Origin of the sequence: Pseudoramibacter alactolyticus ATCC 23263 (assembly GCF_000185505.1) — a bacterium.
GTDB lineage: Bacteria > Bacillota > Clostridia > Eubacteriales > Eubacteriaceae > Pseudoramibacter > Pseudoramibacter alactolyticus.
Map to the genome: position 1 here is coordinate 307,782 of NZ_GL622359.1, position 57,671 is coordinate 365,452.

Sequence of the window (57,671 nt, forward strand, 5' to 3'; positions counted from 1 at the left end):
TGATGCATGCTGCCTTTTTTGTGTGAAGGAACGTCGTACACTATAATGTATGTGCGGGTGACTTTGATTGGAATCGGGCGGTTCGCACAATCAAAAAGCTGTGTCGAAAGACACAGCTTTTTGAATTCTGTTTTTAGAGAATGCCGCCGACAGCCATAATCAAAGGCGCAAAGACGAGAGAGATCACCGTCATCAATTTGATCAGGATGTTGATGGACGGCCCGGAAGTATCCTTGAACGGATCGCCGACGGTGTCGCCGACCACAGAAGCCTTGTGGGCCGGGCTGTTTTTGCCGCCGTGGGCGCCGTTTTCGATGAATTTTTTGGCATTGTCCCAGGCACCGCCGGAGTTGGACATGAAGATGGCCATGACCACACCGGTGATCAGTGCCCCGGAGAGCAGGCCGCCGAGTGCCTTGGGTCCGAGCAGCAGGCCGATGAGTAACGGCGAAATGATCGCGAGCAGGCCCGGAACGACCATTTGCTTAAGGGCGGCACCGGTCGCGATGGCCACGCATTTTTTATAATCCGGACGGACGGTCCCTTCCAAGATGCCAGGCATTTCGTGGAACTGTCTTCTGACTTCTTCAATCATGGTCGATGCCGATTTGGAAACCGAAGACATGGTGAAAGCCGAGAATAGGAAGGGCAGCATGCCCCCGATGAGCAGGCCGATGGTGACGCGGTTGTCCAGAATGTTGATGGATTTTAAGCCAACCGCCTGGGCGTAAGAAACGAAAAGTGCGAGTGCTGTGAGCGCAGCAGATCCGATGGCAAAGCCTTTCCCCATGGCGGCCGTGGTATTGCCCAGTGAATCAAGACGGTCGGTGATGCTGCGGACACCTTCTTCAAGAGCGGACATTTCAGCGATTCCGCCGGCGTTATCGGCGATGGGGCCGTAGGCATCGACCGCAACGGTCATAGCTGTGGTGGAAAGCATGCCGACCGCAGCCAGCGCAATCCCGTACAGACCGGCAGTCTGATAAGCGATGAAGGTTGCGATGCAGATGAGCAGGATCGGAAACGCGGTGGATTTCATCCCAATAGCCATCCCGGAAATAATGGTGGTCGCCGAACCGGTTTCCGATTCGCGGGCAATTTCTTTAACCGGATTATAAGTATCGGAGGTGTAATACTCCGTCAGCTTTCCGATGAGCACACCGACAACCAAACCGGCAATGATGGCAAACGCCTGATGATAACCGCCGAAGAATTGTTTGCTGAGCACTAAAGCGACCACCAGGACGATGATGCTGGAGACGTAGGTTCCGATATTCAGCGAAACCTGAGGGTTATTATTTTTGCTGGTGCGGGCGGCCAGAATGCCGATGCTGGAAGCGAGCAGACCGACAGCTGCAAAAATCAGCGGATACACCAGTCCGGCCTGATGGAAAAAAGCAACGCCCAGCGTCATGGCGGAAATGACTGCACCAACATAGGATTCGAAAAGATCGGCGCCCATCCCGGCAACGTCACCGACATTGTCACCGACATTATCCGCGATAACCGCGGGGTTTCTCGGGTCATCTTCCGGAATACCGGCTTCAACTTTACCGACAAGGTCGGCACCGACATCGGCTGCCTTGGTGTAAATCCCGCCGCCGACACGGGCAAACAGCGCGATGGAAGAGGCTCCCAGGCTAAAGCCGAAGAGGACATCGACATTGCCGGTGATCAGATACAGTGCCGAAATGCCGAAGATCCCAAAGCCGGCAACGCAGAGCCCCATGACAGCCCCGCCGGAAAAAGCGGTTTGTAAGGCCTGTACAATGCCGTGGGTTTTAGCGGCGTTGGCGGTGCGCACATTGGCCTTGGTAGCCACGCTCATGCCAAAATAACCAGCTAAAACCGAGAAGAGGGCACCGAATACGAAGCAAACAGCTGTCATCCAGCTGCCAATACCCAGACCGATGCCGAAGAATAAGACCAGTACAAAAACGACGAGAATGCGATATTCGGAAAAAAGGAATGCGTGCGCCCCCTCGCTGATTGCAGAAGCAATATCCTTCATCCGATCGGTCCCTGCCTCTCTTTTGGAAACCCAAGCGGCCAAATAGCCGGCAAAGAGAAGAGCAACAGCCCCCAACGCAAGTGAAATTAACAGAGATGTCCTCATAGTTTCGCCTCACTTTACTAAAGAATTTTGTATTTTGTCATTATAGCATAAAAGTTTCTTAAAAGGTTGTCAAATTTATATCAATCGAAGATTGTATCAATTAAATACGAGTAATGGCTAATTTCATCCATTGGCTTTGCGATGATATGTCGGAAAAGGAGCGGAACAAAATGAAAAATGCGTTATTTTTTCATCGAAATATATTTGCTATGGCTAACTTTTGTGATAATATAGGTTCGTCAAAATTAATATAAGTTGTTTTATTGACTGACGAACATGATGAATAAAAGAAAGGAATGGAGCATGGGACAAAAAAGAAAACCACGATTTAAACAATGCCGCCGATTTGGTGTGAATTTATATGGCAATCCGAAAGCGCTTGATCGCAAAGTAAGCGAACGGCGCCGGGGGAAACCCTCGGAATACAGCCAGCAGCTGAATGAAAAACAAAAGGTCAAAGCGTATTACAATATCCGGGAAAAGCAGATGCGCCGTTATTATGAGGATGCGTTTAAAAGGGAAGGTACCACCTCTTTGCATTTGTTTCGGTCATTGGAATCCCGTTTGGATAATCTGGTGTTGCGCATGCATTTTGCTTCAACCATTTTTCAGGCGAGACAGATGGTGGGGCATGGCCATATTTTGGTTAATGGTCGGCGGGTGGACATTCCCTCGTATCAGGTGCGCCCCGGGGACACCATCAGCCTGAAGCAGGCATCACGCAGTAATGAGATGTTTAAAGCCAATTTTCAGGATAATGCCGGCGCGGCGGTGCCCTATGTGTGTGTGGATGAAAATCAATTCAGCGGCACCTATGAGCGGTTGCCTGAAAGGGGAGAAATTCCCATCGATGTGGAGGATCAGCTGGTCATCGAATTCTATTCCCGTTAATCAATGTCATGAGCGTTTATCGATCACAGGTTTACTGGGAAGCCATGCTCGACCGAAAAGATCTTTGGCAGGGCAATTTTGCCAGCGGGAAGCCGGGGCGGCTGCCGATTTTTGTGCACATCCAAATCGAGAATCGCCAAACCGGGTATTTCGACAATCATTGGGCGTGCTATGATGAGCCCGAGAGATTGCTGGGCTTTATCCGCTATGTGTTTTTGCCGACGGCCTTTCATCAGCTGGCCGATCCTAATGGGCCCATCGCGACACCGGTGGGCAGCGAGGACGACATGTTGCTGGATCTGACAGCGGAACAGGCACGTCAGGCCCGGGTGTTTTTGGAAGAGGTGACCGCGCTTTGGCCGATGGATGCCTCGCGAATGCTCAGCCGGATCTGCCGCTTGTGTGCGGGCATTTCAAAAGTGTATCAGCACGCCGACGCGCGTATGCGTCTGGTTTGCTATCCCGGATCCGGTGCCATCAATCACCGAATCAAGGCGCAGTATTGGGACGAGGCAGTGTTTAAAGAGGACGTCGGCTTGTCTTATGCGCAGTGGGACGACAGCTGCCGGCGTTTTGCCGCGGCGGAAAAGGCCAGTCATTTTTTCCTGTCTTTCTTGAGCAATCGCCTGTTTGCTTTTGGTTAACGGCATCGGCACGGGTATAAATAAATAGAAAAAACGGCATTGCCAGTGATATGGCAGCGCCGTTTTTTGTTTTGATAGGTTGTTCTTAGACTTCGTAATTGCTCAGCAGGCCCTGGATTTCCCTGTCGTTTTTAAACAAGGTGTGCGCAGGTGTCTGCAGACGATAAATTTTGGCGGTCAGCGGGGCAAGGGTGATGCCATCCAGTTTTTCCCAGAGGTGGCCCAGCAAATCCCGGCCGATTCTGCCGTGAAGACTCGCGTGTTTATAGGTTTTATATTCGGAGTCGGAGCGATTGAACGCGCACAGGACGACCGTTTGCTTATAAATGCGCAGATACACCAAAAGGTCGTCATCGGAGGCCATGGGGTAAAAGCGTCCGCGGACAAGGGGCTTGTTCCTCGCGCGCAGCCGCGTGATATTTTGATACCAGGTGATGAGCTCCCGGTCTTCGCGGCCCCAGGGATAAGGGCCGCGGTTATAGGGATCTTCGAAGCCCTCCATGCCGGCTTCGTCGCCGTAATAAATGCAGGGCACCCCGGGAAACGTCATCTGCACCAGGCTGATAAGCTTGAGCCGCTTCACGGCAAGCAGCCGCTGATCCGGCGCTAAATGAAAGGCTTCTTTGCCGGCTTCCGACATCTGAAAGCCCGTCACGCCGGAAAGCACGGTTAAAATGCGGGCGCGATCGTGAGAGCCGATGAGGTTCATGTTGGCCATGAATTGCCCCCGGGGATAAGTCTCGTAGAGGGACATCATACGGCGCATGGTTTCCCCCGACGTGATTTTGTAGAGAAAAAAATCCACAAAGGCTTCCCGGAAGGGATAATTCATTACCGAATCGAGTTCGCGGCCCATGAAGTATTGGCGCTGCACGCCGTAGGAAATTTTATTGCTGGCGTTCTCCCAAACCTCACCGATGAGCACATGTTCTTCGCCTTCTTCCATCAAAGCCGTTTTGAGGCCCTCGATAAAAGCGTCCGGCAGTTCGTCTGCCACGTCGAGGCGCCAGCCGGCGGCGCCGGCTCGGGTCCATTTGCGCACGATAGCGTTATCATCGCCGAAGATATAAGCCTGATAGGCGGGGTCGAGCTCTTCCACATTGGGCATATTGCCGATGCCCCACCAGGATTCGTATTCGTCGGGATAATCGCTGAAGCGATACCAGGAATAATAGGGGGACTTCTTGGATTGATAGGCACCGGTGCCGGGATAATGGCCATATTTGTTAAAATAGATCGAATCGTCGCCGGTATGGGAGAAAACCCCGTCGAGAATGATGTGCATGCCGCGCTTTTTCGCTTCGCGGCACAGGGTTTTAAAGCTGGATTCGTCGCCGAATTCCCGGGCAATGCGGCTGTAGTCGGCCGTATTGTATTTATGATTGCTGTTGGCCTCGAAAATCGGATTGAGATAGAGAATGGTGACATGAAATTGTTTGAGGTAGTCCAGCTTTTCGGTGATGCCGGCGAGATTGCCGCCGAAATAATCCCAATAAGCGATGGCGCCGTCTTCCCGGCGAAAATAATGGGGGGAATCGTTCCAGCTGCCGTGAATCAGGGAGTTGGGGAAATATTCGGGGGCGATGTCCTTGCCTTTGGCAAAACGGTCCGGGAAAATTTGATACATGATGCCGTCGGTGTACCATTCGGGCACTTTGCGGCAGTCGTCGTAAAGGGTGATCTGGAAAGAAGGCGGACTGGTTTCGTAAATGCGGCCTTCGCCGCCCATATTGTCCCCGTGGGGACCGTAGTAATAGTGTTTATTGAAGGCGTCAAAGCTGAAGTCGTACCAAAAAAGGCCGACATCTTTGGGCATTTCGATGGAACAGGTGAAGGTGCCATCCGCGTGTCCGGGCAAAAGATCGAAATGGTGTTCTCTTTCTTTAAAGAAGGTATGCACCTGGATATTCATCACGTCCTGCGCTTCGACGCTGATCGTGACGCGAGAGCCGCTTGGCAATGCGCCAAAGGGCTCTCGGAATTTTAAATCAAATGAGTCGTGTTTAAAATACATTAAAGTTTCCCGCAGATTTTCTTATAGTGGTAGAGGTAGGTTTCCGCCGAATGCCGCCAGTTAAAATCGCTCTTCAAGGCGTTGTGGGTCAGCGTCTTCCAATCATCTTTTTCGTCGTAAAAGAGGCCGACGGCCTTCTGAATGGTAAAAAGCATATCATGGGCGTTGTAGGTGGCGAAAGAAAAGCCGTTGCCCGTTTTGTCTTCACTGTTGAAGTAATGAACGGTGTCTTTCAGGCCGCCGGTTTCCCGAACGATGGGAACCGCGCCATAGCGCATGGCGATCATCTGTGACAAGCCGCAGGGTTCGAATTTGCTCGGCATGAGGAACATGTCCGACCCGGCATAAAGCTTGCGCGAGAGGTCTTCATCAAAGGTGATGCAGGCGCGCATTTTGTCCGGATAGGCATAGGCCACTTCCCGCAGCATGTTTTCGTAGCGGGCTTCGCCGGTGCCCAGGACGATCATCTGCAGATCCATCTGCAAAATTTCGTGAATCACAGCAGCCATCAGATCGAGCCCTTTTTGCTCCGTCAGGCGGGTGATCATCGTGATGATGGGCTTGCTGTTATTCACCGGCAGGTTCATGTGTTCCTGCAGCGCCTTCTTATTTTCGAGTTTCTTCACGTAGGACGTGGTGTAGTGGCTCCAGATATGGGGATCGGTCTGCGGATTGTATTCCTTGTCGTCGATCCCGTTTAAGATACCGAGCTCCTTCCAATCGATATCCCGAATGACGCCGTCCAGATGCTCGCCGTAGTAGGGATCTTTGATTTCTTCGGCATAGCTGGGGGAGACCGTGGTCACCAAATCGGCCGAATAAAGCGCGCCTTTCATGAAGTTGATGTCTTTATAAAATTCCATCGCGTCGGGAAAATAGTCGAAGTTGAGGATGCCCGAGATATCGCTGAAGCCGTAGACGCCCTGGAACTTGATGTTGTGGATGGTAAAGACCGTTTTGGTATTCTGATAATGCCATTGATACTGCTCTTTAAACAGATAGGGAATAAGCGCGGTCTGCCAGTCGTGGCAGTGGAGCACATTCGGATAAAAATCAACATAGGGAATGAATTCCAGCACGGCCCGGCAGAAATAGACGAAGCGCTCTGCCTCATCATAATAACCATAAAGCCCCGGCCGTTTAAAGTAGTACTCATTATCAATGAAGTAAAAGGTGACGTTATCGACCTTGTAAGAAAAGATGCCGACGTATTGATCTTGGTCGCCGATGTGCACATAAAACGAATCGATGAAAGTCATCTGGCGCGCATAGGTATCTGGGATGCTGCCATATTTGGGAATGACGACACGCACATCGGTCTGATCTGGTGGAAAGGCTCGGGGAAGCGAACCGATCACATCCCCGAGTCCGCCGCTTTTCGCAAAGGGAAAGGCTTCCGATGCGGCGAATAAAATTTTGAGTTTATCGGTTTTAGCCATGATTAAAGACTCCTTCCTTTTCCGAGAATAATGGGATTATCTTTGGTGCCGGTTAATGAAACGTTGTCGCGGATCGAACAGTTTTTATCCAGGATGACATGTTTTAAAGTGACGTTGCGGCCGATGGTGGCATGCTGCATGATGATGCAGTTTTCGATCCGTGAATTTTCACCGACCAGCGAATCTCGGAATAAAATGGCGTGATCCAAAACCCCGTTGACCGTACATCCTGAGCCGACGATGGCGTGGTCCACATGGGCCGTGATGCCGTAATGCGCCGGATGATTGTCTTTTACCTTGGTGTAGATCTGGGCATCGCTGAGGAAGAGCTCTTTCATCACGTCGAAATCCAGCAGGTCGCTGTTGACTTCGCGGAAGCGGCGCATCGAACTGATCCGGGCAAAATAGCCGGTGTGGGGCGCGCCGAAAATGCGCAGGGTGTTGAGATTATCCGTGATGACGTCCATCAAATCCCATTCACCCATGTTGTTGGCGGTTTCGAGCAGATCCAAAAGCACCTGCTTTTTAATGATCATCATGTCGGCGTAGACATAATTAGTGGTTTCGTTGTCCTGATAATGGATGGTGTTGATGCGGTATTTGTCGAAGTCGAGATAGGCGTCGTTGGCTTTGAGTTCATAGCTTGGGCGGTTCTTTTTGAAAATCATCGTCGCGTCGGCATTGTTGGTCTTGTGGATGCGGTAGGCTGCGTTGAAGTCAAAGGATGTGACCAAATTGGGTGCGGAGATGATGATGTCGGTGATGTCGGAGCCGTGGGTTAAAAAGATGCGGTTATTGTAAAGGTCGCGGACCGAGATTTTAACCGTGTCGCCGTAGCGCACCGAGGAATAACCAGACAGGATCAACAGATCCTGGGTCTTGCGGGACAGCGACCATTCTTTGCCTGTTCCGAGGTGATCAATCAATGAAGAATATTTGTAGGAGCCGACAACGCCCACATGGTTGATACCGGAATTGATCATGTTTGAAAGGGTGAAGTCGATCAGGCGATAGCGTCCGCCGAAAGGCAGGGTGCTCATGGAACGGTGTTCGGTTAACTCGCCGAGGTCCGTGTTGTCGCCGTCAATGTTTAAGATAAATCCGATTGTGTTTTTCATCTCGCAGCCTCCTTAAGCGTTGATGACGTGAATATCCATGGGATCGTCCGATTCTGCGGCGACGATGCGGGTATCGCCGTTCACGATGCCGCTGGGTCTGACGATGCAGCGTTCCAGATGGGCGCCGTCTTCAATCTGAGCGCCGGTGTGGATGATGCAGTCGCGGATAATCGTGTGCTCGCCGATGGTGACATCATGGGACAAGACAGAATGCTCTACCTGGCCGAAAATGGCGCAGCCGTCGCAGATCAGAGAATTTTGCACATTGGCATAAGGCCCGATAAACTGCGGATGGCGGCTGTTATTGTTGGAGAAGATGCGGAAATCCGGATCCGTCAGATCGAAGTTGCAGGATTCGTCCAGCAAATCCATGTTGGCTTCAAAATAACTTTCGATGGTCCCGACGTCTTTCCAATAACCGGAGAAGGTATAAGCGAAGATGCGCTTGCCCTGTTCGTGCAGCGCGGGGATCACGTTGTTGCCAAAGTCGTTTTCTGAGTTGGGATCCTCGGCGTCTTCGATAAGCGCTTTGCGCAATACCGGCCAGGAGAAGACATAAATCCCCATTGAAGCTTTATTGCTTTTGGGTTCGGCCGGTTTTTCCTGGAAGTTTTGGATGCGCTGTTCGTCGTTGGTTACGACGATGCCGAAGCGGTTGGCTTCTTCCCAGGGTACATTCATCACGGCCATGGTCAGATCGGCCTGCTTTTTCTTGTGGTAGGCGATCATCTTGGAATAATCCATTTTATAAATGTGGTCGCCGGACAAAATCAAAACATATTCTGGATTGAACTGGTCGATGAAGTCGATATTCTGGGTGATGGCGTCTGCGGTGCCGTTGTACCAGTGGCCGCCCTTCTGCCCCATGTAAGGCGGAAGAATGCGCACACCGCCGTTGACTTTGTCAAGAGCCCAAGCCGAGCCGTCGCCGACGTAGTTATTTAAAATATAGGGGCGGTATTGTGTTAACACCCCGACAACGTCGATATCTGAATTCATGCAATTGCTCAACGGAAAGTCGATGATACGGTATTTTCCCCCGAATAAAACTGCAGGTTTGGCATTATTGGCCGTTAAGGCCTTCAAGCGGCTGCCCTGTCCGCCGGCTAACAGCATGGCGACACATTCAATACTCATAATATTCTCCTTTGTCTCTCCGGAAGGAGGTTGCAATAAGCCATTGGGTGATTAATCGATCAGCCGCCGAACGGGCGGCTGTTGTTTGAATTTTGAAAAACCGGCTTTAAAGACACAATAGTTTGTGTGAAAAAAGTGCGGTATGTGATTGTCAATGAGAGGATGCAATATCCCAAATTTCTTTCTGATAATCGGCGATGGAGCGGTCGGACGAAAAGATGCCGGAGTTGGCGATGTTGATCGTCGCCCGCGCAAGCCAGGCATCCCGGTTGCAATAGGCTTGGCTGGCTTGCTGCTGAATATCCGCATAGGAAGCAAAATCTTTGAGCACGTAATAGGTATCGTTGCCCAAAAGCAGCGAATCGTAAATCGTCTGGAAGCTGACGCCTCCCAGGAAGCCATCAATCAGTTGATTTAAAATTTCCTGAATTCGGGAATCGCTTTGATAAATATCCAGAGAGCGATAGCCGCCGTTGTGGTTGTAGCCTGCTACTTCATCGGCGGACATGCCGAAGGTGAAAATATTGCTCATGCCCACGTGCTCGGCGATTTCGATATTGGCGCCGTCCATCGTCCCCAATGTGAGCGCGCCGTTCATCATGAATTTCATATTGCCGGTGCCGGACGCTTCCTTGCCGGCGGTCGAAATCTGTTCGGAAATTTCCGCGGCGGGATAAATGATTTCAGCGGAAGACACGTTGAAGTTCGGCACAAAAACAACCTTGAGCTTGTCCCCAATTAACGGATCGTTGTTGATCTTGTCGGATAGGACGTTGATCAGTTTGATGATTTCTTTCGCATAGTAATAGGAAGGGGCGGCCTTGCCGGCGAAGATATAGGTTTTCGGTACGAAATCGGCATTGGGGTTGGAACGCAGCTGATTATAAACGTGCATGATGTGCAGCGCATTGAGCAGTTGGCGTTTGTATTCGTGAATCCGTTTGACCTGCACGTCGAAAATGGAGTTCGGATTCAAGGCGATGCCCTGGGTGGCCTTGATGTGGCGAGCCAGTCGTTCTTTATTGTGCTTTTTGACAATACCAAGTTTGTCGCGGAAAGCGACGTCATCAGCATATTTTTCGAGGGCTTTGATAGCCGTCATGTTTTGGGCCTGAGTCCAATCATTCCCGATGGTGTCGCAGATCAAGTTTTTCAGCTCGGGATTGGCCGCCATCAGAAAACGCCGCGGCGTCACGCCGTTGGTCACATTGTGGAAACGATCCGGATAAACGGCATAAAAATCTTTAAAGGTTTCTTCCTTGAGGATTTTCGTGTGCAGCTCAGCCACACCGTTAACAGAGTGGGAGCCGATAATGGCCAAATGCGCCATATGTACCTGGCCGTCTTTTAAAATGGAAATGCCGTAATTGCGCGCTTCCTGATCCGGATATTGATTGTTCATTTCAAGGATGAAGCGACGGTTGATTTCTTCGATAATCATGTAGACCCGGGGCAGGAGGTTTTTCATCATATCGATGGGCCACTTTTCGAGCGCTTCCGGTAATACGGTGTGATTGGTGAAGCTCATAGAAGCCACAGTCATCTGCCAGGCATCGTCCCATTCATAGTTTTCTTCGTCAACCAAGATCCGCATGAACTCCGCAACGCACATGGCCGGATGGGTATCGTTGATGTGGATGCAGATTTTATCCTGGAAACCATCCATGGCACCGTGATGCTCTTTTTTGTAGCGGCGGACAATACGTTTGAGGCCGGCGCAGACAAAGAAATATTCCTGCTTGAGTCGCAACTGCTGTCCCTCGAAACCGTGATCGGAAGGGTAAAGTACCTGGGAAATGGCTTCAGCCTCGGATTTGCGCTGAACGGCCTTGAGGAAATGTCCCTGATTGAAGGTGTTCAGATCGAAGTCTTCTACCGGTTCGGCACTCCAAAGGCGCAGCGAGTTGACGGTTTTATTGTGATAGCCTTGAACCGGGACATCGTAGGGGACGGCGAGCACGGGTTCGTAGTTTTCGTGGATAAAAACGAGTTTGCCGCCGACTTCTTCCGCGCGAACATCACCGCCGAATTTGACGATCACGGAATTTTCCGGCTTTGCAATTTCGAAGGGATAGCCGTGCCGCAGCCAGTTGTCAGCAACTTCAACCTGTTCGTTGTTGACGATTTTCTGCTGGAACAGGCCATATTTGTAGCGAATCCCGTTGCCGTGACCGGGGAAGTTCATCGCAGCAGTGCTGTCGAGATAGCAGGCCATGAGCCGGCCGAGGCCGCCGTTGCCGAGCGCCGGGTCATGTTCTCGAGTTTGGATCTTATCATAATCCAGGCCGAGCTCCGTGAGCACTTCCGGAACAATTTGATCCCAGCCGAGGTTCATGATATAAGTGCGCAGCAGGCGACCGATCAGAAACTCAATGGAAAAGAAATAAATCTGTTTATCCGAGAAGGTGCGATTGCGGCTGTTATTGTGAGCCCATTCGGTGGTGATATTTTCCATTACGAGCTGAGCCAGTGCTTCATATTGATTTTGCGTTGTGGAATCCTCCAGCTTTTCACCGGAAATTTCTTCGACTTTCTTGATAAAAGCTTTTTTGAAAGTCTCTTTGGTCATGGTTGCATGTTCAGATTGTTTGTGGTTGAATTTAATCATAAATCTCCTTTATGGGCGCATGGCGATCCGATAGGAAACGGACCGCAAGCTTTTTAATTATTTGATTTAGCTCATTTATTATACGCTTTCTTGTCGATTTTCGCGATAGATTTTGGCGATTTATCTTGTTTGACTAAAGGTTTTGGATTGTCATCCTTTACGGCCGGCTGGATGGTCGGCGCTTTAGTCGGAAGTGTCGCACGTTTAGCTGTCCCCTTTCCGGTGCGAGATGTTTTGGTGCGAGCTGTTTTTTTGATGGCGGGTTTGCGGTGCTTCACCGCTTTATAAATGAGAGCCGTCAGCCCGGGCACGCGCAGTGTCGCGGTGAACGGTTGATTGTGGCAGCCGCCTTTTTTACCTTTGGTTGTTTTTTTGACGGGGGTGCCTTTGCCGCCGTAGGCTGCGTCGTCGGAATTAAAGAGCAGGCGATAGGTGCTGGCTGTGGGAACGCCGATATCGTATTCCGGGTAATCCTGGGGACAAAAATTAACGAGGATGATCAAATCATCCTGGGGGTCCTTGCTCATGCGTCGGAAAATGATGATGCTCTGCTTGGCGTTGTCGGCGTCGATCCATTGGAAGCCATCCCAGCTGTGGTCTTCCTGCCAAAGCGCCGGCTCGTTTAGATAATGCTTGTTAAGATCTTGAATAAATTGATGGAATTGCCGGTGCTTGGGATTGTCAAGCATGAACCATTCCAATTGTTCGTAATAGCGCCACTCGATGAAAGGGGCCATTTCGTTGCCCATGAAGGTGAGTTTTTTGCCGGAGTGGGTGTACATATAGGCGTAGAGCAGGCGCATCTGATCGAATTTTCCGTCGTAATCGCCGAACATTTTGTCGAGGATGGATTTCTTGCCGTGGACGATTTCGTCGTGGGACAGCGGGAGCACAAAGGTTTCCGAGAAGGCATAAGCCATTGAAAACGTCAGTTTGCTGTGAAACTGACTGCGCACATAGGGATCCGTTTCCATATAGGAAAGCGTGTCGTGCATCCAGCCCATGTCCCATTTCATGTTAAAGCCGAGCCCGCCTTGATCCACCGGCCAGGTCACCATCGGATAGGCGGTGGATTCCTCCGCGGCCATGATCGCATAAGGAAAGTATTTAAAAATTTCCGTGTTGAGTTTTTGCAGAAAAGCCACGGCTTCCAAGGAATCGTTGCCGCCGAATTTATTGCGCCGCCATTCGTTTTCGTAGCCGTAATTTAAATAGATGATGCTGGCGACGCCGTCGATGCGCAGGCCGTCGATATGATAACAGTCGAACCAATAATAAGCATTGGAGATCAAGAAATTGACCACTTCGTTTTTATTGTAGTCAAATTCCATGGTGCCCCATTGGGGATGCTCGGTGGCTTCGTAAAGATTGGTGCCGTCGAGTTTGTAAAGGCCGTGAGCGTCCTTGCAGAAGTGACCGGGCACCCAGTCGAGGATCACCGCAATGTCGTTTTGGTGCAGTCGGTCAATCAGATACATCAGTTCCTGGGGCGTACCGTAGCGGGAAGTCGGCGCGAAGAAACCCGTCAGTTGGTAGCCCCAGGAGCCATCAAAGGGGTGTTCCATCACCGGCATGAATTCCACATGGGTGTAATGCATGGCTTTTAAATAGGGGACAAGTTGATCGGCCAAGTCGTGATAGTTCAGGAAGGTGCCGTCCTCGTGGGTGCGCCAGCTGCCCAGGTGCATTTCATAAATGTTGACCGGCTTATTTTGCGACGTTTGGCCTTTTCGCGCCGCGCGCCAAGTGTCGTCATGCCAGATATAATCATCCAAAGACCAGACGACAGAGGCCGTCTGGGGGCGCACTTCGGCGTAAAAGGCATAGGGATCCGCTTTATGCGCGACTTCTTCATCGATTTGTGTGATGCAGTATTTGTAAATCTCACCGCTTAAATCCCGGTCGATGGTGAGGGCCCATACGCCGCCGGAGTCCGGCAGCAAGGCCATCGGGTTGGCAGTCGCATCCCAGTCGTTAAAGTTGCCGACAACGGCAACCGCGCGGGCGTTGGGCGCCCAGAGACGGAAGGTGGTCTTGCCGTCTGCAGGATGCGCGCCAAAAAATTCATAACTTTGAAGGTAGTTTCCATTGTGAAAGAGATACAAGGCGACAGCATTATCCATAGATCATTATCCTTTCGAAGATGCAAACATGATGCAATAAAATACATAACGCCATGACCGCGCCAAGATGGCTTTTAAACAGCGGACATTTTGTAACACGGGTTAATTGTTATCATTATTTTAACATATCTGTAATGAAAAGGGATGTCATTTTCATAAAAAGTGTGAAAAAATGACGCATTTGCCTTTGAAAAAATGCACAAAAAATGACCGTCGGCGAAAAAGACAATGCCCATTTTTTGTGCGTCAAGAAAAAGCTGAACAGCAATCGGCAGCGCGTTTGCAGTGTCCGGGTTTAAATGCACTTCACTGCGCAAAATGGCGTTGAGCCGCCGATGGCTCTGTGGTATAATCAGGGCGGATTCAATCGTTATTTGCGCTGAAATCTGAAAGCGAGTAGAAGAGAAGGAGCAAAAATGGGACTGACACTCACAGAAAAAATCATCCGCGATCATTTGGTCGTTGGGAAAATGGAAAAGGGAACGGAAATTGGCATTTGCATCGATCAGACCCTGACCCAGGATTCCACCGGCACCATGGCTTATATGCAGCTGGAAGCGATGGAAGTGCCGTGGGTGAAAACCAAACGATCCTTAGCTTATGTGGATCACAACATGCTTCAGGAAGGGCCGGAAAATATGGATGACCACCTTTATATCCAGACGGTAGCCAAGAAGCACGGCGTGTATTTTTCCCGGCCGGGCAACGGCATCTGTCATCAGGTTGAAATCGAGCGATTTGGTGTGCCGGGTCAAACCCTGGTGGGGTCCGACTCCCATACACCCACTGGCGGCGGCATTGGAATGCTCGCCATCGGCGCCGGCGGCCTCGATGTGGCGGTGGCCATGGCCGGTGGTGAATATTATATCACCATGCCCCGAATCGTCCGGGTCGAGCTGACCGGGAAACTGCGTGGGGGCGTTTCTTCCAAAGATATTATCTTGGAGGTGTTGCGTCAGTGCACCGTTAAAGGCGGGGTTAACAAAGTCTTTGAATACGCCGGACCCGGTGTCTTGACGCTGACGGTGCCGGAACGGGCGACCATCACCAATATGGGGGCCGAGCTGGGGGCGACCACTTCTATTTTCCCGGCGGACGACATGACCCGGGCCTTCCTGAAGGCTCAGGACCGCGAAAGCGATTTTGTCGCGCTGGCCGCGGACGCCGATGCCCAATACGATCAGGTGGTGAAAATCGATCTGTCGGCGCTCGAGCCCTTGGTGGCCTGTCCCCACAGTCCGGATGCGGTGAAAAGGGTGGCGGATCTTGAAGGCATGCCGGTCAATCAAGTGTGCATCGGATCCTGCACCAATTCGTCCTATCTTGATCTGATGAAAGTTGCCGCTATCATGAAAGGCAAAACCGTGGCCGAAAATGTGGAAATGGTTGTAGCGCCGGGCTCCCGTCAGGTGCTGACTATGCTGGCGGAAAACGGCGCGCTGGCGGATATCCTCGGCACAGGTGCCCGGGTGCTTGAATGCGGCTGCGGTCCCTGCATCGGGATGGGCCAGGCTCCCTGCACCGACGGCGTTTCCCTGCGGACCTTCAATCGTAATTTCAAAGGGCGTTCCGGAACAGTCTCGGCGGATATTTATCTGCTCAGTCCGGAAACGGCGGCGATTTCCGCCATCGAAGGCAAGCTGACGAATCCCCTGGGCAAGGTGGAACTTCCGGCGATCGTCATGCCGGAACACTTCAAAGTGAACGATAATGCCGTGGTACCGCCGGCGCCGGAAGGCGAAGACGTCGAGATTATCCGCGGACCGAATATCAAACCCTTCCCGCTGGCTAAACCGCTGAAAGCCACGGTTGAAGGCAAGGCGCTCATCGTGGTGGAGGACAATATCACGACGGATCACATCATGCCCTCGAATGCAAAACTTTTGCCTTTCCGTTCCAATATTCCCTATTTGGCAGATTATTGTCTGACGCCCTGCGATCCGGATTTTCCGCAGCGGGCCAAGGATAATGGCGGTGGCTTTATCATCGCCGGTTCCAACTATGGCCAGGGTTCCAGCCGGGAACATGCGGCGCTGGCTCCGGTTTACTTGGGCATTAAGGGTGTGGTGGCTAAATCCTTTGCGCGTATCCATAAGAACAATCTGATCAATAATGGGATCTTGCCGCTGGTTTTTGAGGATCCGGCAGATTACGACAGGATTGCCGTCGGCGACGACTTGAAAATCGACGATGCGGTTGACGCCATTGGCACGGGTCGTGTGACATTGACCAATGTGACAAAGAACGAAAGTTATCCTTTGAGCATTGAAATTTCCGAACGCCAGCGGGAGATGCTGGTAGCCGGCGGACTGATCAATCGCATGAAAGCTCGAAAAGACGCATAAGCCGAAAATAACCCGGCAATAAAAAACGACTGTCCGCTTCAATGCGGGCAGTCGTTTTTATTAGGTTTTCTCCAAATCAGTGCATTTTAAAAAAGTGTCGTTAAAGGCTGGATCCTCCGCCAGATTAATCACCTCGCAATGTTCCGGCAGTGCATTTATTTCGCGGAGCACATCCTTGGAAAGCAGGGCGCGAATCGCACCGGATCCGGCGCCGTTGCCGCAAGCGACCACCGGAGTGTTTGGCCATTCGGGGATTAGCCCGATCTTTTGGGCGGATTCGACGCGGATGTAGTTGCCGAAGGCACCTGCAAGATAGACAGTGTCGATGTCTTTGGGAGTGAGACCGGCATGCCGGAGCAAAAGCTGGGTGGCAGTTTGGATGGCACCTTTGGCCAATTGGATCGCGCGGATATCCTTTTGGCTGATGGTGATCTCTGGGCCGCCGGCGTTTTCTTTAGTGCTGAGCAGCACGAAGCTGGTGACGCGGCCGTCTTTTCGCAGCATGGCAGCGTTGGGGTTTTGGGCAAGCGCATTCCCGGTGACAAAACGGCCACTGCGTTCAAGCAGGCCGGCGTCAAGGAGGGCGGCGACGGCGTCGATGATGCCGGAACCGCAGATCCCCTTGGCCGGCGGGGCGTCGATCACTTGGCAGGCAAAATGATCGGTATAGGTCACGCGCTCGATGGCACCGGAAATGCCGCGCATGCCCATGGTCAGCCCGTCTCCCTCGAGGGCGGGGCCGCAGGCGGTGGCGCAAACGGTATAGTGCTCGCGGTTGCCGACGGCGAGCTCGCCGTTAGTGCCTAAATCGATCACCAGGTGGTTGCCGCCGCGCCTGGGAAGCGCCGCAAGCAGGGCCGTGGTGTCGGAGCCGACAAAGCCGCCGAGGGGCGGCAGGAGTCGAACGATGGCTGCCGGATGAAGGGGGAGCCCGAGATCGGTCGGATGGAAAGTGAGCATGCCGGTGATTTGAGATTTAAAGGGGGCATGGCCGAGGCCTTTCGGATTCAGACCGGCGAATAGGTGGAGCATGGTGGTATTGCCGCAGGCGATTAAATGGATGATGTTCTGTGTCTGTGCGTGTGCTTTTTGGCATAAAGTTGCCAGAAGTTTGGAAAGCGTGGCAATAATAGCTTGCTGAAGGGCATCGCCCCGGCCGCTTGCAGCGGCATCAATGCGGCTGACCACATCGGCGCCAGAGGCACTTTGCGCGTTGCCGGCCGAAGCGGTGGCCAGCCAAGCGCCGTTCTCCAGATCGTAGAGATAGCCGGCGACGGTGGTGGTGCCGATATCAAAGGCAGCGCCGAGCATCGATGCGGCATGATTGGAGGGGACGGCGGCGAGCATATGGCCGGCGGCCTTGGCCGCGTTGCGTGCGGTTTCGATGGGAACGAGGGGCATCTCGACCAGCACGTTCACAACAGGGCCCGGCGTGCGGCGGATGGCTTCATACGCATCATAAAGGACTTGGGGATCGTCGCAGCGCAGATCGACAGGAAGGACCGCATTGATGGATGCCAGAAAGGCGCGGTCACTTTGCAAGTTGAGGGCATTGAAGGCGACAGGGTAGGCCGTGACAGGCGGGTTGAAAGTCAGCGGATCGAAGGCAATCGCCTCGGTCAGAATCTTTTTGTGAGCCCCATCGGGGGAAATGAGAATGTGCATGCCGTCGGAAGCCGGATATTGGCAGGCCAGCACCTCAAAGGTAAGGCCGTTTTCCTGCACCAGGGTTAGGCACTTGCCGCAGTTGCCGAGTCCGCCGCACACCAGATCCAGCGGGTGGCCGGCCGCAACGCAAGCATCGGCAACCGTGGCGCCGGCATCGACCGCACAAGTTTGTCCGTAATAGGGAAAATCAATTTGCATAAAAACCTTCTTTAAAAAAATTGTCGGCAAATAAAGCTAACAAGTGATGTTGAATTGTTTTTATCTTATCGAAAACGAAGTGTAAAAACAATGGATTATCGTCAGAGTGCATTAAAATTTATTGCGCGGCGTGCTTCTCTGCATTAAAATATAAAGAAGTGTTTTGGTTCCGATTCTGGAACGGCGTTCATCTTCAATCATTTTGTCAAAGAATTAAAGGAGGCAACATGGGGTATTTATCCGATATTGAGATTGCACAGGCGGCCAGCCCGAAAGACATTCGCGACATTGCCCGAAAATTGGGCCTGACAGAAGACGATCTGGAACTTTACGGTAAGTACAAAGCCAAAGTGGATTATAATTTGCTCAAACAGCCGTCGGCGAAAAAACCGCGGCTGATCCTGACAACAGCCATCAATCCGACACCGGCCGGCGAAGGCAAAACCACGATGACCATCGGCGTGGCAGATGCGTTCGGGCATTTGGGCAGGTCGGCGATGGTTGCCCTGCGGGAGCCGTCCCTCGGGCCGGTATTCGGCATTAAAGGCGGGGCGGCCGGCGGCGGCTATGCCCAGGTGATTCCGATGGAAGACATTAATCTGCATTTTACCGGCGATTTTCACGCCATCGGTGCAGCGAATAACCTTTTGGCCGCGATGATCGATAATCATATTCAAAAAGGCAATGCCTTGGGCATCGACGCGAAGACCATCATCTGGCGGCGCTGCGTGGATATGAACGACCGTCAGCTGCGCAACATTGTCGACGGGCTGGGCCGCCCAGCGGACGGTACGCCCCGGCAGGACGGGTTTGACATCACGGTCGCTTCAGAAGTCATGGCAGTTTTTTGTCTGGCACGGGATATCAGCGATCTGAAAGAACGGCTGGGCGATATTATTGTCGCCTATACCCGCGATGACGAACCGGTTACCGCTGCGGATCTTAAAGCCAACGGTGCCATGGCGGCCCTGCTGAAGGATGCGCTTAAGCCTAATCTGGTGCAGACGCTCGAAGGCACGCCCGCCTTTATTCACGGCGGTCCTTTTGCAAATATTGCCCACGGCTGCAATTCGGTGATCGCGACGCGCATGGCGATGCACTTTGCCGACGATTATGTGGTGACGGAGGCGGGCTTCGGTGCGGATCTCGGCGCGGAGAAATTTTTGGATATCAAATGCCGGCTGGCGGATCTGCAGCCGGACGCGGTGATCGTTGTGGCGACGATCAAAGCGCTGAAGTATAACGGTGGTGCGGACGTCAAAGACATCACCCAGGAAAATCTGGATGCGCTGGCCAACGGTCTGCCCAATCTTTACAAGCATGTCGAAAATATTACCGACGTTTTTGGTTTGCCGGTGGTGGTGGCCATCAACCGGTTTGTCAGCGACACGGAAGCGGAAATCGAGCTGCTCAAAAAATCCTGTGAAGAACGGGGTATCACGGTGGCCTTAGCCGACGTTTGGGGACAGGGCGGCAAAGGCGGCATCGACGTGGCTCAGGCGGTGATCAAACTTTGCGACGAAAATGCCGGGAAAGAACATTTTACCTATGCCTATGATCTCGATCAGCCGCTGATGGCAAAAATCACGACGCTGGCGCAAAAAATTTATGGTGCCGATAGGGTGGACTTTGCACCGGAAGCGCAAAAGGCGCTGGCGAAGTTTGAAAAATTAGGCTACGGAAATTTGCCCGTGTGTATGGCCAAAACCCAATACTCCCTTTCGGACGACGCGTCAAAGCTTGGCCGGCCGACAGATTTTACCATCACCGTTCGGGACGCGACCATTTCGGCCGGGGCGGGCTTTGTGGTTTGTTTGACCGGCGCCATTATGAAGATGCCGGGACTGCCCCCGCATCCGGCGGCGGAAAAAATTGACGTGGATGAAAACGGCGTGATCAGCGGATTATTTTAATCCACGGCACAAACGAATTATTTGGAAGGGCGAGAAAATGACAAAATGTGAACAAACTTATGATCGGATGCCCTGTGCGGAATTTGTTTCGGCATTGGCTTCCAGTGCACCGACACCAGGCGGCGGCGGCGCTTCGGCACTGGCCGGTGCCGTTGGGGTGGCCTTGGGGCAGATGGTTGCAGCCCTCACAATCGGCAAAGAAAAATATGCGGATGCGGAGGATGTGATGATTGCCCTCAATCACAAGGCACAGACTCTGCGGGAAGAGCTGTGCGCGCTGATTGATCGAGATGCGGAGGTCTTCGCGCCATTGTCCGATTGTTACCGGATGCCGGCGGCGACGGCCATCGAGCGCCAGGCCAAAGATGAAGCGATCCAGGCTTACCTGGATGCCTGCTGCGAAGTGCCGCTTCGCATCATGACGCTGTGCTGCGAAGGCATTGCGCTGGCGAAGGAATTTGCCGAGGACGGCTCCCGGCTTGCGGTTTCGGATGCGGGCTGCAGCGCCGCGATTTTAAACGGTGCGCTGCACGCGGCGGCGCTCAACGTGTTGATCAATACCAAGAGCATGGCCGATACCCGGCGGGCGGCCGCCTATAACGAAGAGGCGAATCGCATGCTGGCCGGCTATGGTGCACTGGCCGATCGCATTTACAAAGATATCAGCAAAGACCTGCAGCCTGCGGAAGAGGTGTGAACATGGGGAAGACCACCAGACAATTGCAGGGCCGGCCGGTGGCGGCACGGCTGGACGCCGAAACGCAGAAACAAGTCTCAGAGCTCAAAAGATGTGGCATCACACCGACGCTGGCTCTGATTCGTGTGGGTGAGCGGCCGGACGATTTGGCCTATGAGCGCAGCATTCTCAGGCACGTTGAAAAAGTCGGCTTGCAGGTAAAGGCGATTACGCTGCCAACCAAGGCAGATACTCAGAGCGTGATCGATGTGATTGGCTCAGTCAATCGAAATGCGGTTATCCATGGCTGTTTAATTTTCAGACCGATGGGCACGCAGATTGACGATGCGGCGGTCTGCGGCGCGTTGGAACCCGCCAAGGATGTGGACGGCATCACGCTGGGGTCTCTTGCAGGGGTTTTCACCGGGAAGGCGGTTGGTTATCCGCCCTGCACAGCGGAAGCCTGTCTTAGAATGCTCGATGCCTACGACATTGATCCCGCGGGGAAAAAAGTTTGCGTTGTAGGGCGAAGCCTCGTCATCGGGCGGCCGGTGGCCATGATGCTCTTGGCGCGCAACGCGACGGTGATGATTTGTCACACGCGCACAATGGATGCGCCGGCGATCATGCGCGAGGCCGAGATTATTGTTGCAGCGGCGGGACAGATTGGCAGTGTGACAGCTGACGGGGTGGCGGCAAATGGCCAGACGGTGATTGTCGATGTGGGCATTAATTTTGATGCTGCCGGCCAAATGGTCGGCGACGTAACCTCGGATGCCGCGGCGAAAGCCGGCGCTGTGACGCCGGTCCCCGGCGGGGTAGGAACGGTCACGGCGGCAGTGCTTTGCCAGCATGTGGTGCAGGCGGCGCAGAAACGGCAGGCAATAGATTAGATTCAATCATTTAAAAAGCAGTGGAGCTCCATGCGGGCTTCACTGCTTTTTTAGAGCCTGAATTTTAGTGATCAAAGCGCTGATTGCGTGCCGACAGACCGACGGCGATCAAAATGTACGATTGAAGGAATCTCCTTTCCAATCGAGTCGTGCGGTAACAGAATCAAAAATATAAACGCGATAAAAATAATAATATAAATATAAAAAAAGCAAATATAATTGACTTTTTGACGTTTATAAGTATAATGAAGAAGCAGTTTATCAATTTTGGAAGAGAAGGGAGTACGAAATGATTTTTGTGATTTTATGGGTATGCGTTTTGGCCTTTGGCATCATGGTAAAAGAAAAAAGGAGCCGGCGTTCGGCAGATTACGACGAAAGACAGATGGCCTTTCAGGATCGAGCCTATCGCCATGCCTTTTTCGCCGTGATGATTTTTTGTGCATGTCATTTTTTGCTGGTGTCGGCGGCGGGCCCCTATCTGTCTGACGGCAGCAGCTCGTTGATCGGCATCTTTCTCGGTGTTTTGGTTTATGGGGGAGAGTGCATCTGGAACAATGCCTACTTTCCCTTTCGTCAAAAAGGGCGGCGCATTATTTGGCTGTGGGGGATGTTGACAGCGGTGAATTTGGCGGTGCTCATCGTTCGGGGAATCCATCGGGCCGATTGGATTCGTGACGGGGTGCTCACGCTGGATCAAATGACGCCGCTTGTAATGGTGATTGTTTTCGGGGGATTCCTGGCGGTGTCGTTAGCCAAGTGGTTTGTCTCTCGGAAGGAGAATGCCGATTGAAAAATTTACGCATGAAGGCCGCACGGGCTGCGCGCGATTTGTCTCAGCAGCAATTGGCGGACCTGGTGGGCGTCTCCAGGCAGACTATCAGCGCGGTGGAAAAGGGCAATTACAACCCGACGATCAAACTTTGTGTGGCCATTTGCCGCGCGCTGGGCAAAACTCTTGACGAATTGTTTTGGGAATCAGCGGAAGACTGAAGAAAATTGGGGAACAAAAGTAAATTTGTTTGGATGGATAGCACATAAAAGTGCTATAATAATTTTTTAAGACAATAATGTACAGCGATGGTAAAGAAATGGTAAAGAAAAAGCGTGATGGCTCCGCGACGAAGGCCTTCGAGGACAAAAAAATAAAAAAAGAGCAGAAGCGTCAAGGGCATTTGTTAAAAAAAAGTCTGCGTGCAAAGACGCAGACAAAAAGGCAGTCACCGGTTCAACGCAATTTTGATTTAAAAAGCTGGTGGCGCATTGAACCGCTGGCCCATAAATGGATCTTGGCTTCGCCGGCCAGTTTCAGCGTGGAGCGCCAGGACCGGCTTTTGGATCGTTTTGTCCGGGGGAAATGGCGCGGCCGCAAAACTCAGATGGAAGAACGTGTGATCTATCGTCGGGATGGCAGTACCCTGCGGGTTTTGGTCGTTTGGTCCAACAAAGGGACAGACGCAAAAGCGACTGGTCTGCTGTGGCTGCACGGCGGGGCCTATATGGCCGGCATTCCGGAACAGGCCCATGTTTATGCGGATCTTTTTTGCGGCGATGGCAATTGCGTGATGGTTATTCCGGACTATCGCAAGGCCGGCGAAAAACCATATCCTGCGGCGCTGTGGGATGCCTATGATGCACTGGTTTGGATGCAGGAAAACGCGAATAACCTGCACATCAATGCCAATCAGCTCTTTGTCGGCGGCGAATGCGCCGGCGGCGGTCTGGCTGTGGCGCTGGCACTTTACGCAAGAGATCAGCGGGAAGTGGCCATCGCATATTTGATGCCGCTTTTCCCGATGATGGACGATCAAACTTTCCGCCGAAAGGCAAAAATTCAAAAACTGACCGAACCGGATCTGAATCGTGCTCGGGGCTGGGAAATGTATCTGAGCGTGTATGAAACCCGCGGGCAGGTGCCCATATATGCGGCGGCGGCCCGCGTCGACGAATTGACCGGTCTGCCGCCGGTTTGTACCTATGTCGGCCGGGACGATCCGTTTTATGAAGAAACCATCGCGTTTGTTAAAAAGCTGAAAGAAGCCAACATCGATGTTGCGTTTCGCATTTTCCCAGGGCGTTTTCGGGTATTCGACTGGCTGGCGCCGGCCAGCCATGCTCTTAAACAGGCGCGGGTATTTTTAAAAGGTCAATTTGAAAATGCCCGGGAAAACTGTTATCAGCCGCAGTTTAAAGGCCGCAGCCGAAAAGCCAAGGCCATGATGCGGCGACGGGCCATGGCGAAACGCCGCCGGAATCTGCATCATGGGATGTCGGCGGGGCAGGCGAAAACCGAAACAATATCTGATCAGCAGCACCAAACGATGGCGGCAAAGGATATAAATCATGCTAAAATGTGAATTTGGATCAAAGGTGGTTTGAGTCGGTTGGGGATAAAATATAATATTCAGTTTAAGGGCGCTCGAGAGGGCAATTTAAAAGTCGTCGGCTGTGTCAAACCGGTAGCAGCTATTTTGCGGGGAACGATTGTCGGGGTCGAGGGCTCTCCTGCGCTGATCAACTGGCAGGAGTCTTAGAGATGATAAAAGCGAAAAGCTCAAGGAAAGCGGCTTTTCGCTTTATTTTGTTGACAGACAGCGAATTAAACTATAAGATTAAGTGCGAAAAACCAAAACAGTGGTTTTAGCACGATACAAGGAGATAAACTTGGCACGATTTTATAAAACTATTCGGCTGACAAAAGCAGAAATGCTGGGCATGACGAATCGTCACACCTATCGGCTGATTCCTTTTGATCCGCTGATTCCGGCAGAACGTGCTTTACCGAAAGAACCGGGCTTTAGTGATGAAGCGATTCGGGGCGCACTGCGACAATTTGTCGGACATGCCGATTTTTTCTAAAGATAAGCGGAAGCGGCGTTTGAAAACAAGATTAAAATCAGGAGAGAAATAATGGCAGATCAACAAAATGCAACAGCATTGCAAGAACAGGCCGTGAAGGAATTAGCAGCCCTTGGCCTTGAGCGGCTCGGCTATGCCAAAGATCGCAGAGCAGCGGCGAATATTTTATTTCAGAAGCTGCAAAGTGAAGACGGTGGCCAGCCGGAGCTGCCGACAATGAATATGCTGGTGCAGCAGAATTGGATTATGATTCGGCAATTGGATCGCATTGAACAGATGCTCTATCAATTAGCCGGTTTAAAAGAAAATTGAAAATAAAAAGAGCTATTAAATCATTACCATCGGCTAAGCCGATGGTAATGATTTTTGTTTTGTTTATTTTTTCTCATACGGACATTTAGACATTTATGCATGAATGGCATACATATTCTATTACTTATATCAATAACGATTAAATTCAAAACCAAATATTATGTGTTTTTAGTTCCTTAATTATAGGGGAGTTTATAAATAACATACAGGCAATTCAAGTTGCGTTGCGAAGACAGTTGAAATGGATTTAATCCCGGTGATAGCAGGGATACACCTACAAGTCAGTTTTACGATATGAAAAGGGTTGGGGAGATTTTTGAAGGAAAGATCCGGATATCCCGGGATAAGACATCTGAAGCATCTTGGGATGCGGAAAGAAAATGCAATAATTGACATTAGAAAAGAGATATAAGTAGTGAGATCCGCTATTAAAATAATTTGCCATAGTTATGGAATATTTAAAGTGATATAATTAGGCATAAAAAGAAGACGAAAGTCGTCTGTTTTTCAACAAAGCAGTACCGTCAAGTATGAAAAGGAGGTAACGTTATGGCAAAATTTATCGTAGGTATTGATGCAGGCACCACCGGTCTGAAAACGATGATTTTTGAACTGAATGGGAACCCACTTGCCAGTGCTTACAGGAGTTACCCCTGTAAATTTCCTCATGCAGGCTGGGTAGAACAGGATCCATGGGATTTATGGAATGCTTTATGTGAGACCTCAAAAGAGACAATTGCAAAAGCAGACATTGATCCGAAGGAAATCGCTTCTATTGCTATTTCAAGTCAGCGGGGCACATTCTTTGCTGTTGATAAAGATTGGAATCCTATAGAAGATGCTATTGTATGGAGTGATGTAAGAGCTACAAAAGAGGCACAGTGGATTGGCAGTCATTTTGGGATTGATAAATATTATGGAATCGCAGCTTCCGCAATGACGCCGAGCTTCTCATATTCCAAATTTAAATGGGTCAGGGACAACCGTCCCGACCTCTATGAGGAAGCTTACCTTTTTGTAAACGGCCAGGAATGGCTCCTCCATCAGTTGGGATCAGAAGAGGTGTTTACAGACCCTTCGTCTCTGGCGATGAATGGGATGATGGATGTTGCAAAGTTAGATTGGTCTGATGAACTTTTGGATGCAATAAATGTATCACGCAGTAAATTGCCGCCAGTAAAGCATCCGGCCAGGCAGGTGGGCTGTATTTCACCAAAGGCTGCAGAACTCACAGGTTTTCATGCGGGAACATCGATCTGCGTCGGTGGGGGTGATCAGCAGTGTGCTGCCGTCGGCTCAGGCATTATTAAAGAAGGCATGGCTGAAATTACGGTAGGGACGGCAGGTGTCATCGTAGCTGCAGTGGATAAAGTTTATGAGGAATCGCACCATGAGATCTATTTTTCCGGCCATGCCAATCCCGGCAAGTGGGATATGGAAGGGCAGGTAACGATGGCCGCTTCCAACTTAAAATGGTTCAGAGATACATTTTGTGATGCAGAAACTGCGGTCAGCAAGGTATCCGGTAAAGATGTCTATGATATTATCTGTGAAGAAGCAGCTAATGCCTATGTGGGAAGTCGCGGTTTGCTCTACTTCCCTTTCCTTCAGGGTCAGCTGACGCCTTACTATTGTGATGCTGCCCGGGCCGGATATGTTGGAATGACACCGGCTCACGGAAAAGCGGAAATGGCCAGAGCCGTCCTGGAGGGAGTGGCTTATGAATTAAACATGAGCATCAATGCCATGCAGAGAGTACTTGGACGTCCGTTTGATGTTATCAGGCTTTCCGGCGGTGGCGCAAAATCTCCATTATGGCGTCAGATTCAGGCTGATGTCTATGGTGTTCCTGTAGAAAAACTGAAAATCTTTGATTGCGGTCTTGTCGGATCAGCAGCACTTGGTGCAACGGCGGTCGGGATCTTCGACAACATAGAAGAAGCTGTTGGAAACCTCGTCCATACGGATGGTTTTGTTGAACCTGATATGCATCACCATGAGATTTACAAAGAATACTTTGGCATTTTCCGTGATGCATTCCTTGCATGGCGTGATCGCGGCATTTACGATCGACTGGCGGCTGCCACTGACAAATACTGGGACGCAAAATAATACGAAAAAGTAAACAGGAGACTTGTTTATGTTGAGCCTGACAGATTTTATCAACGCAATAGAAGAAAACGATTTGGAAGTAGATGCGGTAATGGCAATTAGGAATGATACGATTTTAGGGCTTCATCGTTTTTCAGACGATATTTATCACAATGTATTTTCCGTGGCGAAAAGCCATCTAGCAACGGCGGTCGGCTTTGCAATCGATGAAGAAAAATTGTCGCTCGATGATAAACCCATTGATGCTTTCGCGGATATTATTCCCGATGATGTAGATCCCCGTTGGAATGATGTGACATTGTATAATCTTATGACAATGACATCGGGACATGGGGAGCCCTTTCTGATGACATCAGACCGGAAGAAGCTCCGCGGCGAGACAGCGGAAAAGCTTCCTGAAGCAATGATGGACGAATGGCTGATTTTTGCATTTACACGCCCAATGATGTATGAGCCCGGAGAAAAGTTCAGCTATGGCAATCTTGCACCGTATGTCGCCGGACGCATGCTGGAAAAAGTGGTCGGGATGTCTGTCTGTGATTATTTGTATAAAAAGTTCTGGCGTCGGGTCGGAACCGAAAAGCCCCGTTGGGACACAGACTCGAAAGGGCACACTTTCCCTGCCAGCGATCTGTTCCTTGATATTGTAGATATGGCTAAACTCGGCCAACTCTATGCTTCAGGCGGAACATATAAAGGAATACGTTTTCTGTCAGAAGAATGGGTGAAAAAAGCAGGTGCATTCCATGTACCGTCTTCATCCATTAATCCGGCAGGAAACGCAATAGATGAGGAAGCAGGATACGGATTTTATTTTTGGAGAAATTACGGTGACGAAAACAGTTATCGCTGTTATGGTCGCGAAGCACAGTTTGTCATCATTATGCCGGATAAAAATGCGGTTGTAGCGGTACAATCGATGCAGCACAACGTGCAGCCAGTCATGGATGCAATATGGGAATACATTTTTCCGCAGATATAATGTCGCGGTTCAGATTTGCGTATAACACAAACAAGGATTCATCAAGCTATCTATGGGCTTAAAAAAGTTTGTAGGCAGTTAAACTTTAACAAAATGGCTGTTGCATTATGATATGCACCTTTTCCAAGTAGACAAGCAAAAAATAAAAACTTGTTGATAATGCGGAGCATATCGGGATTTTATTGCTTCTCCTTCTTATTTCCTTATTATTTAGATCCTATGTTTTATAAAGATATTTAATCTATAAATGGCATACTTATTTCATTGATCATAAACACCTGCATTTTTTATTTAGTAGAAAAGACTTCAAAAATGAAGTGAGAGCATATTAATCTTTCAATTTAGTATGCATGATAGAAGAGAGATTTGCTGCTGATCATAGTGTATGTGCCTATAGATGGCATCTGCAATCTTTTTATCAGAAACCACTATTCTTGCACCTTGATATGTTGCAGCACAAAGATCGGGCGGGACTTTCGTCCCGCTTTTGGTTGTATAATAAACAATCAAGCGGCAGTCGAGGTGATGATAAGACCTCGTTCTTTTAGAAATACAACCAGGTCGGATTGTTCGCTTGACGTGGGTTGTTCGAAAAAAACAATGGCCATTTGATGGTCTTTGGACAAAAGCAGGCCGTGCTCAGCGATAAAAACAGTATAGCGAATGGCATTGTAGGGTAAAGTGATGCCCGCCCGGCCCGGACACATGGATTCCGTCATCTTTGAACACAGTGGTCACGTCGTATTCGTTGCGGCCGGTCAAACGCCGGATGGCCTTTAAATTGTCGTGAATCGTGCGCCGCAAGCTTATTATATAAGCGACGAGGATCCCGGTAGCGAGCACCAAAAGAGCAACCGCGGATTGGGCGTTGCCCTGGTGCCAGCGAAGCGCGCCGAGAGCAGTCATAATGCCGGCCAATATCGGCATCGCTATATTAAAATGTTTGGGATAAAGATAAGGATGTATCTTTTTGAGCAGTGCGGCATCAATGGTGCCGTTGGTTTGAAACATGGGAACCTCCGTCAGAGTAAAGACATATCGGCATTATAGCATGACGCGACATAAAAAACTTGCGCAATACTTAAAAAATAGGATTTTGCTTGCAATTCGATTTGACGCGCATTATAATGCTGTCAAATCAAATGTTAAAGATGGCTTTTAAAAGCCATTTTTTTAACAGAAATGTTAGCACTCAACAATAAGGACTGCTAACAAGAAGGGAGAAACGCATGACGGTTGTACCGATTTATAATATGGTGGTGGCACCCAATGCCAGAACTTTTATGCAGACGGATCTTTATAAGAGACTAACGGGAAAAGATCCGGAAGAAAACGAGCAGGTGGTGTTGCTGATTGCGCGTAAGCAGGCGTTGTTATCAGAAATGCGGCAGATAGATTTTTATCCCATTGGGGTATCCGGCCGTATTGTTGAAATCAACCAGAACGGATATTTAGTCTTTAAGACCGGAGATCGGGTTAATGTGGAAAATCTTTCGATCATTGGCGGGGAAAGAATTGAACTTGAAGCGATTCCGAAGCCAGATATTGAGGATTTAGATGCTGAAGACGAAAAATCGCGGCTGGAAGTGCTCAAGAGCAAGCTGGTGGAATCTGTCAAAGATTTTCGCTGGGGGGTAATCGCGCGAAATTATTTCACGCAGATGAAAACCATCGGCGAAGTTACGTCGCTGCTTTCCATCTGGATGACCAATTCGCCGGACGAAAAATACGCAGTGCTCGAACAGAACAGCTGTGAAAAACGGACGGCCATGATGGAAAAAATGGTCTATGAATATTTGGAAATCACCAAAATCACCAATGAAGCCGAAACGGAACAGAAAAAGGATTACGAAAAGCTTTATCGTCAGGAAGCCATCAAAAAACAGATGCAGTATCTGCAAAAGGAGCTTGACGAAATGGATCCGGAAAATGTATCGGATATTCGCCGGCTGGAATTGGCGGTTGAAGAATCCGGGATGAACGAAGAGGCGAAAAAGGAAGCCGGTAAGGTGCTCAGCCGCCTGAAGCAGGAGGGCCAGCATTCCCAGGAAGCCGGCATGCTCTACGATTATCTGGATTTTATGGCCAAGTTGCCCTGGAAAAAGGAAGAAGCCAAGGCGATCGACCTGGATGAAGCCGAAAAAATCCTTGATGAAGATCATTTTGGTCTCAAAAAGGTCAAGCAGCGCATCGTGCAGCAGGTGGCGGTGATGAATTTGCAGCACAAACAGTCGGGGTCCATTCTGCTCTTTGTGGGAGCCCCCGGCACCGGCAAGACCAGCATCGGTAAATCCATCGCCAAAGCCCTCGGCCGGGAATATGTCCGCGTCAGTTTGGGCGGGGTGCGCGACGAAGCAGATATCCGTGGGCACAGACGAACATATATCGGCGCGATGCCCGGGCGCATCATGGACGGCATTCACAAGGCGGGCGTCTCCAATCCGGTAATGGTGCTCGACGAGGTGGATAAGCTTTCGATGAGTTACAACGGCGATCCGGCTTCGGCCTTGCTCGAAGTGCTTGATCCGGAGCAGAACAACACCTTCACTGATCACTATGCCAACGTGCCTTATGATTTGTCCGATGTGTTCTTTATCTGCACGGCCAACAGCCTGGACACGATTCCCGAGCCGCTGCTCAACCGAATGGAGGTGATTCAATTCGAAGGCTACACGGCAACGGATAAGTTCCAGATTGCCAAGCGTCATTTGCTGCCGCGAGCCTACGCGGCCATGGGCATTGATGAAGAACGGTTGATGCTGCCGGATGAAACACTGCGCGCCATTATCTCGGATTACACGATGGAAGCGGGTGTCCGCGGTCTTAAAAAACGCATCGATACCCTTTGCCGGGCGGCGGCGGTGCAAATCGTGAAGGGCGAAGGCGGACAGCTGACCATCGTGCCGGACGAACTGCGGGATTATCTGGATATGCGGCCGGTGACCCACGATCACATTCTGGCGAAGAAAAAGCCGGGAATTGTCACCGGGCTTGCCTGGACGCGGGTCGGCGGTGAAATTCTCTTTATTGAGACTCTGATGACCGCGGGGAGCGGCAAGGTGATTATCACTGGGCAGCTGGGCGACGTGATGAAGGAATCGGTGCAGATTGCGGTGAGTCTGGTGAAAGCCATGTTCCCGGAACAGGCCGAAAAGTTTGAGAAGAACGATCTGCACGTGCACGTGCCGGCCGGAGCCGTGCCCAAAGACGGCCCGTCGGCGGGGATCACGCTGACGACGGCCATCGCCTCGCTGGTCTGTCAAAAGGCGGTCAGCCCGGAATTTGCGATGACCGGCGAAGTGTCGCTGCGCGGGGTGGTGACGCCCATCGGCGGGCTGCCGGAGAAATTGATGGCGGCTCAGCGCGCCGGCATTCAAAGGGTCTTTATCCCCAAGGATAATGTGGATGATTTGAAGGATGTCGCTGATGAAGTCAAAGCCAGACTGACCGTCATTCCGGTCGGGACCGTGCAGGAAGTTCTCGAGAAAACCGGCGTGATCGGCGAGATGCAAGACACGTTAAAAGCTGTTTAAAACAATAAAATTAAGATTAAAAATCCTCATTTTCTTTGACGGGAATGGGGATTTTTGAATGCATGAAAAATTTATGTTATAATATTTAAACTAAGTTAGTTTAATTCAAAGCGAAATCATGGAAACAAAGGAGGGATTCGCATGCGTCAGATCACGATTAAACATCTGACTAAGATATTTGGCAAACGTAAAAAACAGGCAATGAATATGATTGAAGCTCATAAAAGCAAAACAGAAATTCTTGAAAAAACCGGCTGTACGGTCGGCGTTTATGATGTGAACTTAGAGATTGAACAGGGAGAAATTTTTGTAATTATGGGGCTTTCGGGCAGCGGCAAGTCGACGCTGGTTCGAATGCTGAATCGTTTGATTGAACCGACGAGTGGTGAGATTCGTTTTGAAGATGAAGATGTGGTTCAAATGAATGACGAAGCGCTGCGGGATTACCGGCGGAGCAAAGTGAACATGGTCTTTCAGAATTTTGGGCTTTTTCCGCACCGGACGATTTTAGAAAATACGGAGTACGGCTTAGCTGTTCGCGGGGTGGACGCCGCCCAGCGGCGGCAGCGAGCAGAAAAAATTCTGGAAAGCTTTCATCTGTTGCCCTTTGCCGATCAATATCCCGATCAGCTTTCCGGCGGGATGCAGCAGCGCGTCGGTCTGGCCCGGGCGATTGTCAACGATCCGGAAGTGCTCCTCATGGATGAGGCCTTTTCGGCGCTCGACCCGCTGATTCGGCGCAATATGCAAGACGAGCTGTTGGAGCTGCACGAAAGCCTGAATAAAACCATTGTTTTTATTACCCACGATTTGAATGAAGCTTTGCGTTTGGGCGATCGCATCGCCTTTATGCGCGACGGGCAAATCGTGCAGGTAGGCACCGGAGAGGAAATTCTCATGCATCCGGCCGACGAATTTGTCCGGCAGTTTATTCAGGATGTGGATGTCTCCAAGGTGCTCACTGCGGAGAACGTGATGATTCCGGCAATCACAGCTAATATTGAACTCGACGGCCCCTATGTGGCATTGCGGCGTATGCGCAAAGAACACGTGTCGATGCTGATGGCCATTGACCGCAAGCGCAGACTCAAAGGGACGCTCCAGGCAAAAGAAGTACTGCGTGCCAGCCGGGAAGGGAAGAAGCTGACAGAAGTCATGGATCTTCAGGTTCAAAAAATTCCCAAGGAGACGCTGGTGACAGACATTTTCAATTTGATTTATGATTCGCCGACGCCTTTGGCCGTGGTGGACGAGAGGGACCGCTTGCTTGGCGTGGTGATTCGCGGCACAGTGCTTGAAGCGCTGGCCGACATCAGCAGCACAGAAGTCTCGGATCAGGATACTCCGGACACGGTCAAGTCAGATAAGGAGGATGCGCATGTTTAAAATATTAACCACAGCGATTCCGGTGGCTGACGGCGTTGAGCATGTTGTCAGTTGGATGACCAAAGCCTGGGCGGGATTCTTCTCCGCGGTGCAGTGGGGCGGCAAGGGCGCGATGGATGCCATCACCCGATTTTTGGTGTTTCTGCCGCCGGTGCTGGTTATTCTGGGACTGGCTGTTGCGGCTTATTTTGTCGCGAATCGGAAGAAGGGATTGCCAATTTTTGTGCTCATTGGCCTGCTCTTTGTTTATAATCAAGGCCTATGGGAAGATATGATGAACACGGTGACGCTGGTGTTTATGGCGGCGCTCCTTTCAGTGGTTATCGGAATTCCCCTGGGGATTCTTATGGCGAAAAAAGATCGGGCACAAGTCGTGATTCAACCGATTCTTGACTTCATGCAGACCATGCCGGCCTTTGTGTATCTGATTCCGGCAGTGGCTTTCTTTGGCATTGGCATGGTGCCGGGAGTTTTTGCGTCAATTATTTTTGCGCTGCCGCCGACGGTGCGCTTCACCAATCTCGGCATTCGAGAGATCCCGCGGGAACTCATTGAGGCATCGGATGCCTTCGGATCGACCTCTTCTCAGAAACTTTTTAAAATCGAGCTGCCTTTGGCGAGAAATACCATCATGGCCGGCATCAACCAAACGATTATGCTGGCGCTGTCAATGGTGGTTACCGCCTCGATGATCGGTGCGCCCGGGCTGGGCCGCGGCGTGCTTTCGGCGCTGCAGCGTGCCCAGGTGGGCAATGGTTTTGTCAGCGGGATGGCACTGGTGGTTCTCGCAATTATCATCGACCGCTTTACACAAAAATTAGCGGTGGCGGATACCAGGCGCAAGGCAGCGGCCAAGGCGGCACAAACCAATCCCAAACGCCGGCGGGTAATTAGCGGCGTGGTAGCCGCGCTGGTGATGATTGGCGTGGTGGCGGCCGCCCGCATCGGCAGCGGCAGTCAACAGGAAATCAAGCTTGCTTATGTGCAGTGGGATTCCGAAGTGGCATCGACTCATGTGATCGCAGAAGTTTTGAAGGATCAGGGCTACAAGGTAACATTAATACCGTTGGATAATGCCGTGATGTGGGAATCGGTTGCTCGAGGGGAATCGGATGCTATGGTCTCGGCCTGGCTGCCCAACACCCACCGCGCGCAGTATAAACAATACCGCAAGGAACTGGTCAATCTTGGAGCAAACTTGACCGGCGCAAAGTTGGGGTTAGTCGTTCCTGATTATATGCGTGTGGATTCGATTGCGGATTTGTCAACTGAGGCTGGCCAAACCGTCACAGGCATTGAAGCCGGCAGTGGTGTGGTTACCGCAGCGGAAAAAACGGTCAAAACGTATCCGAATCTGAAAGGATGGAAGGTCACGACGACGTCCAGCGGGACGATGGCGACGGCGTTGGGCAAAGCGATTGATCAGCACCAGCCAATTATTGTGACCGGCTGGAGCCCTCATTGGATGTTTCAGAAATATCATTTGAAATACCTGAAGGATCCAAGAGGCACCATGGGGAAAGCAGAGCATGTCAGCACCATGGCTCGAAAAGGGCTAAAAAGTGACATGCCCAAGGCTTACCGCATCCTCAATCACTTTCATTGGACGACGGATGATATCAGCAGCGTGATGTTGGACATTCAAAATGGTATGGATCCGGAAAAGGCGGCAAGAAAATGGGTTAAGGCGCATCCCGATCAAGTCGCTCGGTGGACGCGCTAAACGTAGGAAATTTTAAAAAATGACATAAAAAAGAGTGCGGCGATTTGCGAAAGGTGGGAGCTCCTGTTAAAATAAGGCGACAAAGCATACAGATGGAAAAGAAAGGGGAACACCGAATGGAATTATTGATCGGTGAGAACAGAGCACCCATTACTTCAGAAGATATTGATCATTTTATGGCGTTTGCCACTAAGGCGCTCGGCAGTTTGCAGGATTTGTCACTGAATGAAGATGAACGAGTGGCCAGCCGAGATGCCCTGCGGCGACGGCTGCGCATTGAAGAAGACCGCACCCGAGCTGTATTTGATCAAAATAGTGCCGATGTGAATATGCTTCAATGGCGCGTGCATCGGGCGTCGCCGATTCTGCCGGTGCACGAGGCGTTTCTAGAGCGACAGGTTGTGCGGATTCGGGAACTCAATAGCTTGGCACAAGAGATGCGGGATGTGATTGCTGAGGTGAAAGATCATCTGCAAAAATTAGAGAATTATCGCGTATTAGGCTAAGGCATTTATTGATGAAAATAAATTTTGAATTGCTTTACAGCTCTTTTGATCAGTGCTATAATAATGTTGTAAACTTTGAAGGAAGTTTATATTCTCGCACAAGCGTTATTGTTATGGCAATGCGCTAAAAAATCCATATTATGATTCCTTATTTGTTACCGGTCTGTATGGCCGGTATTTTTTGTATAAGAGAAAACCACGCGTTTAACGCGTGGTTTTCATCATACAATAAAGCCATGGACAATGCCACGGCTTGGATCTCTTCGTTTATGATGGTGCATCCAAAATATCATGATGCTTTGGAGGCTATTTGGAGCCGCCTGCAAATGCATTGTCACAACGAGTCTCATGTGGCTGCGGCCACGATCGCCATCATCGGGAATGTAACTGTGATCACGAGCATCATGCTCGCCATTGCGATCGTGAATGTCGTTGCGGGCACCGCCATGCATAGGCTTTAATCATCGATATAATTTTGGAGCAACAGCAGCATCTTCCGAAGGATGGCGTTTTTCTTGGCAGGATCTTTTTCTTTCAGGGCGCCGGCCAGAGAATCCCGGAAAAAACTAAGCAGGAGCTTAACCTGCTTTTCGTCGACGAAATGGTTGGTTGTTTCGGTCATGATTTGTCTCGCTTTCTTTCCATTGAATGGATTTTATTATAAAAGAAGCGACAGCAAATTGCAAAACGGGATTGAGCGGCCAACTGACCTTATTAAAATTTGTTTAAATGGGTATTTATAGCCGGGCCAGGAAAGCGGATAATGGGGAAGCCATCAACAGAGGAGGTTTTCAAATGAAAGAACGAGAAACACATCATCGTTTAACACTGCAGGATCTGGTAATCACCGCTTTAATGATTGCGCTGACTTTTGGCATGACTTTTATCAATGTTCGGTTGCCGATTGCAGCCAACGGCGGTTTGGTTCACTTGGGGAATATTCCCCTGCTGATCGCCGCGGTGATCTTTGGCAAGCGGACCGGCGCTTTAGCCGGCGGGATCGGCATGGCATTATTCGATTTGGTCGGCGGGTGGACGCTTTGGGCGCCCTTCACCTTTGTGATCGTCGGCTTGATGGGATACGTCGTGGGCGCGATGACGGAAAAGCATTGCGGTTATCGCTGGTACGTGGCAGCTATCGCGGCCGCCTGTGCGATTAAAATCGCGGGATATTATGTCGCTGAGAGCATTATCTATGGGAATTGGCTTGCGCCGGTGGCGTCGATTCCTGGAAATCTGGTGCAGATGGGACTTGCGGCGGTCGTGGTGCTCGCGGTGATTGGCCGATTGGATTTGGCAGCGGCGCGCATCGGATTAAAACCTCAGACGCCAAAAGTCTGAGGCCGGCGGCGATCCTAATGCTAAATAAAGCGGAGATACTGCAGCTTTTTACGCGCTATCTTTACAATGAGAAACATTTGCCGATGGCAACTGTGCGCCGCTATCGCGATGCAGTGGCGGCGGGCAGAAAGGATCCGCTGGCAATGGCTGCTTTTCGGGAATTTCGGAAACAGTCGCCACAGATCGAAGCATTGACAAATCCGGATGAAAGGTGAACCCCCATGGCATCACAGGAAAAATCGGATGACGTCTTGACATTGCAAATCGTAACGGCGATGCTCAAAAAAACGCAGCCCTTTGAGCGCGCGGCCTTCACAAAGTGGCTCGAGAAGCGGCAATATTCAGAATCTCAAATTATGCAGATTGAAAATCGTTTGGATATTGCGGGAATGCATTTGCAATTATTTCGTCTGGGCGACAAGGCGTTTTCTGCGATGCAAACGCCGGAGGAAATGAAGGCGGCGATTACCCGATTAAAGCGGAACGAAGATTTTAAACGCTTTGTGAAAAAGCAGGCGGTTGATTTTGATTTGGCCTTTGAAGAAATACTGGCCTTTGTCCACTTTCAGGCCATGCTGCCGATTTGGAATGGCTGATTGCGGCGGGCTATGCTATAATAAAATTAATTAACCATCGGTTATTCAAAAAATAAAGGAGGATCAGATGAAATACCATCGTTTTTTCGCCTGGGCAACCGTGGTTTGCTTTATTGCAACCATGATCACCGGCTATCAAAAACAATAAGTCGGTACCCAAAACGTCTTTGGAGGAAATCCTAAAGACGTTTTTTTAGTGAGCATTTTCTGAAGAAAGGACGACACAGACGGATAAAAATCAAAAGTGTGTCGGACTATGCTATAATAAAACGCAGCAATATTGATAACCAGAGAGGACCATCTATGAAAAAAGAAACACAATGTATCCAGGCCGGGTACGAACCTAAAAACGGCGAATCACGGCTGATGCCGATTGTTCAAAGTACGACCTTTAAATACGATTCCAGTGAAGCCATGGGCCGGTTGTTTGATCTTGAAGCAGAAGGCTATTTTTATACGCGGCTGCAGAATCCGACGAGCGACCGGGTCGCGGCTAAGATCGCGGCGCTGGAAGGTGGCACTGCCGCCATGCTGACGGCATCCGGTCAGGCGGCAACTTTTTATTCGATATTTAATTTGGCGAGTGCCGATGACCATGTGGTGGCATCGTCGGCGATTTACGGCGGGAGTTTTAACCTGTTCAACGTGACGATGCGCCGAATGGGGATTGACTTCACCTTCGTCGATCCGGACTGCACGGATGAAGCGTTGGCGGCAGCGTTTAAGCCCAACACCAAAGCGGTTTTCGGAGAAACCATTGCCAATCCGGCCCTCATCGTTTTTGATATTGAACGTTTTGCTAAAGCGGCTCACGCCCATGGAGTGCCGCTGATCATCGACAATACCTTTGCGACGCCCATTAACTGTCGCCCCTTTGAATGGGGAGCAGATATTGTTACCCATTCCACCACGAAGTATATGGACGGACACGACGCGACGGTCGGCGGATGCATTGTCGACAGTGGGCAATTCGACTGGATGGCCCATCAAGAAAAATTTCCGGGGCTGACCACGCCGGATGAATCGTATCATGGCATTACCTATGCGGAAAAGTTTGGCCGGGGCGGGGCGTTTATTACCAAGGCGACGGCCCAGCTGATGCGCGATCTCGGTGCGACGCCGTCTCCGATGAATGCGTATATGCTGAATTTGGGGCTGGAATCACTGGCAGTGCGCATGGGACGCCACTGCGCTAATGCCCAACAGGTCGCGGCCTTTCTCGAGCAGCACGATCAAATCGCCTGGGTCAACTATCCGGGACTGCCCGGCAACCGTTATTACGAACGGGCTCGAAAATACATGCCGAACGGTACTTGCGGGGTGATTTCCTTTGGGGTGAAAGGCGGCCGCAAGACGGCGGAAGCTTTTATGAAGCATTTGAAAATTGCGATGATCGCGACCCATGTGGCCGACGCGCGCACCTGCGTGTTGCATCCGGCCTCTTCAACCCATCGCCAGATGACGGACGAAGAACTGATTGCCGGCGGGGTGGCGCCGGATCTGGTGCGCCTGTCGGTGGGGATTGAAGCCGTCGATGACATTATTGTCGATCTCGATCAGGCTTTGCGGGCAGTCGTTTAATCTTGGCATCGGAGTGATACATTCACATGATCAGAACAACCAGAGGCCGAAAGGCCTCTTTTTTGATGGAACAAGTCAATGCATTGCAAAAAAATATACAATTAGGGCAAAAAAATGATATTTTTCTTTACAGCGATGGATGGAGGTGCTAAACTAAGCGGGATGGACGGTATTCCCTCGGGAAACTGTACCGATGCAAATATCTTGAATCGTTCTCCGGGCACGGACAACATCACGTCGTGATCGAATTTCATGAAGGAGTGATGGCCCTGAAAACTGGATTTGTGGGAGCCGGTAAGGTCGGCTTCACTTTGGGAAAATACTTGACGACCCATGGCGCTCGGGTGACAGGTTATTACAGCCGGAACACCGATGCCGCCGATGACGCGGCGCAGTTTACGCATTCGCAAAGTTACCGAGAGCTCGGTGACCTGGTAGCAGACAGTGACGTGTTGTTTTTAACGGTTCCGGACAGCAGTATTGCGGCCATGGCGGCGGCGATCTGTGAGTATCCGATTCAAGGTAAAATCATTTGTCATTGCAGCGGCGCCCTTTCAGCAGAAGCGGCTATGCCGGGTGCAGAACAATTTGGTGCGAGTGTCTATTCCGTTCATCCGCTATTCGCCGTAAGCGATCGCTATGCCGCTTACCGTGAATTGTCGGATGTTTTTTTTGCCCTGGAGGGCAGTGCGGATCGTTTGGACGCGGTTAACACCTGGCTCAAAGGATTGGGCCTTTCGGTGCAGATCATCGATAGGTCATCGAAGGCGCGTTATCATTGTGCCGCGTCGATGGCCAGCAACTTGGTCGTCGGGCTTGTGGCGCAGAGTATTGCAATGCTTGAAACCTGCGGCTTTTCCCGAGAAAGGGCGCAGCAGGCGCTGATGCCCTTGGTGCTCGGCAATGTGGCTCACATGGCTGAAGACGGCATCATCGACGCTCTTACCGGCCCGGTGGAGCGCGGTGATACCAAAACGGTGGCGGCCCACCTTGACTGTTTTGACAAGGCGAATGACAGGCTATTATACGCGCTGTTATCCCAGAAGCTGCTGGCGCTTGCGAAGACAAAGCATCCCGATCGGTCATACCAGTCCCTCGAAAATTTATTATTATCATTGGGGGAGACAACTCAAAATGAAAAACACGGTTAAAACGTTTCAGGCCATGAAAGAGCGCGGCGAAAAAATCGCAATGTTGACGTGCTACGACTATTCCACGGCTAAATTGCTCGAGGCGGCCGGAATTAACGGCGTACTTGTTGGCGATTCATTGGGCAACACCATGCTCGGCTACGAAGATACGCTTTCGGTGACGATGGAAGATATGATTATCTTTGGCAGTGCGGTGGCCCGAGGATGCCGGGACATCATGGTGGTCATCGACATGCCGTTTATGTCTTATCAGGTATCGGATGAGCAGGCGCTCGTCAATGCGGGGCGTTTGATGAAAGAAGGGCGCGCTCAGGCGGTAAAGCTGGAAGGCGGCGCGGCGGTTTGCTCGCAGATAGGTGCGATCACGGCGGCGGGCATCCCTGTCATGGCTCACTTGGGGCTCACGCCGCAGTCGGTGAATGCTTTCGGCGGCAACCGTGTCCAAGGGAAGGGCGAAGCCGCGGCTAAGCAGCTGCTGGACGATGCGCTGGCCATTCAGGAAGCGGGGGTTTTTTCGGTGGTGCTCGAATGCGTCCCGGCAAAGTTGGCGAGCTTGATCACCGAAAAACTGAGCATCCCGACCATTGGCATCGGCGCCGGTGCCGGCTGTGACGGGCAAATCCTCGTGTATCAGGATATGCTCGGGATGTTCATGGATTATGTGCCGAAGTTTGTCCGTCATTTTGGCAAAGTTGGCGAGGCGATGGTCGGGGCTTTCAAGGCCTATGACCAGGCGGTGAAAGCCGGCGATTTCCCCAACGAGAATGAAGCTTTCAAGCTTGCCAGCGAAGACGACCTTAATCGGTTGTATTAAAGGATAAAAGGAACTGCAGTCAAAGGAGCGAAAAATATGATCATAGCGAAAACGATTCAGCAGGTGCGCGATCAAGTGTGTGCCTGGAAAGGGGCCGGGCAAAGCATTGGTCTCTGCCCGACCATGGGCTATCTGCACGAGGGCCACGCCTCATTGATGGCAGCGTCCGCAAGACTTTGTGACAAAACTGTAGCGTCGGTCTTTGTCAATCCGATTCAGTTCGGACCGAACGAAGATCTCGCCGATTATCCCCGGGATTTTGAGCACGACCGCGCGTTGCTCGAGACCGAAGGGGTCGATTTGGTTTTCCATCCGGATGCCGATGAGATGTATGCGGCGGATTTCTGCACTTTTGTGGATATCGATGTGCTGAGCCAGACCCTTTGCGGCAAGAGCCGGCCCATTCACTTTCGCGGCGTGTGCACGGTCATCACGAAATTGCTCAACATCGTCGGGCCCGACAAAATTTTCTTCGGACAGAAGGATGCTCAGCAGCTGGCGATCGTCCGCCGGATGGTGCGCGATTTAAATTTTGATGTGGAAGTGGTGGGCTGCCCCATCGTGCGCGAATCCGACGGGTTGGCCAAAAGCTCCCGAAATACTTATTTAAGTGTGAAAGAGCGTCAAGCTGCATTGATTTTATCCCGCAGCGTGCGCCTGGGGCAGGCCATGGTGGCCGGCGGCGAACGCCGCAGCGAAAAGCTTTTGGCGGCTATGCGCGGTAAGCTGGCCGGCGAACCGATGGCCGAGGTGGAATACGTCGAAGTGGTGGACGGCGAAAGCATGCAGCCGGTCGATGTCTTTAAACCCGGAGATTTGGTGGCGATGGCGGTGCGCATCGGCACCACTCGCCTGATCGACAATTTCACCGTGGGTGACCCCGCGATTGTCATCCCGGAGGTGTGAGATGCTGATTTCAATGTTAAAGGGAAAAATCCACCGTGCGACGGTGACCCAGGCCGAGCTGGATTACGTGGGGTCGATCACCGTCGACGAGAATTTTCTGGATCAGGCCGGTATTTTGGAATACGAAAAGGTCGCCGTTGTCGACGTGAACAATGGCGAACGCTTTGAAACCTACACCATTGCCGGGGAACGGGGCAGCGGCATCATTTGTCTCAACGGGGCGGCAGCGCGCTGCGCCTGTGTTGGGGATAAGGTGATTATCATGGCCTATGCTTTGGCCGATGAGCAGGAAGCCAGGGCACACAAGCCTCAGGTGATTTTCTTGGGCGAAGGCAACCGCGTCGAACGCGTCACCAATTACGAAAAGCACGGCTGTCTGAAAGACTGTTTTCGCGTTTGAATTGATTTTAAATAGATCAGCAAAATGCGCCAAATTATGGTACAATTAAATGAATGAAAGGGAAGCGAAAATCGTTTGCTTTGAGCACAGCACCGGATGTCATGCATGGCAGGAGTCCGGTGTTTTGCTATCGGCAATACGCCTGAAACATCATCACGCATATCTTTCCGATGTTAAGGCGTGGCCTGAGCGGCAGAACACTGAGCGGAGAAGAGAGGAATTCCCATGGACGAATTGGCGAAGGGCATTCAGGTCGCAAAGGGACAATTGACGGCGATGCTCAGCGGAAAAGCGCAGATTGAAACATTAATGCCAGCATTGCAAGCCGTGACGGACACGCTGGCGGCCGTATCGGAAGAGGGCATTTTATCGTTGGCGCTGCCGCCACGTCTCGAGCGCGAGCTGGTCGCTCAAAAAATTCTCTTCCCCTTGATGACAGGGCGTCGGCGGGAACCATTGCGCGCAGTTGGAACGGTGATTTTGTATGAATGCTGTGTCGATTTAAAAATCGATGATCAATATGAGAAATGGCGAATAAGATTCGAGGAGATCCTGGCCCAGTTGATCCCCGATTAGGCAACAGCCAAGCTTTAAATAAAAGCTAATAAATATGTGATATTTGAAGAAAGGTTTGACAGTGTTTTGGGCTAACGATATAATAGGTGCGCCTAAAGACGACGCAGTTTGAGACTGCAGATAAGAAGGGGAAATCATGTTAGTAGAACATACAAAAAAACACCTTGGGGATGCGTTTGTCATGCCCGAACCAGAGGATTACGGTGCACCGATTGATACCTCGGACATCAATGATTTTGTGGCGATGGTGGAAAAAGCCTTCGCACCTTTGGAAGCTTGGTATGTCGGAGAAGAAGTTGATGATCTCCAGGCGCTGATTCAAAATCAGAAGACCCAATACGAGCAGGCCAGCGAGCCTTACCGTAAATTGATTAAAAAAGCCTATCTTTGGAATCAGGAAATGGAAGCAGCGGCGAGACGGACAAAGGTTTACGGCAATCCGGAAAGGGATGACGCCAAGCAATCCCACGATCGCATGATCCATGGACAAATCCAGTATGCGATTTTCCGGGTGAACTACTGTACGGAGCGCATTCTGACAGCGGCCCACAAAGCGCAGAAAAGTTTTAAAGGATTGGCTGTTAACACGCAAAAAATGACCGAATCCGGACGGGATCCCAGAGATATCGCATGGAACAAGCTGACCGAAATGGACACATCCCAACGCCGGGGGATCGGCTCGTTTAAGCAGCAGAAGAAATGAATGGGACCTCCTGCGGGAGGTTTTTATTTGCACATTTTTAGAATCGTGTAGGAGACATTACTTTTATGAGCGTTCCACAGATGACCCATTGTATGGCCTGCGGCACAGAATTGATGCATCGTTATCTAAAAGGGGAGGGAATTGTCCCTTATTGTCCCCAATGTCACGATTTCCGCTTTCCGGTGTTTAATACGGCGGTCAGCATGATCGTACTCAACGAACATAAAGATCAGGTGCTTTTGATCAAACAATACGGACGGGATGCTTATATATTGGTGGCGGGTTACGTTTCCCGGGGCGAGGATGTTGAAGTCACGGTCAGACGTGAGGTGATGGAAGAGATGGGGCTTGAGGTTAAAGCGTTGCGCTTTAATCACAGTCATTTTTTTGAACCGACCAATACGCTGATGCTTAATTTTACGGTGGTGGTCGGCGGCGAAAAGCCCCGGCCGAATTGGGAAATTGACGATTACGATTGGTTTTCTATCGCTGAGGCCAGAAAAAATATTTTAAGTCCCAGTTTAGCCAAGGATTTTTTGGTCGGCTATTTGGATGGTGTTTATGCGTTTGCATCGACAAAGAATATGCTCAAGATCCATTAGGTTTTCTTGCGGGCGTTAAAATAATTCAACTGAAACTATTGACACGGTATGGCCTTTGCGTTATGCTTGTTATTGTAATAACAATGATGCCCGAAAGGGCAGATCATATCTTCAGGGTGGGGTGCAATTCCCAATCGGCGGTTAAAGTCCGCGAGCCGAAAGGCATGAACCGGTGTGATTCCGGTACCGACGGTTATAGTCCGGATGGAAGAAGATGATTATTTTTTAATTCAAACGAAACACCCTGTTAGGATGCAGGGTGTTTTTCTTTGCAAAAAATCCTGTATCGGAAGACTGCGGCATTGACGGATTTGAGAAAGGAGCGACAATGCATTGACATCAGTGAAGTGGAAAGGCACAAAAGCGGAAAAAGCACAAGCCGAAGCGTTTATGCGCCGCGCGCTGGCTTTGGCCAGGCAGGGCATGGGGCACACGTCGCCGAACCCGATGGTGGGGTGTGTGGTGGTTCAAAACGGCGTGGTCGTTGCAGAGGGATATCATGAGCGTGTCGGTGGCTATCATGCTGAGCGCAATGCCCTGACGCACTGCGAAAAAGATTTATCAGATGCCGATCTTTATGTGACGCTGGAGCCCTGCTGCCATTATGGCAAGACCCCGCCTTGCACAGAAATCATCATTGAGCGAGGCATCGGCCGGGTGTTTGTCGGCTCGCTGGATGTGAATCCCAAAGTGGCCGGCAGGGGTGTGAAAATTTTGGAAGCCGCCGGCATCGAGGTGGTCACCGGGATTCTTGAAACAAAATGCCGAAAACTCAACGAGGTTTTTTATCATTATATGACGATGCGGACGCCTTTTGTGGTCAGTAAATACGCAATGACCCTCGACGGCAAAATCGCCTGCGCCTCTGGGGATGCGAAGTGGGTCAGCGGCGAAGCTTCCCGCGCTCAGGTCCAGCGCATGCGCAAACAATATTCGGGCATCATGGTGGGGATCGGCACGGTGATGGCCGACGATCCTATGCTCAATTGCCGGATTGAAGCCGGCGTCGATCCGGTGCGCATCGTCTGCGATTCAAATCTGCACATACCGCTTGCCAGCCGCATCGTGCAGACGGCCGGCGATATCCCGGTGATTGTGGCTTGCACAGAAACAGCGGCGGCATCGGCAAAAGCGACGGCGCTGCAGGCGGCCGGCGTGACGGTTTTGCCGGCCGGCGATGGCACTCGCGTGGATTTGAATATACTGATGCGCCTTTTGGGCCGACGGGAAATCGACAGCGTGCTGCTTGAGGGAGGAGCGACCCTCAACGCGGCAGCTTTTGAGGCCGGCGTGGTGAATAAAGTCGTGGCGTTTATCGCGCCGAAACTGGTCGGCGGCGCGGCAGCGCCCCCGCCGGTGGGGGGCGCCGGCATCCCGTGCATGGCGGATGCCATCGTTTTGACATCGGTGGAGACCGGCCGTTGCGGTGACGATCTTTGGGTATCGGGCTATCCGGACGGCCATTAGCATGTGTAGAAAAGGGGCAAAGTGATGTTTACCGGACTTGTGGAAGAAGTGGGCAGGATCAGCCGGATTCAGCCGGGAGCGAAATCCTGTATTTTAACCGTCGATTGCCAGACGGTGCTGGAAGACACGGCAGTGGGCGACAGCATTATGACGAGCGGCGTCTGCCTGACGGTGACGCGGATGGATGGCCATTCGTTCACCGCGGATGTGATGTCGGAGACGCTGAACCGCAGCGCGCTGAAAAGCCTGAAGATTGGTTCTGCGGTGAATTTGGAGCGGGCAATGCCGGCGGACGGACGCTTTGGCGGGCATATGGTGGCCGGTCATATCGACGATACCGGTATGATCACAGCGATCAGGCAGGACGATAACGCGGTGTGGTACACTGTGGCGGCACCGCCTGCGGTGCTGCGCTATATCATTGCGAAGGGCTCCATCGCCATGGACGGTATCAGCCTGACCGTGGCGCAGGTCGACGATAAAGGCTTCGCGGTTTCCGTGATTCCCCATACCCGGGAAGTAACGGCGCTCGCCGATAAAAAGACAGGCGATGCGGTGAACCTGGAATGCGACATGGTGGGTAAATACATCGAAAAACTCATGATGCCGGAAGCGGCGCCGGAGGTCCAGAGTATTACCAAGGCATTTTTAATGAAAAACGGATTTTAAAACAAATTTAGAAAGGACAGCAAAATGGCGAAGACGATTGGAACCATTGAACAGGCGTTGGAAGATTTGAGACAGGGGAAAATCATCCTCTGTATTGACGACCCGGATCGGGAAAACGAGGGCGATATGATCTGCGCCGCGGAATTTGCGACCAAAGAAAATGTGAACCGAATGGCCAGTGATGCCAAAGGGCTCATCTGCATGCCCATGAGTGCCCAATGGTGCCGCAAGTTGGATCTGCCCCAGATGGTGGACGAAAATACCGATAATCACAGTACGGCGTTTACCATTTCTATCGATCATGTGGACACGACGACGGGGATTTCCGCGGCGGAGCGTTCCTTCACGGCGCTTGAAACCGTGGCGGACGACGTTAAGCCCGAAAATTTCAGACGGCCGGGGCATATGTTCCCCCTGCAGGCCCGCAAGGGCGGGGTGCTGGCCCGCAGCGGCCATACCGAAGCGACCGTGGATCTGATGAAGCTGGCCGGACTCAAGCCGGTGGGGCTGTGCTGCGAGATCATGCGGGATGACGGCGAGATGATGCGCACCCAGGAGCTGCTCGATTTTGCGGAGGCGCGGGATCTCACGGTGATCACCATTGCCGATCTGATTAAATACCGGGTGAAAAACGACAGCATTGTCCGCCGGGAAGCGGAAGCCAAACTGCCCACAAAATATGGCAAGTTTAAAATCATGGGCTACCGCAATCTCATTAACGGCGATCATCACGTGGCATTAGTGATGGGGGATGTGGCCGACGGCGAACCGGTGCTGTGCCGGGTACATTCCGAATGCCTGACCGGTGACGTATTCGGCTCGTTTCGCTGCGATTGCGGCGATCAGCTGCATCAGGCCATGCGCCAGATCGCGGCCGAAGGCCGGGGCATTTTGCTCTATCTGCGCCAGGAAGGCCGGGGCATCGGGCTGATCAATAAAATCAAGGCCTATGATCTGCAGGAACAAGGTTACGATACGGTGGAAGCCAATGTGATGCTGGGCTTCCCGCCGGATATGCGGGATTACGGCGTCGGTGCACAGATTCTTCGAGATATCGGAGCGAGACGGCTGCGTCTGCTCACCAACAATCCAACGAAAATCACCGGTCTTTCGGGCTATGGCATCACGATCGAGGAGCGGGTACCGATTCAGATCGACGCTCAGCAATACGATTACGATTATTTGATGACCAAACAGGAAAAGATGGACCATATGACGCATTATGGTTGCAGTCACGATCATCATGTGCACGAATTTAGCGCGGAACAGAAAACGGAAAAGTAAAATTCAAATCAATTATAAAGATAAAGGAGCGAATCATGAGAAAATTAGAAGGAAAAGTTGTTGCAAAGCAAGTTAAGATTGGCATTGTCGCTGCGCGGTTTAACGAATTTATCGTTTCGAAGCTCGTCAGCGGGGCGCAGGACGCGCTGATTCGTCACGGGGTGAACGACGACGACATTGACATTGCTTGGGTGCCCGGCGCGTTTGAAATTCCGCTGATCGCGCAGAAAATGGCCGAAACGGAAAAATACGATGCAGTGATCTGCCTGGGAGCGGTGATTCGCGGCGCAACCAGCCATTATGACTATGTGTGCAACGAAGCGAGCAAGGGCATTGCCCAGGTGGGACTTAAGGCCGGGATTCCGGTGCTCTTTGGCGTGATCACCACGGAAAACATCGAACAGGCTATCGAACGCGCGGGCACCAAGGCCGGCAACAAGGGCTACGACGTGGCCTGCTCGGCGATTGAAATGATCAATTTGATCGAAACCATCGGCTAATCAAAAAGGGCGATCACTTCGTCCGCTCTGTTTAAAAGCGTCAGTGCCCGGCAGGCAACGGCGGGTTCCGGGATTTTGAGATCCGGGATACCCACCACGGGAATGCCTGCCCGAGCGGCGGCAAGAATGCCGTTTTCCGAATCTTCCAGCACCATGGCGGCTTCGGGGCTGACGTTTTTTCGCGTGCAGCAGGCCAGAAAAATTTCCGGATCCGGTTTAGCGCGGTTGATTTGATTGCCGGCCACCACAAAATCAAAATAGGGCAGCAGTCCGCTTTGCTCGAGATAAAACAAGGCATGCTCCCGGGGGGTAGCCGTCGCGACGCAGCAGGGGACGTGATGATTTTGCAGCCAGCGGAGGAGTTCTGGGATGCCGGGTTTCACCGGCGGACCGTCCTGGGCGACGGCCTTGGCGACGCGTTCCCGGGTTTCGGCGCTGATGCGGTCGGCTGGATAATCGGGGCCGTAAATCCGATGCAGTCTTCGGTTGAGGGCGCTGCCGGAAGTGCCGAGGGTGCTGACGTAATCAGATTTTTTTTGCGTGTAGCCATAGCGCGCCATTACGATGGCTTTTTGGGCCATAAACAGCCGTTCGGTATCGAAAATCAGCCCATCCATATCGAAGATCATGAGCTGAGGCAGGGGGTAAGTCATGCGGGGCTCCTTATTTTTAGAGATGCGGCGGTAAAAAATCCTGCCGAATCAACAGGATTGTGATTTTGAAGCTGCGAATAGTCGGCCGATAGCAGTCAGACAATGTCCCGATCGGTCAGCAGCTTATAGGCTTCTTTGTATTTGGCGATGGTTTTATTGATGACATCCTGCGGCAGGCTGTAGTCGCTGTCCGGGTTGGCCTTGAGCCAGTCGCGGACGAATTGCTTGTCGAAGGAGGGCTGGGGTTTGCCGGACTCATAGCCTTCGAGGGGCCAGAAACGGCTGCTGTCCGGCGTGAGCATTTCGTCGCCGATGATGAGGTTGCCTGTTTCGTCGATACCGAATTCAAATTTGGTATCGGCAATGATGATGCCGTGGCTCAGGGCGTAATCGGCGCATTTTTGGTAGAGCGCCAGAGTATTGTCGCGCAGCGCTTCGGCATAGGCCCTGCCCTTGCCGGGAAAGTGTTTTTCCAGCACGTCGATGCTCTGTTCGAAAGAGATGTTTTCGTCGTGATTGCCCAGATCCGCTTTGGTGCTCGGTGTGTAAATGGGTTCCGACAGTTTGTCGCATTCCCTGAGACCTCCCGGAAGTTTGATGCCGCAGACCGTGCCGTCCTTCTGGTAGCTGTTCCAGCCGCTGCCGGTGATGTAACCGCGGACAATGCATTCGATGGGGAGCATGGTCAGCTTTTTGCAGAGCATGCTGTTGCCGTCAAAATTTTCGTTTTGGAAAAATGCAGGCATATCCGCCACATCGACGGAGATCATGTGATTGGGCAGCACGTCTTTGGTATAGTCAAACCAGAATTTGGACATCTGAGTTAAGACCGTTCCTTTTTTGACGATTTTGTTTTTTAAGATGACGTCAAAGGCGGAGATACGATCGGTTGCGACCATGACGAGGCTGTCGCCAATATCATAAATTTCCCGCACCTTGCCTTTTTTAACCGGCTGGTATTCCTTCATGATTCCCTCCTGAAAATTAAAATGTCCCATAAGATTTTTTTATTATACCAGAAAAAAATCGGCTGCACTATGAAAAGACGAATGAATTTTTTAAAACACACGAAGAGCCGTCAAACGGGTAAAAATAAAGGAGCGCCGGCAAAGTGCGCATCAAAAAAAGCACGCGGGAGGCGTGCTTTTAAAAACGGTGAAAATTTATTTGAAGATTACGGTGGTGCCGTTGTTGTCTGGATCGAGATCGTAAAGCTGCCAGTGGGGTTCCCGCCGCGCGAGGAAGCGGCGCATGTGCTCCGAGAAGGCGGACAGATTGCTTTTGGGCGTGATGGCGAGCAGCGTCGGACCAGCGCCGCTGATGCATACGCCGAGAGCGCCGTAGCTTTTGGCGGCCTGGCACACCGCGTCGTAGGAGCGGATCAGGTGCTTTCGGTAGGGCTGGTGCAATTTGTCCGCCATGCTGTGTTTGAGCACATCCGGCCGCCCTTCGGTCAGGGCGAGGTAGGTCATCGTTGCGTGGGCTACGTTAAAGACGCCGTCGGTGCGGTCGATCTGATCCGGCAGCGCCGCGCGGGCTTCTTTGGTGGGAAGCTCAAAATCAGGAATGATCAGATGGAAGGCAAAACAGTCAGCCACCGATTTTTTGATGTAGTCATTGTGGCCGTTTTCTCCGATGGCGCATACCAGCCCGCCGAAAAAAGCCGGAGCGATGTTGTCCGGATGGCCTTCCATGGCGACGGCCATGTCGAAGAGTTCCGCTTCATTCAAAGGGCTGCCGCAGAGGGCATTGGCGCCGACGAGTCCGCCGACGATGCAGGTCGCGGAGGAACCGAGTCCTCGGCTGACCGGCACATCGGTTTTTGTGTACAGATAGAGGCCGCGGGGAGAATAATGCACCTGTTTAAAAACCTTCTGCATGGCTTTATACACCAGGTTGGATTTGCCCTGGTATTTGCGGGGAACGCCGCGGATGGTGAGCTTGCCGTCGTTTTTTGCCTGAAAAGTGAAGGTGTTGTAGAGATTAAAGGCCATGCCGAAGGCGTCAAATCCGGGGCCGATGTTCGCCGAGGTGCCTGGCACGCGGACCATCACCGACCGTTCTTCTGATGGAATGTTTTTATTCATTGTGCGTTCTCCGAAAGGCGGCTCAAAAAGGCGGAGAGGGCATCGGACATATCGGATTTGGTGCAGACGTGATCGTGCTGATTGGGGCGACTTTCCAGACCGGCCAGCGGCGCGGGAATGGGCACTCCCGTTTGATCAGCCAGCGCATCCAACACGGCGAAGTCGTTCATATCCGCCGGAATGCGGCCAAAGATGCTTTCGTACACGTGGTGGGCAAATTTATAGGGGCTGGCGGTGGAAAGCACCACGGCGGGGGTGGTGTCGCCGGTGGTCAAGCGGTAATTATCATAAACCCGGCTGGCCACGGCGGTGTGGGGGTCCATCAAGTAACCGTGGTCCCTGAACATGGCTTTGATGGCCGATGCGGTGGCCTTTTCGTCGGCACAGCCGCCCCAGAAGCGGGCGTCAATTTTGTCGCGTATGGCCTGGGGGATGGTGTAGATGCCGTTCATACTCAATGCCTGCATCTGGCCGGCCACAAAATCGGTGTCGTCGGAAAGATCGTAGAGCAGACGCTCGAGATTGCTCGAAATTAAAATATCCATCGACGGCGACATGGTTTTATAAAAGGGGCGGTTGCGGTTGTAGTCGCCGGTCTTAAAAAAGTCCGTCAGCACGCGGTTGGCGTTGGAGGCACAGATCAAACGCCCGACGGGCAGTCCGATAAGCGATGCGTAATAACCGGCCAGAATATCGCCGAAGTTGCCGGTGGGCACAACAAAGTTGACAGCATCGCCCAAAGCGATGGCGCCGCGTTTAATCAATTCGCCGTAGCTATAGAAATAATAGATCACCTGGGGCAGCAGCCGGCCGATGTTGATGGAATTGGCTGAAGTCAGTTGAAACCCTTTGGCTTGAAGATCCCGGTTAAAAGCCGTATCCGAAAAAATGCGCTTCACACCATTTTGCGTGTCGTCAAAATTGCCGTCGACGCCAACCACACAGGTGTTTTGGCCCGTTTGGGTGAGCATTTGCTTTTCCTGAATCGTCGAGACGCCGTCTTTGGGGTAATAAACGATGATATCGATGTCCGGAACATCAGCGAAGCCTGAAAGGGCAGCCTTGCCGGTATCACCAGAAGTTGCCGTGAGGATCACCACTTCGCGGTTGATATTTTGGATACGCATGGCTGTTGTCATGAAGTGGGGCAGAATGGTTAATGCCATATCTTTAAAGGCACAGGTGGGCCCGTGATAAAGTTCGAGAAAATAGCGATCGGCAGCCCGATGGACGGCCACGGGTGCATTCCCTTCAAAAAGACCGGTTTCATAGGCTTGGGTCACACAGTGGCGGATTTGGTCCTCAGAAAAATCATCGAGAAAAAGATTGAAAATCTCACAGGCCAAATCACTGTAGTTCATGTCGGTGATCGCTGAAAGATCGATTGATTTTTCATGAATAAAAGACGGAACAAAAAGGCCGCCATCTGCGGCAAGGCCTGAGATAATTGCCTGAGATGCAGAAATATTTTGTTGTCCGCCGCGGGTGCTGATGTACTTTTGATTCATATTGCCTCCGATGGTAATAAATCTGATGGGTCGATGCCTGGTGTCGTTCAGAATAAGATCATGTCAGGATGCAATCACGGACAGGTGCTTTTAAAGATTAAAGGTGCGTCATCGAGGGGAAGAAAAGCACGGGGGAAGCCATAGATCAATATCAAGATCGAAATTTTGAAGAACTATGAAAAATAATGAAAGTCTTATGAAATCCCAAGAGTTAGTGATTGCGGTTCTCACTTCTATATGATAAAATGTTTTTCACCGAATTACAAGAAAATTTTCGTTTGCATTTTTTTACATTATGTTGATATCGAGGGGATATCAAACGAAATAGGTATCGGAAATGGTCTTGGACCATGAAATTTTGAAGCGAGGTAAGAGGCGTGAAAATTGCGTTATTAGGTTTCGGAACGATCGGGACGGGTGTTTACGAGCTGATCAATCTGAATAAGGGCCGGTTTTCTAACAACTTGGATGAACCCGTGGTCATCTCCAAAATTTTGGACAAAGATCCTAACAAACACGTGGATCCGTCAGATCAGGTGTGCAAGATTGTAACGGATCCGGCGCTGATCATGGATGATCCTGAAATTCAGATCGTTATTTCCCTGCTTGGCGGCATGGATTTCGAGTATAAAATGATCAAGGCGGCGCTGGAGCACGGTAAAAATGTGGTGACGGCCAGCAAAGCGGTGCTCTCGGAATATTTTGATGAGCTGACCGGTATTGCAGCCGAGAAGAATGTATTTTTGCGCTACGAAGCAGCCGTCGGTGGCGGAATTCCCATCATCGGCAGTTTAAAAGAAGAACTTAAAATCAACCGCATCGACGAAATCAAAGGAATTCTCAACGGGACCACCAACTATATTTTGTCGAATATGACAGAAAATGGCGCCGATTTTGATGATACTCTCAAAAAAGCGCAGCAGATCGGCTTCGCCGAGGCAGATCCCACAGCGGATATTGAAGGTTACGACGTTTCTCGCAAACTGGCGATTCTCTCGACATTGGCCTATGGCGGTGTGGTTCGTGACGAAGACATCAAGAAGCGTGGTCTTTCCGATGTATCGGCCATCGATGTGGAAATGGCCGGCGATATGGGCTATACCATCAAATATCTGGGGCACTCCAAATTGGTCAATAAAAACCAGGTTTATACCACTGTTGAGCCAGTGCTTTTCTCTAAAGAATCGATGATGAGCAATGTTAATTCGGAGTTTAATATCATTTCGATTAAAGGGGATATCATCGGGGAACTGCAGTTTTACGGCAAGGGTGCGGGCAAAGATGCGACGGCTAATGCTGTGGTCGGTGACGCCCTTTATATTATCAATTGCTTGAAGGAAGATCGGGAACCTCCTTATAAAAAGTTGGATAAAAAATTGCATAAAATGGGCAACTCCGGATTTTCGGGGCGTTATTATCTGCGGGTGAATATCGCAGACAATGATGAATTAGCTTTTGTCATGTCGGTGATGGACGCTGACAAAGGCCGGGAAAATATTGTTATTTCCGATGAAGCGATTTTCTATACTACGTCGACCATTCAGGCTGATGTGTTTGACGGTCTGGTGGATCGCATCAAAGAATGTGTCAGCGATGTGTTCTATGCGCGCATTTATGAATAGAAGTCGGAATAATCGGAAATAAGATGAAAGATTTAATCGTTCAGAAATATGGCGGGACATCGGTCGGTTCGGTTGAAAGAATAAAAATGGTGGCGCAGCGAATCGTTCACGGCGTGGATAATGGCAAGAAAATGATCGTCGTTGTATCAGCGATGGGCAAACGCACGGATGAACTTGTCAGCATGGCTCAGGCCATCAACGAAAGTCCGCCGAGCCGGGAACTGGATGTGCTGATGGCGACCGGCGAACAGGAAAGCATTGCGCTGTTAGCGATGGCCATTCAGGCGATTGGTTACACGGTAATTTCACTGACTGGCGCGCAATGCGGCATCCGCACTTCGGATGTGCACCGTAAAGCGCGGATTGAAGGTATTGACACCGAACGTCTTGAACGGGAGCTGAGGGCTCATCAGGTGGTGATTGTCGCGGGGTTTCAGGGTATTGACGAAAATGACGAAGTGACGACACTTGGCCGCGGCGGCTCCGACACCTCAGCGGTGGCATTGGCTGCAGCCATGAGAGCCGAACGTTGTGAAATCTACACCGATGTGGATGGGGTTTACAATGCCGACCCACGTGTGGTGCCGGGCGCTCGGAAAATCGATCAGATTTCTTACGCAGAAGTTTTGGAAATGGCTGATCTTGGTGCGGGTGTGCTGCACACAAGATCGGTTGAGTTGGCAGAGAAATACAAATTGCCGCTGGTCGTGCGGTCCAGTTTTAACGAGAATAGAGGAACCATTATCAAGGAGGACGTTAATCAAATGGAAAAGGTATTGGTCAGGGGGATTGCCCTTGATGAAAACATCGCAAAGATTTCAATTTTGGAAGTGCCGGATAAACCGGGGATTGCTTTTCGGCTGTTCACCTCGTTGGCGGTTGCCAATATTCACGTGGATATGATCGTGCAGAACGTCAACCGGACGGCGGTTAACGATATTTCGTTCACGGTGAACGTGGACGAATTGCAGGATGCGGTGGAAGTCTCCCAGAAGTTCGCCTTTGAAGTGGGCGCCCAGAAGGTTGAATTCGATCAGGGCGTGGCCAAGCTTTCGGTGGTGGGCACCGGGGTGGTGGCCAATGCAGAAATTGCCAGCAAGTTTTTTGAATCCCTTTATGAACTGGGCATCAATATTCTGACGATCTCCACCTCGGAAATCAAACTCAGTTGCCTGATCGACAAAGACCGGGCGAAGGAAGCGATGATTCACATTCACAAAAAATTTGAAATGTAAACACCAATAAAAAACATCCTGACGAAAATTCATCGGGATGTTTTTTTGTGTGCAAATACGGAGCGTGCTCTTATGGATTGGCCTTGTGAAGGGCGGCAAAGTGGGCGCGGACGCCTTGAATATCGCCACAGTACATATTGCCCTCCGGGCAAGGGCCATTCAGACAAGAAGGGCCGGCGTTTTTGAACAGCGTGGGAGCGACTTCCTTCACCAGCAAAAGCATCTGAGTCGCGCATTCACGGATTTCCCACTGGGCGCGGTTGCAACAGCGATGGTTGAAAAAGTGAAGCAGTTCCCGGGCGTTCATCGTCATGACAATTTTGGTTTCACAGCCGTTGGGCAGCACATAACGCGCGTCTTCGATGGCTTTTTTTTCTGCCTTGCGGGCCGCCTCATCCTCGGAGAGCCCTTCGGCTAAAAAGGTTTTAAGATGCGCGGCTTTTAAGGTGTCGGTCAATTCATCATAGGCGGCCTGGTCGTCAGCCATGGCCGTAAGGTAGCGCGCTTTGGCCGCGGGGATCGCGGCGATTTCCGGCGGCACGATGTAATCAAATTGGCCCTCGGTGACATAGCGCTGGGATTTTTGACTGTAACTGGCCAGGCGGTGGCGCACCAGCTGATGGGTCAGGGAGCGGCTGACACCCTCAATGCCGAAGGTGAAGCTGACGTGCTCCACCGGGGACAGGTGGCCGTAGTTGGACAGTCGGTTTAAAAAGCTCTGGACTTTATCAGGCGTTTGGTTCGCCATAAGTTCGGGGATGCCGGAAGATGAATAACAAAGTTTGGCTGCCGCTGCGATGACCTTTTCCGGGTCCGGGGTGTGGGTGAGCAGGCTGACTTTTAAAGTGCTTTCCATATGAGTACCTCCTTGATGCGTTTGGTGCCAAACGCTGATCAATTCATTTTGAAGCGGGCAGCGTCTGGAACGCGAACCGCCGATAAGTCAAATTATTATATCACAGTGACAAGAAAATCGTGCGCTTGTCGATAAATTTCAGCTATAATATCTTAATAGAGAGGCAGGACGATATGAACAACAGCCAATTAAGACAGCCGGTGATGCCTGAACACTGCAAGGATTATCACTTTGTAACCGGGGAAAAGCATAAATATCTGGGCCGGTACTACACTTTGGTGGTGCAGCCGATTGGGGACGGCGAGGTTCCGCAGGTAGCGCTGCGCGGAGAATATCTTTATTTATCGGCCAAGGAACCCGCCGACATTGCAGCCAACGCCGGCATTTTGGATACCTGGTATCAGAAACAGGCGGAGGCAGTGTTCACGCCGATTGTGGCGGAAGCGGTGGTGAAGGCCATCCCCTATAATCACAAGCGTTTGCCGCAATTGCGCATTTATCGGATGGATAATCAGTGGGGAGCCTGTAATCCGAAAACCGGCGTGTTGATTTTGAACCTCGAGCTCATCAAAGTGCCGGAGGCTTGCATCGCCTTTGTCGCCCAGCACGAGGTGCTGCATCTGAGTTTTCCCAGCCACAACAATGCATTTTTCTCAGCGCTTAAAACGTTGATGCCCAACTGGATGGAACGAGAAAAAACGCTGAGAACCCTTTATCCGATTTAAAGGACCAGAAGGCGAGCAGTCTGTTTCACGATTAAAGCAGACTGTTTTTTATGGGCAAAGCGAAAATCGTTATAATATAATGAATGGGATTGAATTGACAAGAAGGAGAAATCAAAATGGAAGCAGGATTTATTTATCAACAGCCATTGGCAGCGATGTGGTGTGCGGCCTTTGGATGGGTTTGTGCACCTGGGCAGCCTCGGGGATGCTCGTGGGATGGACCGGATTCGTGGGCTGCACCGCCTATTTTGCTTCTGGCGGCAGTCGTGGTGGCTTCATTCGATCGGTTTGCAGCAACTACGCCGGCGTGGCCATCGGCAGCGCCATTTTGTCTTTGGGCAATTTAAGCTCCAACGGCCCGATTTTCAGCGCACTGTGCAGCGGTTTTTTCACCGGTGTCATTTGTTACCTGGCCCACTGACCAAGGTGGTTGTTTGCGCTTTTACGGGCGGCTTCTCGACATTTGCTTCCGACGGCAATTGGCAGATGCTTTTACTTTGCCTGATGCTCGGCAACTTTGTGGGGCTGGGGAGCGATTATCTCGGCCGCTGGGTATTCGGGCGGTTTTTTAAAGGCCGTAGCGATAAAACCGACTGGACGATTTTTAAATTTTTGGACGTGAAATCAAAAGAAGAGTGGGCGCTGTTGATATTGAAAGAATTTAAGAAGAAAAAATTTTATCAAAGCTCCGAGAAGGGGCTTTTTAATTGCGATTATTTTTGTAGCTCGCAGCAGAAATTTTTTTGTGACGCGATGGAAAATGTAGGCTCTTTTTTGCGAAAAGACAATTCAAACTAAAAATAATTTTACAAAAAATAGTTGACAACAATTTATTTGGATGCTAATATAAAAGCACCAAAGGATGAACAACTCAATCCAACAGAGTTCTAAAAAAATTTCAGTGAATTTTCAGTTAATTCGAATTTCGTTAATAAGGAGATATAAGATGAACATTCAAAAAATTGTTGTCGCTGGCGGTGGCGTTCTCGGCAGTCAAATTGCATTTCAATCTGCTTACTGCGGTTTTGACGTAACCGTCTGGCTGCGCTCAGACGCATCCATCGGACGCTCTCAGCCGAAAATTGATCGTCTGCATCAAATTTATCTGGCAGAACTGGCGGAAGCCAAAAATCAGATCGGCAGCAGCCATGCCAGCTTTTCCCGGGGCTTGATTGCGGATTCGGAAAAGCTGACACTCG

At 51.1% G+C, this 57,671-nt stretch carries 54 protein-coding genes and 1 riboswitch (1 of these 55 only partly in view); of the genes, 39 read left to right on the top strand and 15 right to left on the bottom strand.

Going from position 1 to position 57,671, the window contains the following annotated elements; genetic code table 11:
* Positions 1 to 133: 133 nt before the first annotated feature.
* On the bottom strand, positions 134 to 2,116 hold the full coding sequence (locus HMPREF0721_RS01485) for a sodium-translocating pyrophosphatase (protein WP_006597750.1): 1,983 nt from the start codon (positions 2,114 to 2,116) through the stop codon (positions 134 to 136).
* A gap of 303 nt (positions 2,117 to 2,419) precedes the next feature.
* Here HMPREF0721_RS01485 and rpsD point away from each other — a divergent pair, with 303 nt between their 5' ends.
* Positions 2,420 to 3,007: a 30S ribosomal protein S4 gene (gene rpsD, locus HMPREF0721_RS01490; protein WP_040639826.1), complete on the top strand. Its 588-nt coding sequence runs from the start codon at positions 2,420 to 2,422 to the stop codon at positions 3,005 to 3,007.
* Between the two features lie 8 nt (positions 3,008 to 3,015).
* Positions 3,016 to 3,651 carry a hypothetical protein gene (locus tag HMPREF0721_RS01495; RefSeq protein WP_006597752.1) on the top strand — a complete coding sequence of 212 codons (636 nt, stop codon included), beginning with the start codon at positions 3,016 to 3,018 and terminating at the stop codon, positions 3,649 to 3,651.
* Positions 3,652 to 3,736: 85 nt separating this feature from the next.
* Here the strand turns inward: HMPREF0721_RS01495 and HMPREF0721_RS01500 are convergent, their stop codons facing one another.
* The 6 genes from HMPREF0721_RS01500 to glgB all read right to left on the bottom strand — a co-directional run bounded on the left by HMPREF0721_RS01500 (position 3,737) and on the right by glgB (position 14,090).
* On the bottom strand, positions 3,737 to 5,665 hold the full coding sequence (locus tag HMPREF0721_RS01500) for a glycoside hydrolase family 13 protein (protein ID WP_006597753.1): 1,929 nt from the start codon (positions 5,663 to 5,665) through the stop codon (positions 3,737 to 3,739).
* Entirely contained in the window at positions 5,665 to 7,104 is a 1,440-nt protein-coding gene (gene glgA / locus HMPREF0721_RS01505; RefSeq protein ID WP_006597754.1) for a glycogen synthase GlgA, read from the bottom strand. The genes HMPREF0721_RS01500 and glgA overlap by 1 nt, the downstream gene beginning before the upstream one ends.
* A gap of 2 nt (positions 7,105 to 7,106) precedes the next feature.
* The gene (gene glgD, locus HMPREF0721_RS01510) at positions 7,107 to 8,222 is read right to left on the bottom strand and encodes a glucose-1-phosphate adenylyltransferase subunit GlgD (protein ID WP_006597755.1); all 1,116 of its coding nucleotides are present in this window, start codon (positions 8,220 to 8,222) and stop codon (positions 7,107 to 7,109) included.
* Between the two features lie 12 nt (positions 8,223 to 8,234).
* Positions 8,235 to 9,362, bottom strand: a complete 1,128-nt coding sequence (locus HMPREF0721_RS01515; RefSeq protein ID WP_050787005.1) for a glucose-1-phosphate adenylyltransferase — start codon at positions 9,360 to 9,362, stop codon at positions 8,235 to 8,237.
* A 148-nt stretch (positions 9,363 to 9,510) separates the two neighbouring features.
* Positions 9,511 to 11,967 (bottom strand): glycogen/starch/alpha-glucan phosphorylase, encoded by a 2,457-nt coding sequence (locus HMPREF0721_RS01520; RefSeq protein WP_006597757.1) that lies wholly within the window; start codon positions 11,965 to 11,967, stop codon positions 9,511 to 9,513.
* Positions 11,968 to 12,038: 71 nt separating this feature from the next.
* On the bottom strand, positions 12,039 to 14,090 hold the full coding sequence (gene glgB / locus HMPREF0721_RS01525; protein ID WP_006597758.1) for a 1,4-alpha-glucan branching protein GlgB: 2,052 nt from the start codon (positions 14,088 to 14,090) through the stop codon (positions 12,039 to 12,041).
* 416 nt (positions 14,091 to 14,506) lie between these two features.
* Here glgB and HMPREF0721_RS01535 point away from each other — a divergent pair, with 416 nt between their 5' ends.
* Positions 14,507 to 16,435, top strand: coding sequence for an aconitate hydratase (locus tag HMPREF0721_RS01535; RefSeq protein WP_006597760.1), 1,929 nt, complete (start codon positions 14,507 to 14,509; stop codon positions 16,433 to 16,435).
* A 60-nt stretch (positions 16,436 to 16,495) separates the two neighbouring features.
* Here HMPREF0721_RS01535 and HMPREF0721_RS01540 read toward each other — a convergent pair whose 3' ends face one another.
* On the bottom strand, positions 16,496 to 18,301 hold the full coding sequence (locus HMPREF0721_RS01540) for an ASKHA domain-containing protein (protein ID WP_006597761.1): 1,806 nt from the start codon (positions 18,299 to 18,301) through the stop codon (positions 16,496 to 16,498).
* Between the two features lie 227 nt (positions 18,302 to 18,528).
* Here HMPREF0721_RS01540 and HMPREF0721_RS01545 point away from each other — a divergent pair, with 227 nt between their 5' ends.
* The 11 genes from HMPREF0721_RS01545 to HMPREF0721_RS01590 all read left to right on the top strand — a co-directional run bounded on the left by HMPREF0721_RS01545 (position 18,529) and on the right by HMPREF0721_RS01590 (position 28,048).
* Positions 18,529 to 20,214 carry a formate--tetrahydrofolate ligase gene (locus HMPREF0721_RS01545; RefSeq protein ID WP_006597762.1) on the top strand — a complete coding sequence of 562 codons (1,686 nt, stop codon included), beginning with the start codon at positions 18,529 to 18,531 and terminating at the stop codon, positions 20,212 to 20,214.
* Positions 20,215 to 20,251: 37 nt separating this feature from the next.
* On the top strand, positions 20,252 to 20,911 hold the full coding sequence (locus tag HMPREF0721_RS01550) for a cyclodeaminase/cyclohydrolase family protein (protein WP_006597763.1): 660 nt from the start codon (positions 20,252 to 20,254) through the stop codon (positions 20,909 to 20,911).
* A 2-nt stretch (positions 20,912 to 20,913) separates the two neighbouring features.
* Positions 20,914 to 21,783, top strand: a complete 870-nt coding sequence (locus HMPREF0721_RS01555; RefSeq protein WP_006597764.1) for a bifunctional 5,10-methylenetetrahydrofolate dehydrogenase/5,10-methenyltetrahydrofolate cyclohydrolase — start codon at positions 20,914 to 20,916, stop codon at positions 21,781 to 21,783.
* A gap of 289 nt (positions 21,784 to 22,072) precedes the next feature.
* Complete coding sequence (locus tag HMPREF0721_RS01560) at positions 22,073 to 22,576, top strand: hypothetical protein (RefSeq protein WP_006597765.1); 504 nt, start codon at positions 22,073 to 22,075, stop codon at positions 22,574 to 22,576.
* Positions 22,573 to 22,776 (top strand): helix-turn-helix transcriptional regulator, encoded by a 204-nt coding sequence (locus HMPREF0721_RS01565; RefSeq protein WP_006597766.1) that lies wholly within the window; start codon positions 22,573 to 22,575, stop codon positions 22,774 to 22,776. Before HMPREF0721_RS01560 ends, HMPREF0721_RS01565 begins: the two co-directional genes overlap by 4 nt.
* 98 nt (positions 22,777 to 22,874) lie before the next feature.
* Positions 22,875 to 24,140 carry an alpha/beta hydrolase gene (locus tag HMPREF0721_RS01570; RefSeq protein ID WP_169310190.1) on the top strand — a complete coding sequence of 422 codons (1,266 nt, stop codon included), beginning with the start codon at positions 22,875 to 22,877 and terminating at the stop codon, positions 24,138 to 24,140.
* Between the two features lie 27 nt (positions 24,141 to 24,167).
* Positions 24,168 to 24,317: a hypothetical protein gene (locus tag HMPREF0721_RS11690; RefSeq protein ID WP_006597768.1), complete on the top strand. Its 150-nt coding sequence runs from the start codon at positions 24,168 to 24,170 to the stop codon at positions 24,315 to 24,317.
* Between the two features lie 130 nt (positions 24,318 to 24,447).
* Entirely contained in the window at positions 24,448 to 24,642 is a 195-nt protein-coding gene (locus tag HMPREF0721_RS01575; RefSeq protein ID WP_006597769.1) for a hypothetical protein, read from the top strand.
* 51 nt (positions 24,643 to 24,693) lie between these two features.
* Positions 24,694 to 24,954 (top strand): hypothetical protein, encoded by a 261-nt coding sequence (locus tag HMPREF0721_RS01580; RefSeq protein ID WP_006597770.1) that lies wholly within the window; start codon positions 24,694 to 24,696, stop codon positions 24,952 to 24,954.
* A 549-nt stretch (positions 24,955 to 25,503) separates the two neighbouring features.
* Complete coding sequence (locus tag HMPREF0721_RS01585; protein ID WP_006597771.1) at positions 25,504 to 27,066, top strand: FGGY-family carbohydrate kinase; 1,563 nt, start codon at positions 25,504 to 25,506, stop codon at positions 27,064 to 27,066.
* Positions 27,067 to 27,094: 28 nt separating this feature from the next.
* Positions 27,095 to 28,048 (top strand): serine hydrolase domain-containing protein, encoded by a 954-nt coding sequence (locus HMPREF0721_RS01590; RefSeq protein WP_006597772.1) that lies wholly within the window; start codon positions 27,095 to 27,097, stop codon positions 28,046 to 28,048.
* Between the two features lie 639 nt (positions 28,049 to 28,687).
* On the opposite strand, the gene HMPREF0721_RS01595 is transcribed toward HMPREF0721_RS01590, so the two are convergent.
* Positions 28,688 to 29,059 carry a hypothetical protein gene (locus HMPREF0721_RS01595; RefSeq protein ID WP_006597774.1) on the bottom strand — a complete coding sequence of 124 codons (372 nt, stop codon included), beginning with the start codon at positions 29,057 to 29,059 and terminating at the stop codon, positions 28,688 to 28,690.
* Positions 29,060 to 29,277: 218 nt separating this feature from the next.
* Here HMPREF0721_RS01595 and lon point away from each other — a divergent pair, with 218 nt between their 5' ends.
* From lon to HMPREF0721_RS12050, 5 genes are all read left to right on the top strand, one after another.
* Positions 29,278 to 31,581 carry an endopeptidase La gene (lon, locus tag HMPREF0721_RS01600; protein WP_006597775.1) on the top strand — a complete coding sequence of 768 codons (2,304 nt, stop codon included), beginning with the start codon at positions 29,278 to 29,280 and terminating at the stop codon, positions 31,579 to 31,581.
* A gap of 141 nt (positions 31,582 to 31,722) precedes the next feature.
* Positions 31,723 to 32,967, top strand: coding sequence for a quaternary amine ABC transporter ATP-binding protein (locus HMPREF0721_RS01605; protein WP_006597776.1), 1,245 nt, complete (start codon positions 31,723 to 31,725; stop codon positions 32,965 to 32,967).
* Complete coding sequence (locus HMPREF0721_RS01610) at positions 32,960 to 34,690, top strand: ABC transporter permease/substrate binding protein (protein ID WP_006597777.1); 1,731 nt, start codon at positions 32,960 to 32,962, stop codon at positions 34,688 to 34,690. Before HMPREF0721_RS01605 ends, HMPREF0721_RS01610 begins: the two co-directional genes overlap by 8 nt.
* 116 nt (positions 34,691 to 34,806) lie before the next feature.
* Positions 34,807 to 35,196: a hypothetical protein gene (locus tag HMPREF0721_RS01615; RefSeq protein ID WP_156788670.1), complete on the top strand. Its 390-nt coding sequence runs from the start codon at positions 34,807 to 34,809 to the stop codon at positions 35,194 to 35,196.
* Positions 35,197 to 35,432: 236 nt separating this feature from the next.
* Positions 35,433 to 35,657: a hypothetical protein gene (locus tag HMPREF0721_RS12050; protein ID WP_207635230.1), complete on the top strand. Its 225-nt coding sequence runs from the start codon at positions 35,433 to 35,435 to the stop codon at positions 35,655 to 35,657.
* On the opposite strand, the gene HMPREF0721_RS11695 is transcribed toward HMPREF0721_RS12050, so the two are convergent.
* Positions 35,654 to 35,818, bottom strand: coding sequence for a hypothetical protein (locus HMPREF0721_RS11695; protein ID WP_006597780.1), 165 nt, complete (start codon positions 35,816 to 35,818; stop codon positions 35,654 to 35,656). The two genes, HMPREF0721_RS12050 and HMPREF0721_RS11695, sit on opposite strands and share 4 nt — an antisense overlap.
* Positions 35,819 to 35,991: 173 nt before the next feature.
* On the opposite strand from HMPREF0721_RS11695, the gene HMPREF0721_RS01625 reads away from it, so the two are divergent.
* The 15 genes from HMPREF0721_RS01625 to ribH all read left to right on the top strand — a co-directional run bounded on the left by HMPREF0721_RS01625 (position 35,992) and on the right by ribH (position 47,786).
* Complete coding sequence (locus HMPREF0721_RS01625) at positions 35,992 to 36,537, top strand: ECF transporter S component (protein ID WP_040639830.1); 546 nt, start codon at positions 35,992 to 35,994, stop codon at positions 36,535 to 36,537.
* A 17-nt stretch (positions 36,538 to 36,554) separates the two neighbouring features.
* Positions 36,555 to 36,752, top strand: a complete 198-nt coding sequence (locus HMPREF0721_RS01630) for a hypothetical protein (protein ID WP_006597783.1) — start codon at positions 36,555 to 36,557, stop codon at positions 36,750 to 36,752.
* Between the two features lie 6 nt (positions 36,753 to 36,758).
* Positions 36,759 to 37,133: a hypothetical protein gene (locus HMPREF0721_RS01635; protein WP_006597784.1), complete on the top strand. Its 375-nt coding sequence runs from the start codon at positions 36,759 to 36,761 to the stop codon at positions 37,131 to 37,133.
* Between the two features lie 303 nt (positions 37,134 to 37,436).
* Entirely contained in the window at positions 37,437 to 38,714 is a 1,278-nt protein-coding gene (locus HMPREF0721_RS01640; protein ID WP_006597785.1) for an O-acetylhomoserine aminocarboxypropyltransferase/cysteine synthase family protein, read from the top strand.
* A gap of 263 nt (positions 38,715 to 38,977) precedes the next feature.
* Complete coding sequence (locus HMPREF0721_RS01645; RefSeq protein WP_006597787.1) at positions 38,978 to 39,865, top strand: Rossmann-like and DUF2520 domain-containing protein; 888 nt, start codon at positions 38,978 to 38,980, stop codon at positions 39,863 to 39,865.
* Positions 39,849 to 40,679 (top strand): 3-methyl-2-oxobutanoate hydroxymethyltransferase, encoded by an 831-nt coding sequence (gene panB, locus HMPREF0721_RS01650; protein ID WP_006597788.1) that lies wholly within the window; start codon positions 39,849 to 39,851, stop codon positions 40,677 to 40,679. Before HMPREF0721_RS01645 ends, panB begins: the two co-directional genes overlap by 17 nt.
* Before the next feature lie 36 nt (positions 40,680 to 40,715).
* Complete coding sequence (gene panC / locus HMPREF0721_RS01655) at positions 40,716 to 41,585, top strand: pantoate--beta-alanine ligase (protein ID WP_006597789.1); 870 nt, start codon at positions 40,716 to 40,718, stop codon at positions 41,583 to 41,585.
* A gap of 1 nt (position 41,586) precedes the next feature.
* Positions 41,587 to 41,985, top strand: coding sequence for an aspartate 1-decarboxylase (gene panD / locus HMPREF0721_RS01660; protein ID WP_006597790.1), 399 nt, complete (start codon positions 41,587 to 41,589; stop codon positions 41,983 to 41,985).
* A 225-nt stretch (positions 41,986 to 42,210) separates the two neighbouring features.
* Entirely contained in the window at positions 42,211 to 42,561 is a 351-nt protein-coding gene (locus HMPREF0721_RS01665) for a hypothetical protein (RefSeq protein WP_006597791.1), read from the top strand.
* Between the two features lie 136 nt (positions 42,562 to 42,697).
* Complete coding sequence (locus HMPREF0721_RS01670; RefSeq protein WP_006597792.1) at positions 42,698 to 43,264, top strand: hypothetical protein; 567 nt, start codon at positions 42,698 to 42,700, stop codon at positions 43,262 to 43,264.
* 65 nt (positions 43,265 to 43,329) lie between these two features.
* Entirely contained in the window at positions 43,330 to 43,866 is a 537-nt protein-coding gene (locus HMPREF0721_RS01675) for an NAD(+) diphosphatase (protein WP_006597793.1), read from the top strand.
* Positions 43,867 to 43,969: 103 nt separating this feature from the next.
* Positions 43,970 to 44,086, top strand: a riboswitch (FMN riboswitch).
* Between the two features lie 122 nt (positions 44,087 to 44,208).
* On the top strand, positions 44,209 to 45,333 hold the full coding sequence (ribD, locus tag HMPREF0721_RS01680; protein WP_006597794.1) for a bifunctional diaminohydroxyphosphoribosylaminopyrimidine deaminase/5-amino-6-(5-phosphoribosylamino)uracil reductase RibD: 1,125 nt from the start codon (positions 44,209 to 44,211) through the stop codon (positions 45,331 to 45,333).
* Positions 45,334 to 45,357: 24 nt separating this feature from the next.
* Positions 45,358 to 46,002 carry a riboflavin synthase gene (locus HMPREF0721_RS01685; RefSeq protein WP_006597795.1) on the top strand — a complete coding sequence of 215 codons (645 nt, stop codon included), beginning with the start codon at positions 45,358 to 45,360 and terminating at the stop codon, positions 46,000 to 46,002.
* Positions 46,003 to 46,026: 24 nt separating this feature from the next.
* A complete protein-coding gene (locus tag HMPREF0721_RS01690) occupies positions 46,027 to 47,286 on the top strand; it encodes a bifunctional 3,4-dihydroxy-2-butanone-4-phosphate synthase/GTP cyclohydrolase II (protein ID WP_006597796.1) in 1,260 nt (419 codons plus the stop codon).
* A 35-nt stretch (positions 47,287 to 47,321) separates the two neighbouring features.
* Positions 47,322 to 47,786, top strand: a complete 465-nt coding sequence (ribH, locus tag HMPREF0721_RS01695) for a 6,7-dimethyl-8-ribityllumazine synthase (protein ID WP_006597797.1) — start codon at positions 47,322 to 47,324, stop codon at positions 47,784 to 47,786.
* Here the strand turns inward: ribH and HMPREF0721_RS01700 are convergent.
* The 4 genes from HMPREF0721_RS01700 to thrC all read right to left on the bottom strand — a co-directional run bounded on the left by HMPREF0721_RS01700 (position 47,783) and on the right by thrC (position 52,034).
* Entirely contained in the window at positions 47,783 to 48,439 is a 657-nt protein-coding gene (locus HMPREF0721_RS01700) for an HAD family hydrolase (RefSeq protein ID WP_006597798.1), read from the bottom strand. The genes ribH and HMPREF0721_RS01700 overlap by 4 nt on opposite strands.
* Before the next feature lie 95 nt (positions 48,440 to 48,534).
* Positions 48,535 to 49,407 (bottom strand): phosphoribosylaminoimidazolesuccinocarboxamide synthase, encoded by an 873-nt coding sequence (locus HMPREF0721_RS01705; protein WP_040639831.1) that lies wholly within the window; start codon positions 49,405 to 49,407, stop codon positions 48,535 to 48,537.
* A gap of 195 nt (positions 49,408 to 49,602) precedes the next feature.
* Positions 49,603 to 50,526 (bottom strand): homoserine kinase, encoded by a 924-nt coding sequence (gene thrB, locus HMPREF0721_RS01710; protein WP_006597800.1) that lies wholly within the window; start codon positions 50,524 to 50,526, stop codon positions 49,603 to 49,605.
* Positions 50,523 to 52,034 (bottom strand): threonine synthase, encoded by a 1,512-nt coding sequence (gene thrC, locus HMPREF0721_RS01715; RefSeq protein ID WP_006597801.1) that lies wholly within the window; start codon positions 52,032 to 52,034, stop codon positions 50,523 to 50,525. Before thrC ends, thrB begins: the two co-directional genes overlap by 4 nt.
* A 377-nt stretch (positions 52,035 to 52,411) precedes the next feature.
* Between thrC and HMPREF0721_RS01720 the strand changes: the two genes are divergently transcribed.
* Complete coding sequence (locus tag HMPREF0721_RS01720; protein ID WP_006597802.1) at positions 52,412 to 53,656, top strand: homoserine dehydrogenase; 1,245 nt, start codon at positions 52,412 to 52,414, stop codon at positions 53,654 to 53,656.
* Between the two features lie 23 nt (positions 53,657 to 53,679).
* Complete coding sequence (locus tag HMPREF0721_RS01725) at positions 53,680 to 54,891, top strand: aspartate kinase (protein ID WP_006597803.1); 1,212 nt, start codon at positions 53,680 to 53,682, stop codon at positions 54,889 to 54,891.
* Between the two features lie 70 nt (positions 54,892 to 54,961).
* Here HMPREF0721_RS01725 and thyX read toward each other — a convergent pair whose 3' ends face one another.
* Positions 54,962 to 55,747, bottom strand: a complete 786-nt coding sequence (gene thyX, locus HMPREF0721_RS01730) for an FAD-dependent thymidylate synthase (protein ID WP_006597804.1) — start codon at positions 55,745 to 55,747, stop codon at positions 54,962 to 54,964.
* 119 nt (positions 55,748 to 55,866) lie between these two features.
* On the opposite strand from thyX, the gene HMPREF0721_RS01735 reads away from it, so the two are divergent.
* The 3 genes from HMPREF0721_RS01735 to HMPREF0721_RS01745 all read left to right on the top strand — a co-directional run.
* Positions 55,867 to 56,472 (top strand): M48 family metallopeptidase, encoded by a 606-nt coding sequence (locus tag HMPREF0721_RS01735; protein WP_006597805.1) that lies wholly within the window; start codon positions 55,867 to 55,869, stop codon positions 56,470 to 56,472.
* A 205-nt stretch (positions 56,473 to 56,677) separates the two neighbouring features.
* On the top strand, positions 56,678 to 56,893 hold the full coding sequence (locus tag HMPREF0721_RS12755) for a DUF1097 domain-containing protein (RefSeq protein ID WP_242821877.1): 216 nt from the start codon (positions 56,678 to 56,680) through the stop codon (positions 56,891 to 56,893).
* Between the two features lie 525 nt (positions 56,894 to 57,418).
* Positions 57,419 to 57,671, top strand: partial view of a 3-hydroxyacyl-CoA dehydrogenase gene (locus HMPREF0721_RS01745; RefSeq protein WP_040639833.1) — the start only. It continues 701 nt past the right edge of the window; 253 of the gene's 954 nt are visible here — the first part of the coding sequence; its start codon is at positions 57,419 to 57,421; the stop codon falls past the right edge of the window.

Bases quoted from the DNA above. Each gene is read 5' to 3' on its own strand.
- HMPREF0721_RS01485 (WP_006597750.1), bottom strand. From the start codon at position 2,116: ATGAGGACATCTCTGTTAATTTCACTTGCGTTGGGGGCTGTTGCTCTT.
- rpsD (WP_040639826.1), top strand. From the start codon at position 2,420: ATGGGACAAAAAAGAAAACCACGATTTAAACAATGCCGCCGATTTGGT.
- HMPREF0721_RS01495 (WP_006597752.1), top strand. From the start codon at position 3,016: ATGAGCGTTTATCGATCACAGGTTTACTGGGAAGCCATGCTCGACCGA.
- HMPREF0721_RS01500 (WP_006597753.1), bottom strand. From the start codon at position 5,665: ATGTATTTTAAACACGACTCATTTGATTTAAAATTCCGAGAGCCCTTT.
- glgA (WP_006597754.1), bottom strand. From the start codon at position 7,104: ATGGCTAAAACCGATAAACTCAAAATTTTATTCGCCGCATCGGAAGCC.
- glgD (WP_006597755.1), bottom strand. From the start codon at position 8,222: ATGAAAAACACAATCGGATTTATCTTAAACATTGACGGCGACAACACG.
- HMPREF0721_RS01520 (WP_006597757.1), bottom strand. From the start codon at position 11,967: ATGATTAAATTCAACCACAAACAATCTGAACATGCAACCATGACCAAA.
- glgB (WP_006597758.1), bottom strand. From the start codon at position 14,090: ATGGATAATGCTGTCGCCTTGTATCTCTTTCACAATGGAAACTACCTT.
- HMPREF0721_RS01535 (WP_006597760.1), top strand. From the start codon at position 14,507: ATGGGACTGACACTCACAGAAAAAATCATCCGCGATCATTTGGTCGTT.
- HMPREF0721_RS01540 (WP_006597761.1), bottom strand. From the start codon at position 18,301: ATGCAAATTGATTTTCCCTATTACGGACAAACTTGTGCGGTCGATGCC.
- HMPREF0721_RS01545 (WP_006597762.1), top strand. From the start codon at position 18,529: ATGGGGTATTTATCCGATATTGAGATTGCACAGGCGGCCAGCCCGAAA.
- HMPREF0721_RS01550 (WP_006597763.1), top strand. From the start codon at position 20,252: ATGACAAAATGTGAACAAACTTATGATCGGATGCCCTGTGCGGAATTT.
- HMPREF0721_RS01555 (WP_006597764.1), top strand. From the start codon at position 20,914: ATGGGGAAGACCACCAGACAATTGCAGGGCCGGCCGGTGGCGGCACGG.
- HMPREF0721_RS01560 (WP_006597765.1), top strand. From the start codon at position 22,073: ATGATTTTTGTGATTTTATGGGTATGCGTTTTGGCCTTTGGCATCATG.
- HMPREF0721_RS01570 (WP_169310190.1), top strand. From the start codon at position 22,875: ATGGTAAAGAAAAAGCGTGATGGCTCCGCGACGAAGGCCTTCGAGGAC.
- HMPREF0721_RS01580 (WP_006597770.1), top strand. From the start codon at position 24,694: ATGGCAGATCAACAAAATGCAACAGCATTGCAAGAACAGGCCGTGAAG.
- HMPREF0721_RS01585 (WP_006597771.1), top strand. From the start codon at position 25,504: ATGGCAAAATTTATCGTAGGTATTGATGCAGGCACCACCGGTCTGAAA.
- HMPREF0721_RS01590 (WP_006597772.1), top strand. From the start codon at position 27,095: ATGTTGAGCCTGACAGATTTTATCAACGCAATAGAAGAAAACGATTTG.
- HMPREF0721_RS01595 (WP_006597774.1), bottom strand. From the start codon at position 29,059: ATGTTTCAAACCAACGGCACCATTGATGCCGCACTGCTCAAAAAGATA.
- lon (WP_006597775.1), top strand. From the start codon at position 29,278: ATGACGGTTGTACCGATTTATAATATGGTGGTGGCACCCAATGCCAGA.
- HMPREF0721_RS01605 (WP_006597776.1), top strand. From the start codon at position 31,723: ATGCGTCAGATCACGATTAAACATCTGACTAAGATATTTGGCAAACGT.
- HMPREF0721_RS01610 (WP_006597777.1), top strand. From the start codon at position 32,960: ATGTTTAAAATATTAACCACAGCGATTCCGGTGGCTGACGGCGTTGAG.
- HMPREF0721_RS01615 (WP_156788670.1), top strand. From the start codon at position 34,807: ATGGAATTATTGATCGGTGAGAACAGAGCACCCATTACTTCAGAAGAT.
- HMPREF0721_RS12050 (WP_207635230.1), top strand. From the start codon at position 35,433: ATGGACAATGCCACGGCTTGGATCTCTTCGTTTATGATGGTGCATCCA.
- HMPREF0721_RS11695 (WP_006597780.1), bottom strand. From the start codon at position 35,818: ATGACCGAAACAACCAACCATTTCGTCGACGAAAAGCAGGTTAAGCTC.
- HMPREF0721_RS01625 (WP_040639830.1), top strand. From the start codon at position 35,992: ATGAAAGAACGAGAAACACATCATCGTTTAACACTGCAGGATCTGGTA.
- HMPREF0721_RS01630 (WP_006597783.1), top strand. From the start codon at position 36,555: ATGCTAAATAAAGCGGAGATACTGCAGCTTTTTACGCGCTATCTTTAC.
- HMPREF0721_RS01635 (WP_006597784.1), top strand. From the start codon at position 36,759: ATGGCATCACAGGAAAAATCGGATGACGTCTTGACATTGCAAATCGTA.
- HMPREF0721_RS01640 (WP_006597785.1), top strand. From the start codon at position 37,437: ATGAAAAAAGAAACACAATGTATCCAGGCCGGGTACGAACCTAAAAAC.
- HMPREF0721_RS01645 (WP_006597787.1), top strand. From the start codon at position 38,978: ATGGCCCTGAAAACTGGATTTGTGGGAGCCGGTAAGGTCGGCTTCACT.
- panB (WP_006597788.1), top strand. From the start codon at position 39,849: ATGAAAAACACGGTTAAAACGTTTCAGGCCATGAAAGAGCGCGGCGAA.
- panC (WP_006597789.1), top strand. From the start codon at position 40,716: ATGATCATAGCGAAAACGATTCAGCAGGTGCGCGATCAAGTGTGTGCC.
- panD (WP_006597790.1), top strand. From the start codon at position 41,587: ATGCTGATTTCAATGTTAAAGGGAAAAATCCACCGTGCGACGGTGACC.
- HMPREF0721_RS01665 (WP_006597791.1), top strand. From the start codon at position 42,211: ATGGACGAATTGGCGAAGGGCATTCAGGTCGCAAAGGGACAATTGACG.
- HMPREF0721_RS01670 (WP_006597792.1), top strand. From the start codon at position 42,698: ATGTTAGTAGAACATACAAAAAAACACCTTGGGGATGCGTTTGTCATG.
- HMPREF0721_RS01675 (WP_006597793.1), top strand. From the start codon at position 43,330: ATGAGCGTTCCACAGATGACCCATTGTATGGCCTGCGGCACAGAATTG.
- HMPREF0721_RS01685 (WP_006597795.1), top strand. From the start codon at position 45,358: ATGTTTACCGGACTTGTGGAAGAAGTGGGCAGGATCAGCCGGATTCAG.
- HMPREF0721_RS01690 (WP_006597796.1), top strand. From the start codon at position 46,027: ATGGCGAAGACGATTGGAACCATTGAACAGGCGTTGGAAGATTTGAGA.
- ribH (WP_006597797.1), top strand. From the start codon at position 47,322: ATGAGAAAATTAGAAGGAAAAGTTGTTGCAAAGCAAGTTAAGATTGGC.
- HMPREF0721_RS01700 (WP_006597798.1), bottom strand. From the start codon at position 48,439: ATGACTTACCCCCTGCCTCAGCTCATGATCTTCGATATGGATGGGCTG.
- HMPREF0721_RS01705 (WP_040639831.1), bottom strand. From the start codon at position 49,407: ATGAAGGAATACCAGCCGGTTAAAAAAGGCAAGGTGCGGGAAATTTAT.
- thrB (WP_006597800.1), bottom strand. From the start codon at position 50,526: ATGAATAAAAACATTCCATCAGAAGAACGGTCGGTGATGGTCCGCGTG.
- thrC (WP_006597801.1), bottom strand. From the start codon at position 52,034: ATGAATCAAAAGTACATCAGCACCCGCGGCGGACAACAAAATATTTCT.
- HMPREF0721_RS01725 (WP_006597803.1), top strand. From the start codon at position 53,680: ATGAAAGATTTAATCGTTCAGAAATATGGCGGGACATCGGTCGGTTCG.
- thyX (WP_006597804.1), bottom strand. From the start codon at position 55,747: ATGGAAAGCACTTTAAAAGTCAGCCTGCTCACCCACACCCCGGACCCG.
- HMPREF0721_RS12755 (WP_242821877.1), top strand. From the start codon at position 56,678: ATGCTCGTGGGATGGACCGGATTCGTGGGCTGCACCGCCTATTTTGCT.